This window comes from Geodermatophilus nigrescens (assembly GCF_900129495.1).
GTDB classification, from domain to species: Bacteria; Actinomycetota; Actinomycetes; order Mycobacteriales; family Geodermatophilaceae; genus Geodermatophilus; species Geodermatophilus nigrescens.
In genome coordinates this window covers 170667-228337 of the sequence record NZ_FQVX01000001.1, presented here as the reverse complement: position 1 = coordinate 228337, position 57671 = coordinate 170667, and the positions used below count along the sequence as shown (strand labels likewise).

Genomic DNA, 57671 nt, shown 5'->3' with positions numbered 1-57671 from the left:
CAGCAGCACGGCCACGGTGGCGTTGATGCCGAAGACGGCGCGGGTGGCGCCCATCGACAGCAGGACGCAGGTGGCGCCGATGGCGAAGAGGTTGGCGATCTGGCCGATGACCGTGGGCCACAGCACCGACTCCACGCCGGGCCACGAGTCGCCGAGCAGCGCGACGCCGGCGGCGTCGGGCAGCACCAGGGCGACGACGCCCCACGCCAGCCCGACCGCGGCCATCACGGTGCCGATCGCGAGGGCGAGCTGGACCTTGCGCCGCGCGGGCAGGCCGCGGCGGCGGGCGAGTTCCGGCACGCAGAAGGAGAAGGCGCTCATCGCCACCAGCGACACCGGGCCCACGAGCACCGCGGCCCCGCGCAGGGCGCCGACCGCGCTCAGGCTCCCGAGGACGCCGACCAGCAGCAGCGCGCCCTGCATGGCGCCCTGGACGAGCATCGACTCGAAGAGCAGGAAGCGGGTCATGTCCCAGTGGGCGCGCAGCCACGAGGCGGTGCGCGACACCTGCGGCCAGGCCCGGCCGCGGAGGGCGCCGAACACCGCCGCGCACGCCGAGGCACCGCCCCACACCGCCAGGTACAGGACGGTGTGCTCGACGCCGGCCCACCACAGCGCCGCGACCCCGGCGAGCTGCAGGACCACCCACGCGCCGTCGATGAGGGCGGCCTGGTCCTGGCGGCCCTGCGCGGCGAACGCCGCCCGCCACGAGTCGTGCAGCAGGAGGGCGGGCAGCAGCAGCCCGACGGTCACCAGGGCCGGGCCCACCGTGTCGCCGAGGACGAGCCCGAGGACGACGACGGCCGCACCGGCGGCAGCACCCAGCGTGAGCGCCGTGCCGGTGGACGAGCCGGCCGCGCGGCGGAAGGCCGCGGCGTCCTCGCCGGCGAACCGGATGGCCAGCGGCTGCCCGGTCAGGCTGCGCGAGAGCAGGACGGCGACGGAGAAGACGCTGAACGCGACGGTGAAGGCGCCGAAGTCGTGCGCGTCCACCGCCCGGGCCACGACCAGGGACAACGCCAGGTTGCTGAAGCTCGACAGGGCCTGGTCGACGACGCCCCAGCCCGCACGACGGGCCAGCCGGACGACCGTTCCACGCCGGCCCCCGGCCACGGACACCGCGCTCACGGACGACACGGTAACGGCTGGTCCCGTTCCCCCGACCCGATCGGGTGATCCTGCCCCACGAGACCGTGACGACGCTCGCACGCCTACTTCTGGAAACGGAACTGCACTACCGTCGGATGCTCGCCCATGACTGCCCGCTTGTCCGAGGGGAGATCCCCTCGCGGGCACCGACTGTGGAGGCTCTGCTGACTGCGACCGGAACGCCCCCTGCCCTCGGCATGTCCTCTGCCGACGAACCAGAGCGCGGACCCCAGTATCCCGCATCCTCCGGCCCGGCACCGTCCAAGCGCCCCGGGATGCGGCCGCGGACCCGCCAGGCCGTGGTCATCACCACGCTCGCCACGCTCCTCGGGGCGGCCGCGGCCGGTGCCGGCGCCTCGCTGACCGACCCGGTCTACAGCAGCGAGTCCCATCTGCTGTGGTCGCCCGGCGCCCTGGAGTACCTCGGCGACGACAACCCGGTGACCGACCCCAACGCCCTCGACCGGCAGGTCGTCGACCAGGCGGAGGTCATCGAGTCCGACCCGGTCATCAGCAGCGCGGCCTCCACCCTGGGCGTCGACGAGGACGACCTCCGCGAGGTGGTCAGCGTCGAGATCCAGGAGGGCACCAGCCGGATCGTGATCACCGGCAGCGGCGCCGACGCCGAGGAGGCGCGGGCGACGACGGAGACCGTCACCACGGCCTACACCGACTACGTGCGGGTCTCCGGGGCCGACGCGCTGCGCCAGCAGGCCGACCTGCTGCAGAGCTCGATCGACCGGCTCACCGGTGAGCTGAACGCGGCCAACGGCGAGCTGGACGCGGTCAACCGCGAGCTGGCCGGCCTGAACGTCAACTCCCCGGCCTACGCCATCACCCAGGGCCGCGCCGACCGCGCCGCCGCCCGCAGCGCCGACGCGCAGACCCGGCTGGCCGACCTGATCGGCCAGCAGGAGAGCCTGCGGGCCGCCGCCGACGCCTTCACCGGCCAGGCCTTCCTCATGCGGCAGGCCACCACGCCGGAGGCGCCGTCGTCGCTGCCGCTGACCACGACGGTGGTGCTCGGGGCGGGCCTCGGGCTCGCCATCGGGCTCTGCATCGTGTTCTTCCTCCTCGGCCGGAGGCGGAACCTGCGGGCGCGCGACTAGATGACGTCCACGGTGCGCGCGTCCCGGAGCCCGGGGCGCTCGGTGCGCGACACGGCCCCCTGCACGATCGCGCTGCTGGTGCTCTCGATCCTCCTCCAGCGCCTCGGGGTGCCGGTCACGGAGGAGCAGGCCCCGGTCATGGTGCCGGTGGTCCTGTTCCTCCTCGCCGTCGGCCTGCGCACCGGTGAGTTCCGCTTCTCCCTCGGCAACCTGCGGCTCCTCGCCGTGGTCTGGGGCGCGGCGGCGGTCTGCACGCTCGCCCAGGTGGTCCTGGGCGGCATGCCCTCGCTGTTCTCCCTCGCCCTGATCGTCGTGCTGTACGTGGTGGCCGCCGTCGCCGCCGACATCACGCCCGCCGCCGTGGAGCGCGTGGAGAAGGTCTTCCTCGGCCTGATGACGTTCTTCGCGGTGGTCTCGATCGGCCAGCTCGCGTCGCAGTACGCCGGCATCCCCTACGAGGACCGGATGCTGTGGTTCGTCCCCGAGGGACTGCTGCTGGTCGACTACAACACCGCCGACCCGATCGCGTACGGCGAGGCGATCTACCGGTCCAACGGCATCGTCTTCCTCGAGCCGTCGTTCCTCAGCCTGTTCCTCGGCGCCGCGGCCGCGCTGGCGCTGTGGCGGCGCGCGCACTGGCTGGTGATCACCGTCCTGCTGGTCGGGATGGTGCCGCCGCTGGCCGGCAGCGGCTTCGTCGTGCTCATCCCCGCCGTCGTGGTCCTGGCCTTCACCCGCAGCCGCCGGCGCAACCTGCTGGCGATCGTGCCGGCGCTCGCCGTCGCCGCGGTCGTGGCGTTCCTGACGCCGCTGGGCGAGCGCTACCTCGACCGCTCCACCGAGGCCGGCGACTCCAACACCAGCTCCAGCATCCGGCTCGTCCAGCCCTACTACGAGCTGCTGCCGCCCTCCATCGAGGACCCGGTCAGCGCCGCGGTGGGGCACGGCGCGGGCACGGCCAACGACCACCTCGAGGCCGAGGGGCTCACCGCGGTCACGCAGCCGATCATCCCGAAGGTGGCCTTCGAGTACGGGCTGCTCGGCGTCGTCGGCATCCTCGGCGCCCTGCTCCTGATGCTCGGCCGCGGGGTGCGCGACCGGCCGTGGACGCTCGGCCTGCTCGTCCTCTACGTCTACGTGAACGCCTCGTTCCTCCAGCACACCCAGGTGTTCATCACGCTCTTCTTCATCTGCCTCATGCCGGCCGTCGCGCGCCCGGCACCGCCCGGGGACCCGGACGAGCGGCGGGCGGACGACCTGGTCGGCGCGGGGACGGAGAGCTCCCGGTGAGTGCAGGACGCCGCCTGGCGACGCTGGACGGGCTGCGCGGGATCGCGGTGCTGCTGGTGGTGGGCGACCACACCATCGGCGCCTTCACCGACGAGGAGGCAGGCGTCCCGCGCCTGCTGTCGGCCGTCTCGAGCGGCGCCGTCGGCGTCACGCTGTTCTTCGTCCTCAGCGGCTACCTGATCACCGGCATCCTCACCCGCGAGCGGGCGCGCACCGGCCGGGTCGACTTCGGCGCCTTCTACCTGCGCCGGACGCTGCGGATCCTGCCCGCGTTCTACGTCTTCCTCACCGTGGTGGCGCTGCTCGGCGTCGCCGGGGCGGTCGACGTCAGCGGCGCGCAGCTGCTCTCGGCCGGCCTGTTCGTGTGGGACTACTCCCCCGCGGCCGACGGCTGGTGGCTGGGCCACACGTGGTCGCTGGCCATCGAGGAGCAGTTCTACCTGCTGTGGCCGCTGGCCCTGGCGTTCCTGCGCCCGCAGCGCGCGGTGTGGATCGCCGTCGCCTACCTGGTGGCCGCGCCCGCCATCCGCCTCGGCAACTACGTGCTGGTCGAGAGCGCCCGCGACGACGTCTGGATGATGTTCCACGCGCGCGCCGACGCCCTGCTGCTCGGCTGCCTGCTGGCCCTGCTGCCCACCGCCTACCCGGCCGCCTGGGCGCGCCTGCGCGGCCTGGCGGGGGCCCGCGCGACCGTGCCGCTGGCCCTGGTGGCGATCGTCGGCTCCTCGCTGTTGTCCAAGCGCTTCGGCGGCTACTGGGAGCTCCCCTTCGGCCTCACGGTGGTCACCCTCGGCGGCGGCGTGCTGCTGCTCGTGGCGGTGACGCGGGAGACGCCGAGCGTCTTCACGCGGGTGCTGCGCTGGCGCGTGCTGACCGCGGTCGGCCTGATCTCCTACAGCCTGTACCTCTGGCAGCAGCTGTTCCTCGCACCCGAGGACATCGCGCTGCCGGTCGTCGGCACGACGCCGCTGGCGGTCCCGGCCGCGTTCGCCGCCGCGACGCTGAGCTACCTGCTCGTCGAGCGGCCGTTCCTGCGGCTCAAGGACCGGCTCAGCCGGTCCTCGGCGATCCCGCCGGGCGCCACCGCGGGCACGAGCGCCCCGGACGCGGTCCCGGCCGACGCCGTGCCCGCCGACCGTGCGCCGGCCGTGCCTGCGACAGCGGACGGCGCCCCGCCGGCCGTTGACGGGAGCACCTCCCCCGTTCGCTGAACCGGGCGACCCGGGGGTGCAACCCCCTGTTGCATCGTGGCATGGTGGCGGTGTGGCAGGCGACGCGCAGACCTCGGTGTGGCACCTCGTCCGTGAGGACCTCCGCACCCACCGGCACAACCCCGCGGCCACCGGCATGCAGGCGCTGGTGGTGCACCGGCTCAGCCGGGCGGCCCACACGAGCAGGTCGCCGCTGGCGCGCGCGGCCCGGCCGCTGTGCCGCCTGGCGTGGATGCTGGTGAAGGGGCTCTACAACGTCGAGCTGCCGCACACCGCGCGCATCGGCCGCCGGCTGCGGTTGCCGCACCCGCACTCGGTGGTGGTCGTCGAGGGCGCCGTCGTCGGCGACGACTGCCTGATGCGGCACAACGTCACCCTCGGCGCCGGCACCCGGGACGGCGGGGCGCCGGTGATCGGCGACCGCGTGGAGTTCGGCCCCGGCGCCATGGTGATCGGCGGCGTGACGGTGGGCGACGACGTGCTGGTCGGACCGGGCGCCCTGGTCATGCAGGACGTCCCGGCCGGGAGCCGCGTGCTCGCCCCGCTGGCGACCGTCCGGCCCGCCCGCGCGCGGCGGGAGGGCGACCGGGTGCGCCGGGCGAGCTGAGGCTCACCAGAGGTCGCGGTAGGCCTCCGCGGCCTCGGGCATCAGGACGTCGTCGCCGTAGACGTAGAACTGGTGGTCGTAGCCGTCGACGTTGAAGAGGATCTCGTAGAGCAGCTCGCCCGGGCCGTCGCCGGAGTGCTCGGCGAAGAAGTCGTGCATGCCCCGCATGAAGGCGGGCGAGTCGCCCCACTCGGCGTTGTTCGACCACTCGGAGACCGCCATGGGCAGGCCGACGGACTCGGCGAACTGCCGGTGCGCCTCGAGGCCCTTGGGCGCGCCCCACTGGTCGACGTCGTCCATGCTCTCAGCCCACTCCTCGGCGGTGCCGACGAAGGGCCACTGGTTGTAGTAGTCGACGCTGTACACGTCGACGTACTCGGCGCCGGGGAAGGTCTCGCGCCAGTCGATGCCGCTGTTGACCGACTCGCGGTTGACGTTGAAGACCAGCTGCGCCTCGGGGAAGACCTCCTGCTGGAGGGCCCGGAACCGCTGCCAGGCGGCGCGGAAGTCGGCGGCCTCGGTCGCGTCGACCGACCACTGGTACCAGTTGCCGTTGCTCTCGTGGGCGAACCGGATGTAGACGGTGCCGCGGTCGCCGCGGATCTCGCGGAGGTTGGTCAGCGACTGCCGCCAGCGGTCGTCGTAGGCGCCCTGCGCGGCGGCGGCCCAGGACTCGCCCTCGCCGATCGCGCCGATCGCGACGTCCATCGGGCCCTCGTAGTCCTCCCACTCCGAGCCCTCGGCGATCCCCCAGAGGTGGACCATGGCCTCGTTGGTGTCCGACCACTGGCCGACGATCGTCACGGGGCTGCCCCGCCACTCGGCGAAGTCCCCGGTGGCCACGCCGGTGCCCGCGGCCCCGGACAGCCAGGTGGGCGCGGCGGACCCGCTCGGGTCAGAGGTGGCGGTCCCGCCGCCCCCGTCGTCGTCGCCGGCGTTCAGCACGATGACCCCGACGAGCACCAGGAGGGCGACGACGGCGGCCGCGACCCCGGCGAGGTACGCGCGGGAGTGGCCCCGGCGGGGCGTGGGCAGCTGCTCCACGTCGTCGAGGACGGACGCGTGCGCGCCGTCCCGGTCGGTCGGTGCCGCCACGTGGACCCTCCGTCACAGTCGCCGACCGCAGCCGGACCTGGGAGGCCCCGACCCACTGCACCGTGCCGTCCGGGCCCCACCGGTGCGTCGGCGACGCACCGCGGCCCCCGGGCCTTCCGTCACTCTACGTCGCCACCGCGGAGCGGCGCCACCAACGCAGCGCCGCTCCGCGGTGACGAACGGTCACCAGAGGCGCTGGTAGGCGGCCGCGGACTGGGCCAGCCGGACGGTGCCGTTGCCGAACAGCCAGAACTTGAGGTCGTAGCCGTCGACGTTGAACAGGACCTCGTAGAGCAGGTCCCCGGCGCCGGTGCCGGCGTGGGTGCGGAAGAAGTCGTACATGCCCTGCATGAAGGCCGCGGTGTCGGTGAAGTCCGCGTTGCCCGACCACTCCGAGATGGCCAGCGGGAGGCCCTGGGACTCGGCGAACCGGCGGTGCATCTCCAGACCCTTGGGCGCTCCCCACTGGTCGACGTCGTCCATGCTCGCCGCCCACTCAGCGGCGGTGGAGACGGCCGGCCACTGGTTGTAGTAGTCGACGCTCATGACGTCGACCTGGCCCTGACCCGGGAACATCTGCCGCCAGTCGACACCGGCGCCCACCGACTCGCGGTTGACGTTGAAGACCAGCCGCGACTCGGGGAAGACCTGCTGCTGCAGTGCACGGAACCGCTGCCACGCCTGGCGGAAGGCGGTCACCTCGGACGCGTCGACCGACCAGGGGTACCAGTTGCCGTTCATCTCGTGGGCGAACCGGATGTAGACGGTGCCGCGGTCGCCGCGCTTGGCCTCGAGGTTGATGAGCGACTGCCGCCACCGCGCGTCGTAGGCGCCCTGCGCGGCCGCGGCCCACGTCTCGCCGGGGCCGATGGCGCCGATGGCGATGTCGACGGGGCCGTCGAAGTCGCGCCACTCGTCGAGCGTCCAGAGGCCGACCTGGTCGTTGTTGTTGTCGGCCCAGGTGCCCGCGATCTCCAGCGGGCGGCCGCGCCAGTTGCCGAAGCTGCCGTTCACCGTGCCGTAGCCGGAGGCGCCGGAGAACCAGCCGGCGGCCGGGACCGCGCCGGGCTGCGAGAGCACCGGCGGCGGCGCCGCCTCGGCCGGGGCGAGGCCCGCGGCGGACCCGGCCACCTGCTCCTCGGCCGCGGGGGCCTCGGTGTCGGCCTCGGCCACGGGGGCCTCCTCCTCCACCGGCGCGGGCTCGGGCGCCGGGGTGGGGGCGGGCGGCGGGGGGACCTCGGCGGGCGTCGTCGGGACCGGGGCGGGCGTCGTCACGGGCGGCACGGCGGCCGGCTGCGGGGACGTCGTCGCGGCGGTCGGGGCCTGCGCGGCGGGGGCGCCCGCGGCGGGCAGGCAGCCGGCCAGCGAGGCGATGACGGCGGTGGCGGAGAGGACGGCGACCGTGGTGCGGCGCAGCGGGGAGGCGGCGCGGCGGCGGGCGTGGGAAGACACGGGGCTCCAGCGTCGAGTGGGGACTACTCGGCGTGAGTAGCCAAATCACATCAGTGACGTTTTCAGGTTGACACATGCGGAGCGCGTTGACCAGAACACTCTGAGTACTCGTTCATCGAGTGCCACACACGTCACATCGAGGGAGGTGCGGCCGCGCGGCGCCCCGAGACGCCCGCCGGTCTGGTTGGGTCGGTCCGATCGAGTCCCGATTCCTGGAGGTCCTCCGCAGTGCGCAGCGTCGTCGTGGCCAAGTTCGTCCCCTGGCCGCCCAACAGCGGGGACAAGCGGCGGACGCTGGGGCTGGTCCGGGCGCTCCGCCGGCACGGCGAGGTCACGCTGTGCGCCTTCGAGACGCCCGACGACGACGCCGCTCCCCTGCGCGCCGAGGGCATCGACGTCCGCAGCGTCCCGCTGCAGCGCTCGGTCCGCGGGCTGCTCGACGGCCTGCGGGTCGGGCAGTCGATCACCGCCGCCCGCTTCTGGGACCGCCGGCTGGCCGCCACCGTCCGCGGGGCGGTCGCCGAGGGCACCGACGTGACGCTGGTCGGGCACGTCCAGTTCATGCCCTACGCGCCGTCCGGGCGCCGCGGCACGTACGTCGTGGACATGCAGAACATCGAGTCCTCGCTGGCCGGGCGCATCGCCGCCTCCGCGACGGGCGTCAAGAAGGTCGCCTGGGCCGCCGAGGCGTGGGCGCTGCGCCGCCTGGAGAGCCGCACGAGGCGCGCCGACGTCGTCTCCGTGGTCAGCGACCTCGACCGCGACACGCTGGCCGGCATCGTCGACCACCCGCGGGTCCTCGTCGTGCCCAACGCCTGGGACGAGCCCGACCCGCTGCCGCCGGCGCAGGACCCGGTGGTGAGCTTCGTGGCGCTGCTGTCGTGGGGCCCGAACGTCGAGGCCGCCGCGTGGTTCGCCCGCGAGGTGTGGCCGCGCGTGGTGGAGGCCGTGCCCGGCGCTCGTCTGCAGCTGGTCGGCCGCAACCCCGCGCCCGCCGTTCAGGCGCTGGCCGGCCCGTCGGTCGAGGTCACCGGCACCGTGCCCGACCTCGCGCCCTGGTACCAGCGCACCCGCGTCGCGCTGGCCCCGCTGCTGACCGGCGGCGGCTCCCGCATGAAGATCCTCGAGGCGCTGGCCACGGGGCGCCCGGTCGTCGCGACGGCGATCGGCGCGGAGGGCCTCGAGGACCTCGTCGGCCGCGGCGTCGTCGTCGCCGACGAGCCCGCCGCGATGGCGCAGGAGATCGTCGCGCTGCTCGGCGACCCCGACCGGGCCACCGAGCTCGGGCTGGCCGGGGCGCGCGCCGTCGGCGAGGACCACTCCTGGACCGCCGCCGTCCGCCCGCTGCTGGCGCAGCTGGAGACCCCCGGCACCGTCTGAACGCGCAGCGGGGGCCGCCTGACGTCGTCAGGCGGCCCCCGCTGTCGTTCCCGGTCGCGTCAGGCGGGCGAGGCCGCCAGGGACGCCGCCGCGGCGCTGCCGAAGAACATCTCGTCCTGCTCGGCGCGCAGCCGGTCGACGAGCCGGCCCTGGGGCAGCTCGACGTCGGCGTAGCCGACGACCTCGTCCTTGGCGACGTCGCGCAGCAGCCGGCAGCCCTCGGCCAGGCCCACGGGCAGCAGCCGGTCGGCGTGCGTGACGTCGGCCCGCTCGGCCTCCCCGTAGTAGTGGTAGCCGCCCGGCCGGTCGAGCACCGTGCCGGCCGCGAGGTCGGTCTTGGCGACCGTCACGACGTCGACCTGCGGCGCACCCGCGGGCCGGATCGTCGCGTCGCCGAGCAGCGCCACCCGCGCCACCGTGGTCGGCACCTCGAAGTGGCACAGGTGGTAGGGCGTGTAGAAGCTGTACAGCGGCCCGGTGCCGAGCTTGTAGAGCTCGAGGTAGTGCCGCTGCTTGGGGTCGTCGTGGGTGCCCATGACGTACACGCCCGGGCCGGGCTTGGCGCCCACCACGTAGTCGACGACGCCGCCGAGGGCCTGCAGCTCCTCGACGTCGTAGCGCTGCGCGAGCTCGTCGACGTGACCGGTGTGGTCCATGGCGTAGAGGCCCCGCTTGGGCACGGTCAGGCCGAAGGCGTTGGCCACCAGCGCCTGCTCGACGCTGACCTTGGTGCCGTCGGCGAAGCTCGTGACCATCCACGGGTCCTGGCCCCAGCGCTTGGCGAACCCCTCCTGGGTGGTGGGGTTGCGGTAGGGGTCCTGCAGGCCCTTGATGTTGCCGGCCACGAGCGGGCGCAGGCCGATCTGCCGGACGAACCGGATCAGGTTGGCCTGCACGCCGGGCTGGTCGCCGTCGGCCCCGGAGTAGACGACGCCGGCCGCGTCGGCCTTCGTCACCAGCAGCGGGCCGAGCGTGGCGTCCACCTCGGCGTTGAGCAGCACCAGGTGCTTGCCGCCCGCGATGGCGGCCAGCGCCAGCTCCGCGCCGAAGTCGACCGCGCCGGTGGCGTCCACGACGACGTCGACGGCATCGCTGCCGGTGACCAGCGCGATGTCGTCGGTGACCGCGACGTCGCCGGCGGCGGCGATGCGGGCGACGTCGGCGACCGACTCGGCCGCGGCCGGCGTGGCGCCGGCCTCGGTGACGATGGCGTGCGCCTTGGCCGGCGTCCGGTTGCAGACGACGGTCAGCTGCACGCCCGGGGTGCTGTTGACGACCTGGTTGACCAGGCCCTTGGCCATGAACCCGGCGCCGACCAGGCCCATGCGGACCGGGCGGCCCTCGGCCTGCCGCTGCAGCAGCAGCGTGTCGACGGCCCCGCCGACGACGGGGTTCACGCGGGCACCCCGGCGCGGAAGCGCTCGGCGTTGGCGTCGGCGTCGAAGGCCGGCCAGGCGGCGTCCTTGTCGCTGACCACGGCGACCTCGCGCGGCCAGGTGATGGCGAACGCGGGGTCGTCGTAGCGGTAGCCGACCTCGGCGCCCGGCGCGTACGGGACGCTGACCATGTAGAGCACCTCGGTGTCGTCGGTCAGCGTCTGGTAGCCGTGCGCGAGGTGCGGCGGCAGGTAGAGGCCCAGCCGGTTCTCGGCGGTGAGCTCCACCTGCACGTGCTGCATGTAGGTGGGCGAGTCCGGCCGCACGTCGACGGCGACGTCGACGATGGCGCCGCGGGTGCACCGGATGAACTTCGACTCCGGGTGGCCGGGCAGCGACAGGTGCATCCCGCGCAGCGTGCCCGCGCGGTGGTTCCACGAGACGTTGCACTGGGCGACCTCGGAGCGCATGCCGTGCGCCTCGAACTCCGCCGTGTCGAACGAGCGGGCGAAGGCGCCGCGCTCGTCGGTGAACGGCGTCATCTCGACGAGGTGGACGCCGTCCACCCCGAGGGGCGTGTACTTCACAGGGCGGCCTTCCAGAACAGCTGCGGGTCGACCTGCTCGGTCCGCATGAGGTACTCGATCTGCTTGAGCCGGGTGTGGCCGCGGCCGGTGAAGGTCGCGTCGTCCATGTCGATCGACTTGAAGATCACGTGCAGCTGGGCGGCGCCGGCCTTGGCGTCCCAGTCGGTGTCGTAGCCGGGCAGCACCTGGCGGATCCGGTCGAAGGCGACGCGGTAGCTGCGGTTGTCGGCGCTCGGGTCGCCGAAGGTCAGCTCGCAGCCGGGGAACTCCGCGGCGACGATCTCGGCGATGTCGCGGACGCGGTAGTTGTTGCCCTCGCTGCCCACGTTGAAGATCTCGCCGTGCACCCGCTCGCGGGGGCTCTCCAGCGTCATGCGGATGGCCTTGCCGATGTCGAGCGCGTGCACCAGGGGCCGCCACGGCGAGCCGTCGCTGGTCATGGCGATCTTGCCGGTCGTCCAGGCGAGGCCCGACAGGTTGTTGAGCACGATGTCGAAGCGCATCCGCGGGCTGGCGCCGAAGGCGGTGGCGTTGCGCAGGAACGTGGGCGAGAAGTCGTCGGTGGCCAGGGCCGAGACGTCCTTCTCCACCAGCGCCTTGCAGCGGGCGTAGGAGGTCTGCGGGGAGACCGGGCTGCTCTCGTCGACGGTGCCCTCGGCGACGCCGTACACGCTGCAGGAGCTCATGTAGACGAACCGCGGGACGCCGGCGGCCTTCGCCACCTGGGCCAGGTGCACCGACCCGTGGTGGTTGATGTCGTAGGTGACGTCGCCGATCAGGTCGCCGATCGGGTCGTTGGACAGCTCGGCCATGTGCACGATCGCCTCGACGCCCTCGAGGTGCTCGGGGCCGAGCTTGCGGATGTCGAGCGCCAGCGTCTCGGGGACGTGCTCGAGGCCCGGGTAGAGCCAGCCGTTCTTGTAGTAGCCGGTGTCGACGCCGATGACGTCGTGCCCGGCCCGCATGAGCTCCTGCGCGGTCAGGCAGCCGAGGTAGCCCTCGGTCCCGGTGACCAGTACTCGCACGTCGTTCCCCGATCTCGTTGCCGTGTGCTGTCCGGTCCGCGTCCGGGACCGGTCGGTGGTGTGTGGGGTGGCCGCGCCGCCGGGCGGGGCCGGGGCCGGCCGGGGAGGTCCCGGCCGGCCGGGCGGATCAGTCCTGCCAGACCTTCCACTCCGCCTTGCCGTCGTCCCAGAGGCCGTTGAGCTCCTTCCAGTCGCGGAAGGTGTCCATGCCCATCCAGAAGCCCTCGTGGCGGTAGATCCCGAGCCGGCCGTCGCGGGCCAGCCGCTGCAGGGGCGAGTGCTCGAGCATCTCGTCGGTGGCGTCAGCGTCGAGGTACTCGTCGACGAAGGGCCGCTCGAAGAGGAAGAAGCCGCCGTTGATGAAGCCGGTCTGGGGCTGCTTCTCGTTGAAGGCGGTGACGTCGTCGCCGTCGATGACGATCTCGCCGTAGCGGCCGCTGGGGTGCACGCCGGTGAGGGTGGCGAGCTTGTCGGAGGCCATGTGCGCCTTGAGCTCGGCGGTGAGGTCGACCGCGCCGACGCCGTCGCCGTAGGTGAGGGCGAAGCGCGGGGCGTCGAGGTACTGCGCCACCCGGGCGATGCGGGCGCCGGTCGCCGTCGTCAGGCCGGTCTCGGCGAAGGTGATCTCCCAGTCCTCCTCGGCCACGTTGGTGTGGAACTCGAGGTCGTGGTCGCCGCGCATCTTGAGCGTGAAGTCGTTCATCCGCGCCCGGTGGTCCACGAAGTACTGCTTGATCAGGTCGCCCTTGTAGCCGAGGCAGAGGACGAACCGGCGGTAGCCGTGGGCGCTGTAGGTCTTCATGATGTGCCACAGCACCGGCCGGCCGCCGATGTCGACCAGGCCCTTGGGCAGCTGCTCGGACGCCTCACGGAGGCGCGTGCCCATGCCGCCGCAGAGGATGACGACGGGGATCTCGGACGTGGGGACGTCGACCTTCTCGGTCATGTGGCTACTCCAGGTGAGGCGGGATCGCGAGCGAGGCTAGGGGGAACGGCGCAGGTGCGGAACCCGCTCGGGCCTGGTCGCACCGGGTCGGGTGACCCCCATCGGTGATCGGCGACTGGACGCACGGTGACGGGGTCCGCGCAGGACCGGGCCCGCGCCGTCCGTGGCGGACGGCGCGGGCCGGGAGACGACCGGACGGCTCAGCCGCCGGCGCCGCGGAAGACCGAGCTGAAGGTCCGCAGGATGATCTTCAGGTCGAGCCAGAGCGACCAGTTCTCGATGTAGTAGTTGTCGAAGCGGGCCCGGTCGGCGATGGAGGTGTCGCCGCGCAGGCCGTGCACCTGCGCCCAGCCGGTGAGCCCCGAGGGCACGCGGTGGCGCGCCTCGTAGCTCGGGTAGGCGCTGCGGAACTCCTCGACGAAGTGGGGCCGCTCGGGGCGCGGGCCGACGATGCTCATGTCGCCGCGCAGGATGTTGAACAGCTGGGGCAGCTCGTCGAGCGAGGTCTTGCGCAGGAACCGGCCCACCCGGGTGACCCGCGGGTCGCGGGCGATGTTCCAGGTGGTCGCCGACTCCATCGCGGTGGCGCGCATCGACCGGAACTTCAGCACCTGGAAGGTCCGGCCGTCGACGCCGACCCGCTCCTGCCGGAACAGGATCCCGGGGCCGCTGTCGAGGCGGACGGCGAGCGCGATGAGGCCGAGCAGCGGCGCGAGGACGGCGACAGCGAACCCGGAGGCGGCGACGTCGACCATCCGCTTCACCCGCCACGCGGGGCTGCGGTAGGTGGAGCGCCGCAGCCGCACGAGCGGCAGGCCCCAGGCGGTGTCCATGTCGTCATCGACGTGGTGCAGCTCGAAGAGCCGGGGGACGACGAACAGCTCGCAGCGGTACCGGTCGCACGTGCGGATCAGCTTCACCATCTCCGACTCCTTCATCGAGGAGAAGGCGACGACGACGTTGTGCACGCGCCCGTCGCGCAGCTCCTCGGGGAGGTCGGCCGGGGTGCCGAGCACGGGCAGGCCGGCCGGGCCGGCGAGGTAGCGGGGGTCGGCGTCGAGGAAGCCGACCGGGTGCAGGCCGTACTCGGGGTGCTCGCGCAGGATGTCGGCCACCTGGTGCCCGACCCGCCCGGCGCCGACGATCAGCGTGCGGTGCACGACCAGCCGGCGGCGGCGCAGCTTGCGCACCACGGCGTAGCCGACCGCCCGGAGGGCGACGACCAGCACACCGATGGCCAGGGCGCCCCAGAGGAACTGCCAGTCGATGATGTAGTCCTGCCACAGGGCGTTGGACCACAGGACCTGGCCGAGCACCGCGATGCCGGCGGCCACGGTCCACCGGCCGGCGAGGGCGGGCAGGTCGTCGAGCACGGAGAGCGCCAGGCGCGAGCGGTAGAGCCCGGCCTGGGCCAGGGCGAGCAGGAGGACGGCGGCGAAGGCGGCCGTCTTGCGCGCGGGGAAGTCGTCGCCGAGGCCGCGGCCGACCAGCTCGGCGCCGACCAGGCCCACGGCCACGGCCAGCAGGTCGAGGCCCAGCAGCAGCGGCCGGACGCCGAAGCGCGCGGCGGAGTCCAGCGGCGCGGCGCTCTCCCGCGTGCGGACGGCGGGGACCGGCGGCAGGCTGGTCGCCGCGACCACCTCGGGGTCGGACGGCGCCGCGACCGGCGCGTCGGAGCCGGCGGGCGGTCGCCCGAGCGGGAGGTCGAACGGCTGCGTCCCGAATTCACGCGGTGTCGCCGTCATGTTCCCCCTGCTCCCCTCCCGGCGGGGCCACGCGCCCTCGCCGAACCGGTGGTCCGAGCCACCGGTGGGTGACGCTAACGGCTACCGAGTGTCAGCACGGGCAGTCGTCCACGTCCGTGTGAGCGGAGCCGGAACTCCTGTGACACCCACCGGTGGTTCGTCACCCTCAGTGCATGACCCGATCCAGTTGCGGACTGGTCACGCGTGGGCGACTCGTGCTGCCGACGTGTCCGGACTCCGTCCGTCACCTGTTGTGCAGGTCACTCTCCGTCCGTGTGACGTGGCCCCGTCCGAGGGACCCCGGGACGCCCGAGCCACCCGCTAATCTCCTCGTCACGGACGGTGACCGAACGGCGCGGTCCGCACGACTGGAGGAGCAGGCATGGCACCCGCTGCAGGACCGCGTCCCGAGGCCGCCCCCGCCGGCCCGGCCACGGCGGCGCCCGAGGTCACCGTGGTGGTCCCGGCCCGCGACGAGGTCGCCACGATCGGCGCCTGCCTGGACTCGGTGCTGTCCCAGGAGGGCGTGGACCTCGAGGTCGTCGTCGTCGACAACGGCTCGACCGACGGCACCACCGAGCTGCTGCACGCCCGCGCCGCCGCCGACCCGCGCGTCGTCGTGGTGTCCAACCCGGTGGCGTCGATCCCGGCGAGCCTGAACGCCGCCGTCGCCGCGGCCCGCGGCACGTGGATGGTGCGCGTCGACGCGCACTCGACGATCCCGCAGGGCTACGTGGCGCACGCCGTCGCCCGGCTCTCCGAGGGCGGCTGGGCCGGCGTGGGCGGGCGCAAGGCCGCCGTCGGCCGCTCCCCCGTCGGCCGGGCGATCGCCGCGGTGCTCAACTCGAAGCTCGCCGTCGGCGGCTCGGTCTACCACTGGGGCACCGAGGAGACCGTCGTCGACCACGTGCCCTTCGGCGCCTACCCGCTCGCGCTGGTGCGCGAGCTCGAGGGCTGGGACGAGCGGATCGCCAACAACGAGGACTTCGAGTTCGACCAGCGGGCCCGAGCGCACGGCGAGCTGCTGTTCGACCCGCGGCTCGAGATCGCCTGGAACGTCCGCGAGACGATCGGCGACCTGTGGCGGCAGTACCGGCGCTACGGCCGCGGCAAGCCGGCGGTCGCGCTGCGGCACCCCGAGGGCGTCAGCCCGCGGCACCTCGCCCCGCCCGCCCTGGTGGTCTGGCTGGCGCTGGCCGCCGGCGTGGCCGTGCGCCGTCCGGGCCTCGCCGCGGCCGCCGTCGCGCCGTACGCGCTGGCGGTCGGCGCGGCGTCGGTGGCGATCGCGCGCACCGCGCCCGAGGACGCCGACCGCCGCGCCGTGCCGGCCGCGCTGGTCGCCATGCAGGTCGGCTGGGGCCTGGGCTTCTGGGAGGGCGTCCGCGACCTGGTGGGCGACGTGGTGCGCGACCGCCTGCGCTGAGCGCCTAGGCCCGCGCCCGGACCACCATGCTCGGGTCGAGGTCGGCCGGGCAGGTGGCGCCGGCCACGGCCAGCACGTGCTGCAGGTGCGCGGTCAGCGCCTGCAGCGACGCGGTGACGGCGGGCGCCCCGCCGGCCGCCAGCGCCCAGAGGACGGGGCGGCCCACGAGGACGGCGTCGGCGCCGGTGGCGAGGGCCACGAGCGCGTCGGTGCCGCTGCGGATGCCGCCGTCGACCAGGACCGGCACCGCCCCGCCGACGGCCTCGAGCACCTCGGGCAGGGCGTGCGCGCTGGGGACGGCGCGGTCGAGCTGGCGGCCGCCGTGGTTGGAGACGATCACGCCCGCCGCGCCGGCGTCGACGCAGCGGCGCGCCTCGTCGCCGCGGAGCACGCCCTTGACCAGCACGGGCAGGCCGCCGACGTCGGCGAGCCGGGCGATGCTGTCCGGCGTCATCGAGGGGTCCTGCTCGGCCGACTCGCGGCCGACGGCGCCGGGGACCAGGTGCTGGGCGAGGTTGACCAGGTACTGGTCGTCGGGGACGGCGATCCGGGTGCCGCTGACCTTGTCCTTCTTCCCCACGTACGGGGTGTCGACGGTGAGGACGACGGCGCGCGCCCCGGCGGCCGCGGCGCGCTGGACCAGCGCCTCGGTGAGGCCGCGGTCGCGCATCAGGTAGGCCTGGAACCACCAGGGCCCGGTGGCGGCGGCGCCGATCTCCTCGATCGTCCGGGAGGCCCGGGTGGAGATGACGGTGAGGTTCCCGGCGTCACCGGTCCCGCGGATGGTGGCGCACTCGGCGTCCTCGTGGGCGAGCGCGTGGAACGCCATCGGCGCGACGACGAACGGCGAGGCGAGCTCGGCGCCGAGCAGGCTGGTCGTGAGGTCGACGCGCGAGACGTCGCGCAGCACGCGCGGCCGCAGCCGGAACTCCCGCCAGCTGGCCTCGGCCTCGGCGAGGGTGACCTCCTCACCGGAGCCGGCCTCGTAGTAGTCCCAGACCTCCGGCCGCAGCCGGGTCCGTGCCTGGTCCCTGTGGTCAGCGAGCAACGCGAGCATGCTGCGTGGGCCGGGCGTCCCGGCCCGCCTCCTCTCCAGCGGCCGGCCGGGGTCAGCCGGCCGGGACGGGGGCGCCGAGCGTACTGACCAGCGGGCCGCCCGGACCGTCCCGCGTGCCGCACCCTGCTCGTGCGGGTGACCACGGCCCGTGACCGCTCCCCGCGCGTCGCGTCAGGACAGCCGCGGCGGCACTTGACGCCGGCCGCCGGAGCGCCGACCGTGCGCTGGGTGACGAGCCGGGTGCCGGTGGGCCCCCTGCCGATCGGCACGGCCCGCCGCGGGCTGCCGACCGGGCGGCGTCGTGCGCCGTGGCCCCTCCGCCTCGTCCTCGCCTGCGTGCTCGCCCTGGCCGCCTGGGTCGTGCTGGCCGCCCTCGCCCCGGACGCCCGCGCCGACGCGCCGACGGCCACCGACGGCGGCACCCAGGCGCCCGCACCGGAGGACGGCGCCACGGCCGAGCCGGCGCCGGTCGCCGAGCCCGAATCGGCCCCCGAGCCGGAGCCCGAGGCCGAGCCGGCAACCCCGCCGCCGCCCGCGCCGGTTCCCCCGCCGGTGACGTCGCCGGCCCCCGCGCCGCCCGCCGACGAGCCGGAGGAGGCGCCCGCGCCGACGCCCGTCCCGCCCGCTCCCGCGCCGGTCGTCCCGCCGCGGCCTCCCGTGCCCGTGGGCACCCCGCCGGTCACGACCGATCCGGTGACCGCGCCGGTGAGCGAGCCGGTGGTCGAGCCGGTCGTGACCGAGCCGGTCGTCGACACCCCCGGCCCGGCGCCCGTGGTGACGCCCGACGGCACCGGGACCGAGCCGGCGCCCGCCCAGGAGACGCCCGCGGAGGTGCCGGCCGCCACGACGCCGGCCGGGGCGGCCCCCGGGGCGCCGGCGGAGCCCGCGGAGGGGTCGCCCGCCGAGCCGGCGGTGGCCGAGGAGGAGTCGGGCACCGAGCCCGCCGCGGAGCCCGCGCCGTCGGCGGAGGCGGCGCAGGACGTCCCCGCCGGCACCGCCGGGCCCGGGAGCGGCTCGCTCGCCGGCACCTGCGACGCCGCGACGGCGGACCGGCCCTCGACCGTCTCCGGCCGCGGGCCGCCGTCGCCCGTGCCCGCCGCCTCCCGGGCCACCGCCGTCGCGCCCTCCGGGACCGGGCCGGACGCGCCCGTGCCCGCGCTCACCGCGGGGACGGGCGGCACCGCGCCGCCACCTCCCGGCCCGCCCGCGGCTCCCCCGCGCCCGCTGGCACCACCGCCGGCGCCCGTGCCCACCCCGGGCCAGCTCGGCTCCGGGGGCTGCGGCACCACGGCCTCCGGGTCCGACGAACGCACCCGTGGCGGCGTCGAGGCGACGGCGGCGACCCTCGCCGGCGGCTGGACCGCCGACGACCCGACGGCCTGCCGCACCGGCCTCACCGGTGCCGTCGGCCTCGTGGCGAGCCGGGCCGGCGACCCGGCGACGCGGCCGGACTGAGCGGCCCCGGCCGGCGCACGCCCTCGTGCGCCCGCCCGCCGCCGTCCCACCCGCCCTGCGGCACCCCGCCGCGTTCCCCGAGGACCAGACCCATGCGTACGACCCCGGGCGTGCCCGCCCGTCCTCCCGACCCGCCCGCCCCCGCCTCCCGCGCCGGGGGGTGCTGACCGTGCCACTGGCCCCCGGCAGCCGGTCCGCCGCCCTGGCGTCCCCCGGCCCGGCCCTGCTCAAGTCCGTCCTGGACCGGCTGCTCGCGGCGGTCCTGCTCGTCTGCACGGTCCCGTGGTTGCTGCTCGTCGCGCTCGTCATCTGGAGCACCGACGACGGGCCGCTGCTCGACCGCCGTCCCGTGGCCGGACGCGAGCGGCGGCGGTTCGCCGTGCTGCGCCTGCGCACGCTGCCGCCGGCGGGGCACGGGAGCAGCCCCGTCCGCGAGCTGGTCCGGCGCACCTGCCTCGACGAGCTGCTGCAGCTGGTCAACGTGCTGCGCGGCGACATGGCGCTGGTCGGCCCGCGGGCCGTGTCCCCGGAGGGGGACGACCGGCCCGACGGCGACGTGCGCCTGCTGCTGCGGCCGGGTCTGGTCAGCCTGCGCCACCTGCCCGGCACGCACTCCGGCGACGAGCGCGCCGCGGCCGAGCGCTACGTCCGCGAGTGGTCCCCGCTGCTGGACCTGCGCGCCCTCGCCCGCGCGGTGCGCTCGACCGGGGCGTGACCCGGTGGGACGTCAGGCGTCGTCGCGACGGCGGTCGGGGCTCTCCAGCTCGTACCACCAGGTCAGCGTGTCGGCGTCGACGGTGACGGGGAGGTCGTCGTCGGTGCCGGCGAGACGGTGCCGCGTCACGGACGCCCCCGGGGGCGGGCTGCGGTCGTCGCGCCGGTCGGCGGCGCGGAAGGCGCGGCCGATCGCCAGCGCGAGGAGGGCGGTGACGGGGAACCAGAGCAGTCCGATGACGACGTAGGCGTTCATCGGTCACCTCGGAGCCTGCCGGGCCGGTTACTCGACCACGGGTGACGACCGTCACCGGCGCGGTCGACGGGTGCATGCTGACCCGCGCCGGACGGGACCGACAAGCGCATCCCCGCGTTGCGCGCGCGACGGCGCGACGTGTCGCGGGGCGTCGCCACGCACAGGACCCGCACCGGTCGCGGAAAGCGACGCCACGGCGGTGTTTACGGACGCCCTCCGCGGGGCAGCGCTCTCGTGGAGCCACCGGGGCTCGGGGGGACTGGTCGTTCGACGAGGAGTGACCGTGGTCGTCGCAGTGGTCTGCCTGGTCTGGGTGGCGCTGAGTCTCCCGCTCGGGTTCCTGCTGGGCTCGGCGTTGCGCCGCGCCGACGTCGTCGACCGCGGGATCCGCCGCGGGGATGCCCTGCCTTCGCCGCGCCGCCCGCTCGTCCTGCGCTGATCTAGTCCTGCGCCGCGGGAGCCCGCACGGCGGGCGCCTCGAGCGAGAGCGCGTCGTCGCGACGGCGCAGGGCCGCGGCGGGCAGCACCAGCCTGGGCGCGACGCCGATGAGCACGGCCATCAACACCGCGACACCACCGAGCGCCTCCCCCGACTCCTCGACGAACGTCGCCATCGCGTAGAGCCCGCTCCCGACCACCCCCGAGACGGCCGACAGGCCGACCGAGGCGGTCGCGTACAGCGCGAAGGCCGAGAGCACCCGGCGGCGGTCACGGCGCTCGGCGCGGCTGACGAACGCGAGGACGGCGAGCACGCCGACCGCGAGCACGACGCTGACCACGGTGGCGACGGTGTCGGAGCTGCGGGCCGACAGCGCCTGCATGGCGGTGACGTGCACCGTGCCACCCGCCTTGACCGTGGCGATGCCCGCCGTGACGGCGCCGACGGCGAGCCACCAGGTGCGCCGGCCCGGGTTGCGGGCCGCGCCGGCGACGGCGGCCAGCGCGGCCGCGCCGAACAGGGCCGCCACGTAGAGCCGCGGCAGGGAGAACGGCGCGTCCATCGACAGGGTCTGCGCGAGCTGGCCGCGGGCGCCGCTCAGCCTCAGGGCGTAGCCGACGGCCTCGAGGGCGACGGCGATCAGGGCGAGGGCGATCCCGACCGGCGGGAGCGGCAGGCGGCGGCGGGCTGACCTGGCTGCCCGAGCCGGCGCGCCGACGGCCGACGGGCGGTCGGCGAGACGGATGCCCTTGCCGAGCACGACCCCGAGCACGACAGCGGCCAGCAGCCACGCGGCGAGCCCGCCGACGATCCACGTCCACACGCGTGCGTCATCGGCACGAACCGGCCCGGACGTGACCCCTCCGTCACCCGTCGGGGGTAGGTGGGACCAGCGGGACGGGAGTTCCCTCCTGCTGCCGATCCACTCCCGACGGCGTCGCTCTCGGCAACTTCTGCCTGCGCGTCCGGGCCGGCGCCTGGACTCGGTTCCCCTACGAAGGACCCGTGACCGCACTCGTGATCATCGGACTGGGCTGGCTCGCCGCGGCGACGGCTCTCGCACTGGTGGTCGGCCGCGGTATCCGCCTGGCCGACACCGTCGACGCGGAGGTCGGCCCCGACCTCCGCCGCGAGGTCGACGACGTCCTGGCCGGCCTCGAGGACGAACTCCGCGCTGCCGCGGCCACGGGCGACCCCGCCTGACGCCTCCTGGCCAGGCCACCCGGTCGCCTGACCGGTCGACTCCTCCCCGTACAACCGTCGTCGCGGCGTGTCGGGGCCGCGCCCTGCGGATACGCCCAGGCCAGGGACGGAGTGGTGCCGTTCCGCATTCCGTGGCGCAATGACCCGGCGCGGGCGTGTCGCCTCTGACGTCCGCTGAACGGGGACCACGGGGAGTGAGGCCATGTCCGCCACGAGTGTCTCGGGCCCGAGACGCAGATCTGACGCACCACCGCCGGCGAACGGCTGGGAGCTCTTCGCACCCGGCCTCCGCGGGGCGGGGACCGTCGCCCGCCGGGCCTGGCGAGCGCGCTACGTCCGCCGCACCGCGGTGCTCGACGCGGCGGCCGCCGCCGTCGCGGCGGCCGCCGGCTACCTGCTCTGGTTCGACGTCTTCGCCGCCGAGGGCCCGCGCCCGCCCGGCTGGTCCGTGCTGGTCCTGCCGCTCGTCTGGGTGCCGGTCATGCTCGTGGCCCGGGCCTACGAGGAGCGGTTCCTGTGGATCGGCGTCGAGGAGTACCGCCGGGTCGTCAACGCGGCCGTGCTGGTCCTCGCCCTGGTCGCCACGGTGTTCTGGGGGCTGCACCTCGACGTCGCCCGCGGTCTCGTCGTCCTCACCCTGCCGCTGGCCACGGTCCTGACGCTGGCGATGCGGCTGGCCCACCGCCACCACCTGCGCCGGTCCCGCCAGCGCGGCGACTTCCTGCAGACGACGATCCTGGTGGGGTCGCGGGAGACCGTCGCCGCCCTCGACGAGCAGCTCCAGCGCAGCCCGGAACAGGGCTACAGGGTGATCGGGTGCTGCCTGCCCACGCGGGAGCAGTCCAGCGGCGCAGACGCCTTCAACGGCCTGCCGGTGCTCGGCGGGGTGGCCGACGTCGTCGACGTCGTCTCCGCGTTCGAGGTGGACACCGTCGCCGTGCTCCCGGGGCCGGAGATCCACGGCGCGGTGCTGCGCCGGCTCGGCTGGCAGCTCGAGGACACCGACGCCGAACTCCTGCTCGCGCCCGCGGTCACCGACGTCGTCGGCCCGCGCGTACACATCCGGCCGGTGGCCGGGCTCCCGCTGCTGCACGTGGAGCGGCCGGAGCTCACCGGCGTCCGGCGCTGGACCAAGGAGGTCTTCGACCGGTCGATGGCCGCGCTGGGGCTGCTGTTCCTGTCGCCGGTGCTCCTCGCGGTCGCCCTGGCCGTTCGCCTGGACAGCCGCGGGCCGGTGCTCTTCCGGCAGGAGCGGGTCGGCCGCTGCGGCGAGACCTTCACCATGCTCAAGTTCCGCAGCATGGTGCAGGACGCGCCGGCGCTGGTGCAGGAGCTGTCAGCGTCCGACGAGGGCAACGGCGTGCTGTTCAAGATGAGGCACGACCCGCGCGTCACGCGGGTGGGCCGGGTGATACGCCGCTACTCGGTCGACGAGCTGCCCCAGCTGATCAACGTGCTGCGCGGGGACATGTCGCTGGTCGGCCCGCGCCCGCCACTCGCGCGGGAGGTCGAGCAGTACGGCGTCGACATGCACCGCCGCTTCCTCGTCAAGCCGGGCCTGACGGGGCTGTGGCAGGTGAGCGGCCGCTCGGACCTGTCGTGGGACGACTCGGTGCGCATCGACGTCCGCTACGTGGAGAACTGGTCGCTGGCCTTCGACTTCATGATCCTCTGGAAGACGGCCGGCGCGGTCCTCCGCGGCTCGGGCGCGTACTGAGCCGGCTCAGCCGGCGCGGCGGCCCAGGGCGCGGTAGGTCCAGCCGGCGGCGGTCCAGGCCTCGCGGTCGAGCGCGTTGCGCCCGTCGAGCACCCGCTTGGCCCTCACCACCGTCCCGAAGGCGACCGGGTCGAGCTCGCGGTACTCCCGCCACTCGGTGAGCACCAGGACGGCGTCGGCCCGCTCGGCCGCCTCCTCCGGCGTCGCCGCGAAGTCCAGGTGCGGCCACTCGCGCCGACTGTTCTCGACGGCCGCCGGGTCGGTCACCCGGACCACCGCGCCCTGCAGCTGCAGCTGCGCGGCGACGTTGAGGGCCGGGGAGTCGCGGATGTCGTCGCTGTCGGGCTTGAACGCCGCGCCCAGCACCGCCACCCGCTTGCCCAGCAGCGACCCGTCGAGCACCTCCCGGGCCAGCTCCACCATGCGGATCCGGCGGCGCATGTTGATGTTGTCGACCTCGCGCAGGAACGTCAGCGCCTGGTCCGCCCCCAGCTCACCGGCGCGAGCCATGAAGGCGCGGATGTCCTTGGGCAGGCACCCCCCGCCGAAGCCGAGGCCGGCGTTGAGGAACTTCCGGCCGATCCGGTCGTCGTAGCCGATCGCGTCCGCCAGCAACTTCACGTCCGCGCCCGTGGCCTCGCACAGCTCGGCCATCGCGTTGATGAAGGAGATCTTCGTGGCCAGGAACGAGTTGGCCGCCGTCTTCACCATCTCGGCGGTGGCGTAGTCGGTGGTCACCTTCGGGGTGCCGCGGGCGACGATCGGCGCGTAGACCTCGTCCAGCAGCCGCTCGGCCACCGCGCCGTCGCCGTCGGACGGGAGCCCGTAGACCAGCCGGTCGGGGTGCAGGGTGTCGCGCACCGCGAAGCCCTCGCGCAGGAACTCCGGGTTCCAGGCGACCAGCGAGCCGGGCACCTTCTCGGTGAACATGGCCGCGAGCTCGGCGGCGGTCCCGACCGGCACGGTGGACTTGCCGACGACGAGGTCGCCGGGCTCGACCACCTGCAGCAGCGACTCGGTGGCCGCGCGGACGAAACGGAGGTCGGCGGCGTACTCACCGTGCCGCTGCGGGGTGCCGACGCAGACGAAGTGCACCTTCGCCCCGGCCGCGTCGGCGACGTCGGTGCTGAACCGCAGCCGCCCGGAGTCCAGCGCGTGCTGCAGCAGGCTCTCGAAGTCGGGCTCGTAGAACGGCGCGCGCCCCTCGCAGAGCGCCGCGATCTTCCGCTGGTCGACGTCGACGCCGACGACCTCGTGTCCGAGTTCCACCATGGAGGCCGCGTGGACCGCACCCAGGTAGCCGCAACCGATCACCGAGATGCGCATCGGCGCCTCCTTCCGTCCGAGCCGACACTTCGCCGTCGAAGTGCAACACGGCGCCGGGCTCGGCGCCTGTGCGGGACCCGTCCCGGTGGTCCGCCTAGGGCGCGGGGCGGACGACGCCGCACCGGCACGCATAGAGGCTGGCGCCGCTGAAGGCGTCCTCCCCCACCCAGCGGAACCGGTGCCAGTGGCGCCGGAGCCGGGACTCGCGGACGGGCGTCGTCGACGGGACGGGGAGCACGCCCCGATGGTGCCCGATCGGAGGAGGGGAGGGAACGGCTCCGTCCACGGTGCGTGACGCTCACCCCGAGGAGTGGGAGCAGGCTCACGCTCGGGCGCTCGCGGCCGTAGCCTCGCCCGTGACGGACCGTCACGGGGGGTGGGGCATGGCCGACGAGGCACCGAGCGGCTCGACGCTGCTCACCGACGAGCCGGCCGCACCGGAGCCGCACCGGCACCGTCGTCGCGGACTCCGGCGGTTCCTCGTCGCGCTGACCGTGCTGGTGCTGCTGCTCGTGGCCCTGGTCGGTGGTGGGCTCTGGTACCTGACCGACCGCTACGGCGGCAACATCGACCGCGTCGCCGACGTCTTCACGGACCTCGACGAGGAGGCCCGTCCGGCGCCGGCCACCCCGGCGCAGCCCGCCGGCGCCGAGCCGGTCACCTTCCTCCTGGTGGGCACCGACAGCCGCGGCAGCGCGGACGAGGGCATCGCCTCCGGTGGCCGCTCCGACGCCATCATGATCGCCCGCTTCACCGGCGACCGGCAGCACGCCCAGCTCGTCTCGATCCCTCGTGACTCCTGGGTGGACATCCCCGGGTACGGCAGGAACAAGATCAACGCGGCCTACGCCTACGGCGGTCCCTCGTTGCTCATCCAGACCGTCGAGCAGCTGACGGACGTTCGCATCGACCACTACGTGGCCATCGACTTCGAGGGGATCGTCGCGGTCACCGACGACCTCGGCGGGGTCGACGTCGTCGTCGCCGAGACCACCAGCAACGGGCCGTACACCTTCCCGGCCGGCGTCAACCACCTCGACGGCGACCAGGCCCGCTGGTACCTCGGCCAGCGCTACGGTCTGCCCGGCGGCGACTTCGACCGGGTGCGCCGCCAGCAGCAGTACCTCGAGGCCGTGTTCACCCAGCTGTTCAGCTCCGGCACGCTCACCGACCCGGGCCGCCTCGACGCCGCCCTGCTGTCGGTCACCAGCGCCGTCGCCGTCGACGACGCCCTCGGCAACGGCGACCTGCTGGGGCTCGCCTACTCGCTGCGCGGCCTGCGGCCGGAGAACGTCCAGTCGTTCACCGCGCCCGTGCTCGGCACCGGCATGGAGGGCCCGGCCAGCGTCGTCTACCTCGACGACGTCACCGGCGAGCGCATGTGGGCCTACCTGCGCAACGACTCGCTGGCCCTGAACGCCGACGAGTTCACCGGCCAGGCGCTCCCCGACGTCCCGCGCTGACCATCCGCCCCACCCGTCCCCGACACCCCAGGGGCACCGGGGCGCTCCGGCGCCTGGCGATCATGCTCCGGGGCGTGTCCTTCCTCCTCGGCTCGACCTGGCTGGCGCTGCACGTGTTCGTGGCCGAGCACGGCTCGCTGCTGATGGCGGCCGCGGCCTGCGGCATCGCGCCGTCCGGCGCCCTGCTCCGGCGCCGCGTCGCCGCCTGAGCTCAGCGCCGGCGGACCAGCAGCAGGCCCGTCAGCGACAGCATCCCGGCCGCCCAGCCGGTGATGACGAAGACGTCGCCCTTGTGCAGGCCGTGCGTCTCGCTCAGCGAGACGAGCACGGGTCCTTCGTTGAAATAGCGTCCGGTCAGCAGCAGCGCCGCGAACGCCGTCAGCATCCCGGCGGCCACCAGGGCGAACAGCCACCGGAGGACCGCGTCGGCACCGGGACGACGCAGACTCGCCGTCGGACGCTCAGTACGCGCCGGAGCCACGGACGACGGCACCCACGGTCTTCCACAGGATCATCGCGTCGAAGGCCAGCGACCAGTTCTCCACGTAGCGGACGTCGATGCGCACCGAGTCGTCCCACGACAGGTCCGAGCGGCCGCTGACCTGCCACAGGCCGGTGAGACCCGGCTTGACCAGGAAGCGTCGGTGCATGTCGTAGCCGTACTGGTCGACCTCACGCTGCAGCGGGGGCCGCGGGCCCACCAGGGACATGTCGCCCTTGAGGACGTTGATCAGCTGCGGCAGTTCGTCGATCGAGTACCGGCGCAGCACCCGCCCGACGCGGGTGACGCGCGGGTCTACCTTCTTCTTGAACAGGACACCGTTGCCGTCGGCCTGACCGGCCATCTCGTCGACCATCCGGTCGGCGCCGACCACCATGCTGCGGAACTTGAGCATGCCGAAGGCTTTGCCGTCCCGGCCCACGCGCTCCTGCCGGAAGAAGATTGGTCCCCGGCTGGTGACCTTGACCGCCAGCGCCACACCGAGCAGGAGCGGGAGGAAGAGGAGCAGCCCCACCGCGGCGCTGGTGCGGTCGAACGCCTCCTTGGTGAGGCGGCGGACGCCCTTGAGCTCCGGACGCTCCATGTGCAGCAGCGGCAGGCCGCTGACCGGCCGGATGCGCACCCGCGGCCCGACGATCTCCGTCACGGCCGGGGCGAGCAGCAACTCGGCCTGCGTGTCCTCGAGCTCCCAGCCGAGCCGGCGCAGCGACGGGCCGTCGAGCTCGGGGCAGGGCAGCACGGCGACGGTGTCCACCTCGTACTCGCGGACCACCCGGGCGACCTCGTCGAGGCCGCCGAGGACAGGGAGCCCGTTGAAGGCGTCCGCGGCGTACCGGCTGTCGGGGAGGCAGCAGCCGATCACCGTGAGGCCGTGGTGCGCCTCGCGGTCGATCTGCTCGTCGAGCGCGCCGACCGCGCTGCGGTGCCCGACGAGGAGGGTCGTCTGCTGGTACCTGCCACGACCACGTTCCCGCTTCAGCCACTGGCGGTGGGCCAGACGAGAGGCGAGCGTCAGCGCGGTCGCCAGGGGCAGAGCGACGACGACGAAGCCGCGGGCCACGTCGATGTCGAGGCCCCACGAGACCGTGGCGACGGCTGCGAGCAGGAGGACCGCAGCGTCGAAGACACGCCGGAACTCCTCGGGCCCGACCCAGAGGAACCGCTCCTCGTAGGCGCGACCGACGAGCATGGCCAGGACCCACACCATCGGCAGGAGTGCGGCGAACCAGAGGGAAGCGTCCGTGGCCTGCGACTGGTCGGCGCCGAAGCGGATCGAGTAGCCGACGACCCCCGCAACTCCCGCGGCGAGCGCGTCAGCCGCGATGGCCCGGCGGACGTATCGCCCCCGCCAGGCGCGGCGGGCTGCTGTCCCCTCCCCCCGCAGACGCGACGCGAAGACGCCCCACCCTCGGTGGGACGATACGACGACCTGGTGACGAACGGATCCGTCACGACGAACGCTGCTACTGATGGCGAGCCCCCGTGCCCACCCGCCGCGAGGGCGGCGGTGTAGATGGCCAGCGCGGTGATTCCACGCTCAACCACCCAGATGGTATGGGCGATCCGTGTGGCACAACAGATCCAGTCGAGAGCCAGCGTCATGCCCTGAGTCACAGCAGCGCCATCGCACTGGTGATCGGCACCTCACATCGGCGACCTCATCCGGTACCTCTGCACCACCCGCCACAGGTGCCTCGGGAGCTGTCGCCGCCCGACTGGACGACTGTCACCATCGGGGGACACACATCGTGTCGAGGAGCGTCGCCGCTCCTCCTCGGTCGGCCCGAGGCCGCCGGCAGCCCCCTGCCGCCCACCACGCCCCTGCATCCGGCATGAGGAGTCTCTCGTGCGCCGTCGCAACAGTGTGACTGTTTCCTGCGCTGCGGTCGTCCTGACCAGCGCGCTGGTCTGCACCGCGTCCTCGTCCACGCCCACCGGCGATCCGCTGGCGACGGACAGCGCCGCAAGCAGGGGCGACCGGAGCGGGCCGCCGTCTGCCGGGGGACAGGACGCGAGCCCGTCACGTGCTCCCGGAGGGGTGACAGGGAACGGTCGACCGCGACCGGGGAGCCCCTCGCCCACGGCCCCCCCGGCCTCCTCCACACCAGCAGCAACCGCCCCGCCCTCGGACCCGGAGTCGAGCCCGAGCGCGCCCTCCGGCGCTCCCTCGACCTCCCCTTCGTCTCCCGTACCTAAGCCGGTGCAGCCGACGTGGGCTGACGAGTTCGACTCTCTCGACCTCGCCTCTGGCACGAATCCCAACGGCTTCTGGCGAGCCAATGACGTCTGGCAGCCGATCGACGCCGGCTACGCGGGCTTCGACGGCGACACCCCAGGTACCTGGTTCCTCAATCCCGCGCAGGACGTCGCCGGGAGCCCTCGGTCCCCGTTCAGCGTGTCCGACGGCGTTCTGTCCATCACCGCTTCGCGGACGCCGGCCAGCTGGCGCACGTCTATCGCCGAGTTGAACACACAGAACCCTGGTTACGCCCCTCCGTGGACGGGCGGGATCCTCCTCTCGAACACAGATCGCCCTGACGCCACGTTCGGCTACGGCTACTACGAGTTCCGCATGCGGACGGCTGCACCCGTACAAGGGGGTTGGCCGGCTCTCTGGTTCTTCGCCGCCGACGGCCAGAACCCGGGACACGAGCAGGCTGAGATCGACCTCTTCGAGGTCTTCGGCCACCCCGACGGGCAGCCGTGGACGGTCACGGTGCACCAGGCGGTGAAGGTCGACGGGAGGATCGGCCCGGCACCCGGTGCACGCACCGCGACAGGACAGATCGATGTCGCCTCAGTCGACGCGGACACGACGGCTTGGCACGTGTACGCCCTGGACTGGCAGCCCGGCCAGCTGCGCTTCCTCCGTGACGGCGTCGTCGTCGGCGAACTGACCGGTGCCGACGCCGCGTTCTTCGACGGCGTCCGGATGTCGATCCGGCTCAACGTCGCGATGGACGGTTCCTGGTTCCCCGAGGGACAGAGGAGCCAGGAGTCCAGCCCTGATCGCTGGACCATGGAGGTCGACTACATACGACGCTGGGACGACCGCCCCGCGTGACCCGTTGGGCTCACCGCGCGGGCTCGTCGTGCAGGACGGAGCCATCCGCACTGTCCGCCTCGGTGACGGCCGAGTCATGACGATGTTGACGCCTGACCAGGTGAGCCCAGGAACCGAGGACGAAGACGGCCTCGGCCATCAGAGTGGCAAGAGCTCCTCCGAGCCACGAGAGGTGGGGGACCAACACGACGGTGAGCACGGCCGCCGTGGTCGCCGCCCCGGTGATGACCACCAGTCGGTGGCCATGTGCGCCGAAGCCCAAGAGTCCGTTGAAGGCGAAGCCTCCGAGACCTCGGAGGACCACGAGGGCTGCGAGCACACGGACCATGTCCACCGATCCCTCGTAGTCCTCACCCAGGACCAGGGGAAGCAGTGGGGCAGCCATGACGACGATCAGACCGGCCGTGAGGCCATAGGCAGTCCCGAGCAGAGTGAAACGGAACGAGCGGCGGACGTGCTCTCCCTTGCGATCGTCGTCGTGTTGCAGGAAGCGCCGGTGGGACGCCGTGACGAGTGCCTTGATCGGAGCTGCGGCGACCTGGACGGCGCGATAGGCGGCGCCGTAGAGGCCGGCAGTCGCCGGATCGGTGAGACGGACCATCAGGATCTTGTCGACGTCCTCGTGGACCGAGAACGCGAGGAGGGCGCCGGCGAAGGACGCTCCGTCACCGACGTCCCGACGACGGGGCACGGCCGGCCGGAGGGACAGCCGCTCCCGCCACATCAGCTGCCCGAGGACGGTTCCAGCCGCGAGCAGCCCGAGGACGCAGTAGGTCCAGGCGACCGCGATGAGGGAGACCTGACCCCCCGTGACCAGCACCACCACGGTCGACGTCCGCAGCACGAGCAGGACCAGGCGCACGAGAACGGAGTGCCGGTACCGGTCCATGGCCTGGAGGTAGGCCGCACCTAGGGACACGACGCCGGCTCCGACCAGCTCCGCCACCGCCAGCAGGACAAAGACCTGGAGCGCCAGCCCGGGGAAGAGCAGCGGCTGCAGGGCCAGTCCTACCGCGAAAGCGGCAGCAGCGGCCGCGGCCAACAGGGTGAGACACGCGGACAGGACCTGCTGAGGGGGTCTCCTGTCCCGCACGATGCCCTGCATGAGCAGTTGCGCCACCGCCGCGTAGGACACCATCCCCAACGTGGCGACGAGTGCCTGCGCACCGACGAAGAAGCCGTATGCCTCAGGACCGAGGCGAGTACTGATGACGTACATCACGACCAGGCCCGAGGTCATGGTGACCCCCTCGACCGCTGATGCCCACAAGGTGTCACCAGCGAGCCGTCGACCTCCGGTCGGTCGCTGCCGCCCGAGCCGTTTAGGCACGATCAGCGCCATGGGTCTCCTGGAGTCGGAACAACGGGCGCGACACGGTGGTGGCCGGAGGGGCCGCGCGCATCGCTCCCGCTCAGCTTTTGAGGCATGACCGAGCTGATGCCCGGACCGCGGACGGACGCCATGAGCGCGATCAGCAGCAGGCCGTCCCCGGTGAACGGAGAGCTCTCCGTGATGGCCGTGACGAGGAGGACGGCGACTACCCCGAACGCCCAGGCACTGTCGCGATGGAGGGGCGACCGGCTCGCCCTGACCACCGCGGACACCAGGACTGCGCCGAGCAGGACGGAGCCGGTCAATCCGACCTGGAGTGGGATATCGAGGTAACCGCTGTGCGCGTAGAAGGCCTGGAATCGAGCCTCCCGCCACATCTCCAGCGTCACCGGGCTCGCCGGATCCCAGACCCCCCCGAAGCCGAATCCCTCCAACGGCCTCTCGTGGATCTGGCGGATGACGGCGATCCAGATCTCGCGACGGCCCGTGAGTGAACTGTCGCGACCGAGCACCTCGAGCACGCCCTGGGGACGCAGCGCCACGACGGCCGCCATGGTCACCAGCACGGCGAGCGCGATGACGTCCGCGACCGCCCTGGGAGCAGGCCCCGGACGTTCCGTACGCATGGTCTGCCAGGTCAGCACTCCGATGGCTGCCACCGTCGCGGCGAGAGCACTGGCGGACTCGCTCATCACGAGCAGGAAGAGGGCGAGGACCAGCCATGCCCGTCGCCGCCATCCGGCCGGCATCTGGCAGTAGAGGGTCACCACGGCCAGGGCACAGAAGAACCCGAACGCGTTCTTGTGCGGGAAGGGCCCGTGCCACCCCGGCGCTCCGTCGCCCGCCGGAGCGGAGGCCCACGCGGGTGCCACGAGGTGCGTGACGACGGACGCGAGCAAGAGGACCTGCACGCAGCGCGCAAGTACCCGTCGGCTGCCGGCGAGTCCCAGTGTCTGGCCGACCATCCACCCGACGGCGATGAGGGCGACGGCCTCCGTCAGTCGACGGAGTGAGTTCTGCGCGTCGATCGACCAGATGACGGACGCACAGGCCCACAGCAGGAACGAGCCTAGAGGCAACGGCATCGTGAGGCGCGCCCGTGCACGTGGGCTGAGGGAGACCAGGACCAGCAGGACGACGACCGGCAGGCCACGGAGGAGCCAGCGACAGGCCGGGATGTCCGACCACTGCGCCAACACGAAGGTCACGGCGAGGAGGAGCGCTGCCAGTCGCTCGGTCCGCCTGGACGTCCTCCCGTCCAAGTCTGTGGTCACGGACGCGCCACCACGACGTGCAGCGCTGCCTTGCCCTCTTCCTCGACGGCCGTGACCGCGAGTCGCAGGTCCGACTCGGACTGCCCACGGACGGGGACCACGAGGACGACCTCGTCCGCGGTCCGCGCGAGGGACTGCGCGAGACCGGACAGGTTCACGGGCGGAGCGTCCACCACGACCGCATCAAAGGCGGCCAACTCTCCGGGCTGCCCGTTCAGGACGTCCTCGGCGGTCGGCCTCAGTCGGTCCGGGCGACGGCTGACGATGACTCCCGGCGCGGCGGCCGGAGACCAGACCCATCCTGTCGAACCGACCTGATCCGCCGAGTCCGAATCGCCGGCCGAGGCATCGACGGACTGATCGGCGCTTGCGTTCCCGACCGACTCGCTGCGACCGCTCGCATGCCTCGTCGGCGCGTCCCCTGTCGGCGTCCCGCCGAGCAGCGCCAGCGCCTCGGGACGTGACTCGAGTGTCACGGCGAGGACCCGGAGGCCGTCTCGCGCGAGGCTGAGCGCCAGCAGCGCCCAGACGGTCGAACTGACCGCAGCAGTCGTGGCAGCGGAGGAGACCGCGATGACGACGGGCCGCGCCTCGGACCCGGCTGGCGCCAGACGGGCCGCCAGCCGCCGCGCCGGCTCGTCGACGCGGCGCAGGAGCGACCTCCCCTTCCTGAGGTCAGCTCGCCGCACACGCGGGAACACCGCCGCGACGGGGCGACCGGTGATGAGTGAGACCTGATCCGCATCCGTGACGTGCGGACGACGTGACTCCCGGAGCACGGCACCGACGAGCGCGAGGAGGGCCGCCAGGCCCGCCCCGGCGAGCACCGCGGGGAGGAGACCGACGGCTCGAGAGAGGACAGCACCACCCGCGCCCTCGATGACTCGTGTCCCGTCCCTGACGGCCCCTGGGTCCGCCAGCCGTGCCAGGTCCTCGGCGACCTGTGCCGCCTGCACGCTCAACGCGCTGGCCAAGGCCGGAGAGAGGTCCTCGGAACTCAACCGGGACTCCAGTGCACGGGCGCGATCCTCGAGAGGCTGCCGTTGCGCCTGGACCGCGGCCTGGGACGCGGCCTGGCGCCGCTCGACGTACGTGGCCGTGACGGCCTGCGCGACAGCTTCGGCCTCCGACGCGCTCCCAGCCCGGGCCGAGACCGTCACCACGTCGGTCCCCGTGACGTGGGACAGGCTGATCGCCTGCAGCACGTCCTCTCCCGTCAACGGAGGGGTGACCCGGGCGCCCGCCTCGTCGGCTATGTCCCGACCACGGAGCAACTCCATCTCGCTCGTGACGTAACGCTCGGGATCGCCGGAGAACGGTTGCTGTCCAGGCACCGTGACGGCGGTGCTGTCCATGACCAGGACGGAGGACGCCTGGTATGCCGACGGCAGCACGTACCAGGCGCCGAGCCCGAGAAGTGCCCCGATCACCACGGCCAGGGTCAGCCACGAAGCCGAACCCCTGATCGCGCGCTGGAGGAGGTGGAATTCCACGACTCACCTATCCATCGGATGACAGGGGCTGTTGACGGGACGTCGGCGACCGGTGCGGGCCGGATCACCAGGTGCACCAGGGTCGGGCCAGCCCTGTTCCCCGGCGCCGCGTACCCGCCGCGCGCGCCCGGAGAGCGCCGGCGGAAGGGCGTCCGGACGGAGGGCTATCGGCGAGGCCTCCGACCTGGTGATGAGGCCCATGGGTCCGACCGTCACCTCCGGGCCGCCGCTCTGGGACGGAGGAGCCTCTCCATGGGGACCTCGACCACCCGGTGCAGGGCGTACGCCGCCAGGAGGGCCAGGAGCAGCGCCCCCAGGACGGCCACCAGCAGAGGCCCACCTTGGAGGGACTCCTTCTCCCAGCCCGCCCGGTCGAGGACCTCGAACGCAGCCCTCATCGCCAAGGTGTGTACCAGGTAGAAGGCGTACGACCACGCCCCGAGCAAGACGACGGGTCGCCATCGGAGGAGCGAGCGTCGTTGGGTGATGTCCCACTGGGCCGCCGTCCACACGAGGAGGGCGAACGGCACCGCCGTCACCGCGACGTCGCGGAAGCTCTGTGGAACGTGGTTGGCCGCGAGGAACGCGACGGCGACGAGAGCGAGCACCGCAGGAGCCGGAGGGCGCCACCGGACGCCACGAACGGCGAGCGTCCCGAGCAGCATGCCGACGAAGAACTCGAGGAGCCGGGTCACGGGGAAGACCGTGACGAACCACCGGGAGATCGGTCCGTCGCCGACGAGGAAGCCGATGACCGCGACGACCTCGATGGTCAGGAGCGCGACGGCCAGCGCGATGGCCAGCCGGCTGCTGCGCCACCTCGCGACGAACCGGTGCAGGACCGGGAAGACCAGGTAGAAGAACGCCTCGCACGACAGCGTCCAGAACACCGCATTGGCGGCCCAGTAGACGGCCTCGCTCGGCACCCATGACTGGATCAGTGTGAGTGGCAGCAGATCCACCGCGGCGGGACGCCGGCCGTCGACGACGATGAAGGCGATCGAGAGAGCCCACGCGACCGCATAGGCTGGATAGATCCTCGCGAAACGCCGCTGGTAGAAGGCGCGGGCCGTGTCGCCTGGGCGCGCGGTCCAGCTCATCACGAAGCCGCTGACGATGAAGAAGAACGAGACGCCCGTGGTCCCGGCCGTGAAGACGGCGATCGCCCAGGTGTGCTGGCCGAAGCTCAGTGAGTGCAGTGCGAAGACCGCCAGTGCGGCGAAGAAGCGCAGGCCCGTGAGCGAGTCCAAGCGCGACCGCACGGGCGCCGGATCCCCGGAGCGGGCCTCGGCAGGCACGTCCACGCCGACGGCCGCCGGTGGCCGCGCAGCCGCGACCGATCCGCCCTCCACACCGAGGTCGGAGGTCGCCACCCTGGACTCACGTGTGTGCGGACCGTGGGTGCCGTTCTGCCGCTCGGTCAACGGCCCTCCCCTCCGCTCGTCCGCCCAGCGAACTCAGGCATCCCGTGGGGGCCGGTGAGCGGCAGGTCCCCGACGCCGGCCGCGGCCAGCGCGTGATCCAGCGCCTGGTAGGCCTGCGCGGGATCGAAGAGGCGCGCGACCTCCCGTGCGGCCTCCTCGAGCACCATCCGAGCGGTCGAGTCGCCCAGCAGGTCCGCTACGGCATCGACGAAGGCGGTGGGCTCGTCCGCCTCGATGAACGGTCGAGGGTGGAGGCCACCGAGACCCTGCGCACCCACCGAGGTCACGACACTCGCGACGCCGTGACAGATGGCCTCGACGACCTTCACCTTGAGCCCGCTACCGGACCGCAGAGGGGCCAGGACGACGGATGCGTCGCGGTACTCCGCCACCAGATCGGCGACCTCGCCACGGAGGACCACCCCCTGCGGGACGTCGCCGAGCCGAGCGCAGACGGTGCCGACGACGTGCAGCTCCGCCTCCGGCATCCGCTGGCGGATGCCAGGCCAGCAGTGGTCGAGGAACCAACGGATGGCCTCCACGTTGTGGAGGGAGCCGCTGCCCACGAACAGGCATCGCCCAGGGACACGCGCGTCCGCATCGGTGACGTGAGCTCTCATGCTGACCGGGACCACGACGACCTGCGCGTGCGGAGCGAGCGCTGCGAGACTCCGAGCGTCGTCCCACTGGATCGCGACCACGGTGTCGAAGTCCGCGAGGCTCCTCGCCTCGTCGGCGGCGGAGAAGTCCGCCGGCGCCACGAGGTGTCCTGACGTCCTCATGCTGTCGGCCCGCTCGGAGACGACGTCGTGACAGATCACGACATGGACTCCGTCAGGCTGGGACCGGATGAAAGACCTCGGCACCGCGAAGATGGTGTTGTAGAGGACGACTCCCGGCGAGACGTCAACCAGGTGGTCGGCGACCCAACGCTCGGTGGCAGGAGACTGCCAGGCACCCAGTACGTGGTCGACGCCGGCGCGTCGGCGTCGGCGAGACCGCGCGGCGTCGATCCGCTGCTGCATCCAGCGAGGCAGCCGCCGGAACCCCCACCATGCGAGATGTGCAGCGACAGCGGTCGGTGACACCACCACCTCCCAGTCGCCGAGGTGCGCCAGCCCGGGCGCCCGGTAGTGGAGGCCCGTCCCCGAGGACCTCCGCACCAGGAAACCCAGCTGGTGAGTGGTCACCAGCACGACGACACGGAAGCCCCTGGACCTGAAGTGCGAGAGGAAGCCCTCCAGGTAACGGGAGTGTCCCGCCTGCTGGTGATCCGGTCCCTCGGAGGCCACGAAGGCCACAGTTGGAGTGCTGGTCGGCCGGGCGTCGCCTCCGCCGTAGATGACGACGTTCCGCCCGAGCAGACCTGCCACCATCCCCACACCGCGAACGGCGCGCATCAGCCCACCCACGGCGATCCCCTTTTCACCGGACGCGGCACCGCGTGCCGCGACGAGGAGCCCTCCGGCCGTCCAGTAGGCGGCTTGCAGAGCTCTTCTGAGGGGACGTCCGGCAGGCCACCCAGGGCGCGACCGGTCGAGGAGACCGAGCGTGATGCCCTTCCTGTGTTCGCGACGGAGGAGATATCGCACCGCCAGACGCTCCGGCGGCACCGTCTCGTCCGCGGCCGCGGACGGCTCGTAGTACATGCGTGCGCCGCAGGCGATGGCCTGGCGGAAGAACAACTGGTCCTCGCCGCCGGACCTGCCGAGTGACTCGTCGAAACGCAAGGCGTGCCGACGGACGAGCTCCGCACGCAGTGCGTAGTTGCCGGTCCACCCTTCCGAGGTCCATCCGGCTGGCTGCTCCCCCGGGACCGAGTGGAAGAGCGGTCGCTGCAACCAGGCAGGTGCACCGTCCGGGTAATCCGCCCAGACCGGCCCGACCACGATGTCGGCACCATGCCGCTGTAGAGCTGCGACGAGAGCGGCCAGCCAGCCCTGCCGCGGGACCTCGTCATCGTCGATGAAGGCGAGCACCGGAGCCTCCGGGAGCATCCGCTGAAGGAGCTCGTTCCGCCCCTCAGCGATGTTGACGCCTCCGTGTGGGATGTAGCTGACCGGCAGGCCATGGTCGATCCGGAAGGCCTCGACGACGGCCCGCGCCTCCAAGCCGGGGGAGTTGTCCACCACGACGACCGACGCACGGGTCCCGTCGGGCAGGGTCTGCACCTGGGCTCCCAGGTGCTCGAGCAGGGTGGCGAGACCCCGCGGCCGCTTGTACGTGACCACACCGATCGCCACGTCGCTCCGGGGTGAGACGACCAGGCCCTCGGTGGACGAGCCGGACGCCGCACTCACCGTCGTGCGGCGCCGTCGTCGACACGGGCCTCGCCGCCTGGCGGGGAGATGGCGTCCGCCTCGGAAGGGACGGACGCACACGAGCCGTCGGACGTCACGCCGCAGGCGGCGTTCATCGTGTCGACAGGCACTCGACCGGGACCGCACAGGAAGCCGCGCAGCGATGAACGCTGACGGAGCGCGTCCAGCGCTTCGTGCGTGTATCTCCTCCAGAGCCGGCGCGGCTCTCGCATGACGCGGATGAGCCAGTTGATCCGGAGCCTGTAGGCGAAGTCGGGGTAGTAGCTCGGGTGCGACACCTGGTCGATCCACCCGCCACACGTGAGCATGAGGGCCGATCTGGGCCCGAACTCCCGCAACCCGAGCACGTAGGTGTCCTGGAGGGGCGCCCCGAGCCCCACGACGACGATGTCCACCCGTTCCTCGTGGAGACGCGCTGCCATGTCGCGCGGCTCGGGAAGGCCCTCGTAACCGTCCTGCACGAGGACCACCCGGGGCCGTGACGGCATGTCGGAGATCTCCACCGCAGCAGAACGGACGTTGGCGGGTGTCGAGCCGATCAACGCCACCCGTGAACCGCGGGGCGCATGAGCGAACAGGATCGGGAGGAGGAGGTCGGCGCTGGTCCGTGGGGCGTCCGGGACAGCCAGGGTCCTCAGCAGCAACCCGTCGATGCCGACGTGGGTGAAGCGCTCCACACGGACACCGGCAGCCATTGACCGGCTCAGTGACGCATGGTTGTACCAGGTGACCACAGCGCCGACACCTCGCTCGAGGCGTCCGAGCAGCTCATCGGCGAGAGCGCCAGCCCAGCGCAGCTCCTGCAGGACAGGTTCAGTCGAATCATCGGCCACTAGGTCCCCGTTCCGGCCATTCACTCGTCGTCGAGTCGCACGTGCGCGTGCTTCAGCGACCAATCGCGCTGTCTGCCTGATTTCACCTCACGCGTCGGACGACTCCTGCCATTCGGACGTCATCCATGCCCCGAACTGACGACATGGAACCTCCCCACACGTCCCGACCAGCGCTGTGACCTCGGATGACCTCGCGAACAGGGCCGCCGCGACTTCCCGGCCTTGCGCGAGCGGGTCCGCCGTGCGACGCCAGCAGACCGCCTCTGCCTCCGCAGTGGCGGTCGCCTCCGTGGTCAGTCGTGGGGCGGGTCGAGCCTCCGGGCCACGCAGGCGTTGGCGAGCGCCTCGCCGGTGAGCTCGGGGAACGCGCCGGTGCACCAGGCGCGGACGGCCTCGACGTCGGCGAAGCCACCGTCGACGAAGGTGGTCCAGTACGGGTCACCGTCCGGAGCGTGCGAGCGCTGGCCGAAGTCCAGGCTGCTCAGGACGTGCACCTGCGACGCGGGTGCCAGCGCCAGCGCCGCCCTGCTCTCGGCCAGGATGTCGACGGCGAAGAACTGGTGATTGCCGCTCGCCGTGGTCTGCAGCGGGTCGACGATGCCGACGTCCTTCGACGCCACCTGCGCCACCCAACGGCCGTCGAGGTCCAGGGCCGCCAGCGACTCCGCGCTCAACGCCTCGAGCTCGGCCAGCGCCTCGGCCTCCGTCAGCGCCGGCTGCGGCGGGGTGGAGACCGGGGACGGGGCGGGCTCCTCGCCGAGGTCCTTGCCCGTCACGGCGTCCGCGGAGGACGGCTGTGCGGCGGCGGGGGTGGCCGGCTCCTGCTCGACGACGCCGAACCACGCCCCCACCCCGCCCGCCACGAGCAGGAGCGTCACGACGACCCCGATCACCACGCCGCGGCCCGTGCCGCTGCGTGGCGACGGCCCCACGGGCACCGGCAGCGGTCCCGGCGGCGGCCCCTGGGCCTCCGGCCGGCCCCAGGTACCGGCCGGCAACGGCGCCGTCACCGACCGGGGTGGCGGGACGACGGTCGGAGGCGCCGGCTCCCGGCCCGCGGCAGCGCCCCGCGGGAGGTCCTGCTGCGTCACCCTGACCACCCCCGCCCTCGCCGTCCCGCTACGGAACTGCCGCGTCCTGGCGCGGGGAGGGTAACCGTCGGATCCGCGGGACGGGACGGTCTCAGCGGCTCCCGCTGTGCGACCGGCTCCGCCGCCACCACAGGACGGCGCCGACGACGACCGACAGCACCAGCGCACCCTCGACCACCAGGCCGCCGGGTGAGGTCACCCACTCCGGCAGCCCTCCCACCGAGGCGCCCACGGCCACCTGCAGCGCCGAGCCCGGCACGATGCCGAGCACCGTCGCCGCGGTGTACGGGGCCAGCCGCATCGCGGTGAGCCCCGCCGCGTAGCTGACCGGCATGAACGGGATCGGCGAGATCCGCACCAGCAGCATCGGTCCGAAGCCGTGCCCGACCAGCCGCCGGTCCACCTCCGCCAGCCGCCGTCCGGCCAGCTTCGTCACCGCGTCGCGGCCGAGCCACCGGGCGAGCCCGAAGGCGCCCAGCCCGCCGAGCGTGCCGCCCACCACGGCCGCCGCGAAGCCGCCCCAGAAGCCCAGGACGACGCCCAGCAGCAGCGACAACGCCGTCCGCGGCACCGGCGCGAGCAGCGCGGCGCCCACCCCGAGCGTCAGGAGGACGAGCCCAAGCGCACCGGAGCGGTCCACCCAGCCACGCACCGTGGCGACGTCGGGCAGGTCCACGGTGAGCGCGACGACGCCGGCCGCCGCGAGGAGGGCGACGAGCACGCCGGCCCGCACCCACGTCCCCCGCACGGTCCCATCGTTCCCCACGTCCGCGAGGCAGACTGGGGCGACCGCCCGCCCGCGCCCGGAGGACAGCGATGCGCCCGCCCGCCCGGATCCGCCCGGCCGTCACCTGCGCGCTGCTCGCCCTCGCCCTGACCGCCTGCTCGGGGTCGGGGGATCCGCAGCAGGAGCCGGAGACCGAGGGCACCGCCACGAGCAGCAGCAGCTCCCCCGCGACGACGAGCGCCGAGGCCTCCCCGTCGCCCGCCGACCCGGTGGAGGAGCAGGTCGACGCCGCCCTCGCCGGCCTCGACCGTCGCGCCCAGGTGGCGCAGCTGTTCGTCGTCGGGGTCCGGCTCGAGGACCTCTCCCCCGGCGACGTCCTGGTCGCCGACGGCGTCGGCGGGGTCTTCCTCGCCGGGCGCTCGCAGGCCCCGGCCGAGGAGATCGCCGCCGTCACCGGCCGGTGGGTCGACTCCGCCCCCGGGCCGCGCCCGTGGACCGCCGCCGACCAGGAGGGCGGGGCGGTGCAGAGCCTGCAGGGGCCCGGCTTCGAGCGGCTGCCGGCCGCGGTCGACCAGGGACAGCTGCCGCCCGACCAGCTCGCCGCGCTCGCCGACGGCCTGGGCGCCGACCTGGCCTCGGCTGGCATCACCCTCGACCTCGCGCCCGTGGCCGACGTCGTCCCGGCGGGCACGGAGGCGGACAACGACCCGATCGGCGCATTCGGCCGGCAGTACGGCAGCACCCCTGCCGACGTCGTCCCCGACGTGCGGGCCGTTGTCGACGGGCTGGCCGCCCACGGCGTGACCGCGACCGTCAAGCACTTCCCCGGCCTCGGGCTGGTCGACGAGAACACCGACGAGGTCCCCGGCGTCACCGACGAGGTCACCACCGCCTCCAGCGAGCAGGTGGCCGCCTTCGGCGAGCTCGCCCGCTCCGACGCCGATCCGTTCGTGATGGTGTCGTCGGCGATCTACCCACGGCTGGACCCCGCCGCGCCGGCGACGTTCTCGCGTCAGGTCATCACCACGCTGCTGCGCGGCTTCCTGCGCTTCGACGGCGTGGTGATCAGCGACGACGTCGGCGCGGCCGCCGCCTTCCAGGACACGCCGCCCGGCGACCGCGCCGTCCGCTTCCTGGAGGCCGGCGGCACGCTGGTGCTCACCGTCGACCCGGCGGTCTACCCCGAGATGCTCGACGCCGTCCTCGCCCGCGCCGAGGCGGACCCGGCCTTCAGCGAGGTCGTCGACGCCGCTGTCCGCACCGCGCTCACCGCGAAAGCGGAGTCCGGTCTCCTCGGCTGACCGGGCGCCGGTCCGTGCGGGCCAGCACGAGCAGCATGAGCATCGCGACCAGCCAGCCGGCGCCGATGAACAGGTCGCCCAGGTGCAGCCCGTGCGTCACCGACAGGCGGACCAGGACCGGCCCGTCGTTGATGTAGTTGCCGGTGACCAGCAGGAAGGCGAACCCGGACAGGACCGCCCCCGCGACGGCGGCACACGTCCAGCGGAGCATCCGCGCCACGGTAGTCGCGGAGAGGACGTCGTGCCGGAACCGTGCCGCGGCGGTACCCGCCCGGGTGGCACGCTGGCTGCCGGACGGACCGTGCCGGGCGGCCGGACGACGGGACGGGGGGCGCGCGTGACGGGTGAGCGCTACGGACCACCGCCCCGGCCGGCGACCGCCGTCGCCGCCGCCGTCCTCGCCCTCGCGCAGGCCGCGGTGCTCCTGCTGCTCGTCCTCGTGGTCGTCGTCGACGTCGCGGGCCTCGGGCGCAGCGCCGACGTTGGCCTGCCCGCCCTGTTAGCCATCGGCGCCTGCACGCTGGCCGGCCTCGACCTGCTGGGCGGCCTGTCCCTCCTCCGCGGCGCCGGCCGCACGCTGCTGCTGGTCACCGCCGCGGTCGAGGCGGGCGTCTCCGGCCTCGCGTCCGTCGTCGCCCTGGCCGGCCTGGTCCGCGCCGGCGCCTCCTCCTCCGGCGACGCCCTGGTGCTGCTCGCCGCCGTCGCCCTGCTCGCCCTGCCCGTCGTCCGGCTCGTGCTCGTCAGCCGGGCCGAGGTCCGCGCCTGGTCCCGGACGGGCCGCGACCCCGTCCGCACCGGGACGGTCGCCGCGCTGCTCGGGCCGGTCGCCGCCCTGGCCGCGACGGCGACGGTGGTCCTCGCGATCACCGGCACGGACGCCGTCTTCACCGACGACGTGGGCGGCACGTACTCCGGCAGCGGCGAGCCGGTGGCCCCGCCCGCGCCCGGCGGTCAGGACTTCGACGGGCATTTCGCGGATGCGGCCGGCGACTGCTACGGCGGCGAGATGGCGGCCTGCGACGACCTCTACGCGCAGACCCCGGTCGGCGACCCCTACGAGACCTACGGCTCCACCTGCGGCGGCCGGCTCGACGACGAGACGTACGGCGGCTGCGTCCGGGTGTTCGGGCCGACCGACTGACCCGGTCTCACCCCTCGGGGTGGGACGGCGGGTGCCCGGCTGTCGGGACGGGTACCGGCGGCCGTTCTGACCGCCATGACCATCGCGCACGACCCGATCGCCCACGACACTTTCGCTCCGCTAGAAGACGGCCTGCCCGCCCTCGAGCTCGGCTCCGCCGGGCTGCTCCCCGGCCCGGCCGGCGTCCGCGCCGAGCTCGAGCGCCGCGTCGCCCGCCCGGCACGCCGGCCGCGCGCGCTGGTGGTCCTCGGCCTGCTCCGCCGCGACGACACCTGGCCCACGTCGCCGGGCGTCCTCGACGCGACGACGGCGCTCGTGGCGCGCACCCTGCGCGGCGACGACTGGCTCGGCCGCTCCGGTCCCGCGGAGTTCGCCGTCCTGCTCGACGGCTCGGCCGACGACGCCGACGCGGTGGCCGCCCGCCTCACGGCCGGCGTCGCCGCCCTGGGGTCCTCCGGCCTGGGCGCGGGCGCCGGCATCGCGGTGCTCGAGGACGGCGTCACCGCCGGTGAGGTGCTGCGCCGCGCCACGCTCAGCCTGAACACCGCGCGCTCGTGCGGCGCCGGCACCGTCGTCCGCTACCGCGGCGTGCGCTGACCCCGGGCGACGCCCCCGACGGCGCGGACCGGCCCGGCCGGCACGTCAGCGGGGCCCGTCGACCTCCTCGTCCGACGGCCCGCCGGGCTCGTCGTCGGTGGCCTCGTGCCGGTCCGCGTTCCGGATGGCCGCACCCAGCACGAGCGCCGCCACCACGGCGAGCACGACCCAGGCGACGAGCACCCACGCCCACCACGGCACTGCTGTTCCCCCAGCCGGACTCCGACCCCCGTGGTGACGTCCTGACACCTGCACCGCTGCCCGCGAGCGGCTCGCTGACCGCCCACCCCAGCGTCCCCCTCGCGGACGGCCGCCGGTCACCCGGCGCGCCGCTCCTCCGCGGGCGGGTCCTCCTCGTCCGGCGGGGCCTCCTCGCCCGCCGGACCCGTACGGCGGCCGGACCGGTCAGCCGCCCCTAGCGCCGGCCCGAGGACCATGCCCACCACGACGGCCACGGCGAGCCAGCCGACGAGCACCCACGTCCACCACGGCATCGCTCCCCCCGGTCGGAGGGCGACTCCCCCTGGTCACCCTCCGGTATACGAAAGCTACCGAGCGTGAGTGGACGTCGCACGGCGGACGGGTCAGAGTGTGACCTCCGACGGGATGGATTGCACGCAACCGACCGTTCCGGTACACCTGTGTCTCGACCTCCTCGAGCACCCGGGTGTGGTCACGCGGGACCCGGCACGGGCCGGGACCAGGAGAGGCGCCGTGAGGGACGCAGGACAGCCAGGCCCGGTCGACGCCCCGACCGGGGCCGCACGGCACCCCGCACAGCAGCACGTCGACGAGATCGCCGCCGCCCTGCGCAACGAGCTGGCGATGGACGCCGCCGGCATCGGCACCTGGGACTGGGACCCGGTCACCGGCACCCTCGACTGGGACGACCGCCTGGTCGAGCTCTTCGGTTACACCGACACCGGCTTCGACCGGACCCTGGCGAGCTTCGCCGCCCGCGTCCACCCCGAGGACCGCGACGACGTCCTCGCCGGGCTGCAGCACGCGCTCGACACCGGCAGCGACTTCGCCTCCGTGTACCGCATCGTGCTGCCCGGCGGCGTCCTCCGCTGGATCTCCGCCCGCGGCCGCACCCTCACCGACACGCGGGGGCGGTCCACCCGCCTGCTGGGTGCCGCCACCGACGTCACGGATCAGCGCGGCACCGAGCTGGCGGTGACCCGCGTCCTCGAGGCGATGCCGGCCGGCTTCTACTCCCTCACCCCGGACTGGCGCTTCGCACAGGTCAACGCCGAGGGCGAGCGGCTGCTCGGCGTCAGCCGGGAGCGGCTCCTCGGCACGGTCATCTGGGACGCGTTCCCGGCCACGGTGGGCTCGGAGTTCGAGACCGGCTACCGGCGCGCGGTCGAGACCGGCGAGCCGGTCTCCTTCGACGCCTACTACCCTCCGCCGCTCGACGGCTGGTACGAGGTCCGCGCCTGGCCGACCCCCGAGGGCCTGTCGGTGTACTTCCTCGACGTCACCGAGCGGCTGCGCGTCCAGGAGCAGCTGCGCCGCAGCGCCGAGCGGGTGGCGACCGTCGCCCGGATCAGCACCGAGCTGGCCGACTCCCTCGACGCCGAGGTCGCCACGGGGCAGGTGCCGCGGCTGGTGGTCCCCGCCCTCGCCGACGCCTGCATCGTCAGCGTCCTCGACCAGCACGGCCGCCCCCAGGGCGTCAGTTCCTGGCACGCCGACCCCGCCGCCCGCGAGCTGCTCCAGGACTACGCCGCCGCCCGGGCCGCGGCGCTCGCCGCCATCCCCGCCGTGACCCGCACCCTCGCCACCGGTGAGGTCCTGCAGCTGACCGGCGCGCAGTCGCTGGCCACCACCCCGCCAGGCCGGCCGCGCGACCTCCTCACGGCCCTCGCCCCCAGCGCCGCCGTGGCCCTCCCCCTGCGCGGCCGCGGGCACACGCTCGGCCTGCTCTCCCTGCTCTACACCGACGGGCGCGCGCCGACGGCGGAGGAGGTCGCCACCCTGCGCGACGTCGCCGACCGGGTGGGGATGGCCCTCGACAACGCCCGCCTGTACGGCACGCAGCGGCGCCTCGCGCTGGAGCTGCAGCACTCGATGCTCACCGCCCCGCCGGAGCCCGACCACGCCGAGATCGTCGTGCGGTACCACCCCGCCGCCGAGGCCGCGGCGGTCGGCGGCGACTGGTACGACGCCTTCCTCACCGCCGAGGGGGCGACGACGCTGGTCATCGGCGACGTCGCCGGCCACGACACCGCCGCGGCCGCCACGATGGGCCAGCTGCGCAGCCTGCTGCGCGGGGTCGCCCTCGGCACCGGCGCCGGCCCCGCCGCCGTCCTCGCCGACCTCGACCGCGCCATGGACCTGCTGCGGCTGGGCACCCTCGTCACCGCCGCCGTCGCGCGCCTCGAGCAGACGCCGGAGGAGATCGCGCGCGGCGTCACCCGGCTGCGCTGGGCCAACGCCGGCCACCCGCCGCCGCTGGTGCTGCACGCCGACGGCCGCGTGAGCGTGCTGGCGCCCGAGCGCGCCGACCTGCTGCTCGGCGTCGACCCCACCCGGCAGCGGCGTGAGTCGGTCCTCGAGCTCCGCCGTGGCGACACCGTGCTGCTCTACACCGACGGTCTCGTCGAGCGCCGCGACGGCGACCTCGACAGCGGCACCGCCCGGCTCGTCGAGACGCTGGCCGCCCTCTCCGGACGGCCGCTGCAGGAGACCTGCGACCTGCTGGTCGAGCACATGGTCGACGACCACCCCGACGACGACGTCGCGCTGGTCGCCGTGCGCCTGCACCCGCAGGACAGCCCGCGCCCGGCCGCCGCCGGACCGGTCGACGTGCCCGCCGCCGTCCCGCCGGACCCGGCCACACCCGCCTGAGCCCGTCCCGGCCCGCTCCGGCCCGCTCTAGGGTCGGGCGCGTGATCGTCGTGACCGCCGCGGGCGGGGCCACCGGGACCGCCGTCGTCCGGGCGCTGCGGGACCGCGGCGAGCAGGTGCGCGCCGTCGTCGCGTCCCCGCGGCCCCGGCCGGAGCTGGAGGCCCTGGGCGCCGAGGTGGTCGCCGCCGACCTCACCGGCGACCCGTCCGCCGCGCTCGCCGGCGCCGACGCGCTGTACCTGATCTGGCCGAACTTCGACCCGGCCGAGGCCGGCGGCGCCCCCGCGGTGCTGCGCGCGGCGGCCCGGTCGGGCGTGCGACGGCTGGTCTACCACTCGGTACTGCGCCCGCAGGCGCGGTCGATGCCCCACCACGCCGCCAAGGACCGGGTGGAGGAGGCGCTCGACGCCGTCGTCGCCGGCACCGGCGCCCGCTGGCGGGTGCTGCAGCCGTGCGCCTACGCCGACAACCTCGACGACGCCGTCGCCGCGGCCGCGCGGTCGGGCGAGCTGCGCAGCGCCTGGGGCCTGGAGCGCGCGCAGTCGCTGGTCGACCTGCGCGACGTCGCCGAGGCCGCCGCCGTGCTGCTCACCGGGGACGGCCTGGACAGCGGCACCTTCGAGGCGGCCGGTCCCGAGGAGCTCACCGCGCCGGACCTGGCCCGGCTGGCGGGCGCGCACCTCGGCCGCGGGGTCATCGCCGTCGACGCCGCCCCACCGGCCGACGACGGCAGCTACGCCCGCCGCTGCCTGCGCGCGATGTTCGCCGAGTACCGGGCGCACGGGTTCACCGGCAGCCCGCGGGTGCTCACCGCGCTGCTCGGCCGCCCGCCGCGCACCTTCGCCGACCACCTGAGGGGCCATCAGCGCCGCTGAGGCCCACCCAGGCGGTCACCGGGTGATCGTCGAGGCGTGCCCGTCCAGCTTCGCGGCCTCCTTGGCCGCCAGCCGCTCGCGCTGCGGCACCACGGTGTACTTCGGGTCCTTGGCGCTCACCAGCCCGGCCTCGAACACGCCGAACCGGGTGAGCAGCGAGCCGGCCGCCAGCAGCACCCCGGCCACCACGGCCCCGGCCCGCCGGCGCCCGGCGACGACGGTCAGCGCCGCACCGGCCGCGGTGCACGCCTTGGCCGCGCGCAGCAGCGCGCCGGGCCGCCCCTCGAGGTAGGGCTCGCTGACGATCCCGTGGTCGTGCTCCACCCGGTGCATGACCGCGAGCTCGATCGCGGCGCCCGCCACCGCGGTGCGCCGCGACGGCGCCGCCTCGGCCACCGGCGTGAAGACCATCGTCACGCCGCCGCCGGCCGCCATCGCCGAGCCACCGAAGACGTACGGCAGCTGGTCGTGCGCCGCGTGCCACGAGGGCACCGCGGTGTTGGCCAGCAGCACGCCGGTGTAGGTGGCCAGCGGCCCGCCGAACAGCGCCGACACCACACCGCCGAAGCGCTTGAGCCGCGGGAACCAGCCGAGCAGCTCCACGGCCGCCGTCGCCGCGGCCGCTCCGCTGAACGGCGCGAGGATGTAGGACCCGACCGACAGCGGGGACGTCGGCTTGAACACCCGCAGCATGTGCAGGAACCGCTCGGGCCGGCCGAGGTCGTGGATGAGGAAGACCACCGAGGCCAGCGCCCCGCCGCCGGCGGTGTAGCGGCTGACCCGGGTCAGCGTCGGCCGGCCGGTGACGTCGGCGACCGCCGCCAGGATCGACGACGACCCCGCCATCCCGCCGAGGAACAGGTAGAGCGGGACGTCGGGCGACTTCCACACCGGCGGCTTGACGATCGGGCGGCCGTAGTACGACGTGAAGGTGGCGTCGTCGACCATGGCGACCTCGCCACCGCCGCCGCGCCGCCCGCCCCTGCGCCGCCGCTTGCCGCGGGCCTCCGCGGCCGGGCCGTCGGCCCGCCGCCAGCCGGCGCCCGGCGCGGTCAGCCCCTCGGTCACGGTCGCCGCCCGAGGAACGACGAGATCACGACGCCGGCGATCATCGCCGCGCCGGCCGCCGCCGCGCGCCACATCGAGGGCAGGTCGCGGGTGGTCACCACCGGGTCCGGCGGCAGCCCGTAGACCTCCGGCTCGTCGAGCAGCAGGAAGAACGCCCCCGCGCCGCCGACGCCGTCGTCCTCGTCCCGGCCGTAGAGCCGCGCCGTCTCCACACCCTGGCTCTTCAGCGTGGCCAGCCGTGCGTCGGCCCGGGCCTGCAGCTCGTCGAGGTTGCCGAACTGGATGGACTGCGTGGGGCAGGCCGTGGCGCAGGCCGGCTGCAGCCCGTCGGTGAGCCGGTCGTAGCACATCGTGCACTTGAAGACCCGGCCGTCGTCCTTGCGCTGGTCGATGACGCCGTACGGGCAGGCGGGCACGCAGTAGCCGCAGCCGTTGCAGATGTCGCCCTGGACGACGACGGTGCCGAACTCGGTGCGGAACAGCGCCCCGGTGGGGCACACGTCGAGGCAGCCGGCGTGCGTGCAGTGCTTGCAGACGTCGGAGCTCATGAGCCACCGGATCTGCTTGTCGGTGCCGCTCTGCCCGGTCTGCGGGTCGAACTCGCTCAGCGCCTCGGCGTTGAGCACGCTCGACTGCTGCCCCGCGGCGAGGCTGCCGTCGTTCTCGCCCTCCGCCACCGACGGGCCGCTGCCCCGCCGGTCGTCGCCGGGGCGGCCGAAGGTCGGCATGGGCAGGTCGACGGCGCGCGACTGCTCGATGAAGGCCACGTGCCGCCAGGAGTTGGCCCCCAGCTGGCCGGTGTTGTCGTAGGACATCCCGGACAGCCCGATGACGTCGCGCACGCCGTGCGAGTCGTCCATCGGCAGGGTGTTCCACTCCTTGCACGCCACCTCGCAGGCCTTGCAGCCGATGCACACCGAGGTGTCGGTGAAGAAGCCGACCCGCGCCGGGTGGTCGGTCTCGTAGCCGGACTGCCCGGTCACGTCCGGGACCGGCCCGAAGAGCCGGTTCTCGGGGTCGTTGCCCGTGAAGGCCGCGCTCGCCGAGCTGATCGTCGTCACTGCTGCGACCCCTCCCCCGCCTCGGCGGCCACCGGCTCCCGGCCGTTGACGCCCACGCGGCCGGACTCGACCCCGGCGCGGCGCCGGTAGCCCTCCACGAACTCGAGCAGCTCGGGCCCGCGCGGGCGCCGTCCGGGCCGGATGTCGGCGGTGCTGACCTTGTCCTCCTGGATGTGCGTGTTCGGGTCGAGCACGATCCCGAGCAGGTCGTTGGCCGAGTCGCCGGTGGAGATGCCGCTGTAGGACCAGTGGTAGGGCATCCCGATCTGGTGCACGACCTGGCCGCTGCGCAGCCGGATCGGCCGCATCCGCTCGGTGACCAGGACCTTCGCCTCGATCGCCGTCCGGGTGCTCACCAGCGTCGCGAACTCGCCGTTGACCAGGCCCCGCAGCGCGGCGAGCTCGGGGCTGACCTCGACGAAGAACTCCGGCTGGAGCTCCGAGAGGTAGGGCAGCGTGCGGCTCATCCCGCCGGCGGTGTGGTGCTCGGTGAGCCGGTAGGTGGTCACCTGGAACGGGAAGACCGGGCTCAGCGACGGGTTCTCCCGGTTCCACGGGCCGTTGATGTGCTCGATCGTCGGGTTCGCCTGCTGCTTGTACAGGGCGTTCTCGACGACGGACTCCGCCGGCTCGTAGTGCGTCGGCAGCGGACCGTCGACGACGCCCGCCGGCGCGTACAGCCAGGCCTTCCCGTCCCCCTGCATGATGAACGGGTCGGAGCCGCCGATCGCGTCCTGCGCCCGGGCCCCCTCCGGCGGCACGTAGTCCGGTCGCTTGGTCGCCTCGAAGTCCGGGGTGTCGACGCCGGTCCAGCGGCCGGCCTCCTCGTCCCACCACACGTACTTCTTGCGCTCGCTCCACGGCTTCCCGTCGGGGTCGGCCGAGGCGCGGTTGTAGAGGACCCGCCGGTTGTACGGCCACGCCCAGCCCCACTCGGAGGCGACCTGGCCCTGCTCGCGGCCGGGCCTGCGCCGCGCGGACTGGTTGACCTCGTCGGCGTAGACGCCGGAGTAGATCCAGCAGCCGCACGACGTCGACCCGTCGTCCTTGAGCTCCAGGTACCCGGAGACCGCGCGGCCGTCGGGGCCGACGCCGTTGATCTCGCGCAGCACGTCCTCGGCGCTGGGCTCCTGGTCGGGCCCGTGCACCGGGTAGTCCCACGTGAGGTCGAGCAGCGGGCGGTCGCGCGGGTCGGTGGAGCCCGCGAGGCGCTCGCGCAGGATGCGGCCGAGGTGGAAGAAGAACCACAGGTCGCTCTTGGCGTCGCCCGGCGGATCGACGGCCTTGTGCCGCCACTGCAGCAGCCGCTGCGTCTGGGTGAAGGTCCCCTCCTTCTCCGCGTGCGACGCCGCGGGCATGAAGAAGACCTCGGTGGCGATGGTCTCGGGGGCGAGCTCGCCGGTCTCGATCTCCGGCGACTCGTTCCAGAAGGTCGCCGACTCGATCAGCTGCAGGTCGCGGACGACCAGCCAGTCGAGGTTGGCCAGGCCGAAGCGGTTCATCCGGCCGTTGGGGTGGCCGACCGTGGGGTTCTCGCCGACCAGGAAGTAGCCGGAGATCTTCCCCTCGATCATGTCCTTGATCTGCTGGTAGGAGCTGTGGTCGCCGTCGATGCGCGGCATGTGGTCGAAGGCGTAGTCGTTCTCCGCCGTCGCGGCGTCGCCCCACCAGGCCTTGAGCAGGCTGACCATGTAGGCGCGCTTGTTGCCCCAGAACCCGGCCTTGCCGGCGGCGTCGGCGCAGTAGTCGTCGAGCGACTCGTGCTGCTTGGCGTGCGGCATCGGCAGGTAGCCGGGCAGCAGGTTGTACAGCGTCGGGACGTCGGTCGAGCCCTGGATGCTGGCGTGGCCGCGCAGGGCCAGGATGCCGCCGCCGGGCCGGCCGATGTTGCCCAGCAGCGTCTGCAGGATCGAGCAGGTGCGGATGTACTGCGCGCCGACGCTGTGCTGCGTCCAGCCCACCGAGTACACCCACGCCGTCGTCCGGTCGCGGCCGCTGTTCTCGGTGACCCAGCGGGCCACCTGCAGGAACGCCTCCGGCTCGACGCCGCAGACCTCGGCCACCATCTCCGGGGTGTAGCGGGCGAAGTGCCGCTTGAGGACCTGGAAGACCGTCCGCGGGTGCTGCAGCGTCTCGTCGCGCTTCGGCTTGGCGGCGATCGGCGGGCCGCCGCTGCCGGCGGCCTGCGCCTTGTCGGTCTTGCGGATCTCGGGGTGGTCCTCGAGCTCGTCCTGCTCGGCGGCACCGGCCGGGTCGTCGGAGCCCGAGTGCGGCGGCTCCTCCGGCTCGTACTGCCAGGTGGACTCGTCGTAGGTGTTGTTCTCCGGGTCGAAGCCGGAGAACAGGCCGCCGAGGTCCTCGGCGTCGGCGAACTCCTCGCTCACCAGCGCCGCGGCGTTGGTGTAGGCGACGACGTACTCCTTGAAGTACAGGTCGTTCTCGAGGACGTACCGGATCAGCCCGCCGAGGAAGGCGATGTCGGTGCCCATGCGCAGCGGCACGTGCAGGTCGGCGATCGCGCTGGTGCGGGTGAACCGCGGGTCGACGTGGATGATCTTCGCGCCGCGCGCCTTGGCCTCGCTCACCCACTGGAAACCCACCGGGTGGCACTCGGCCATGTTGGAACCCTCGATGACGATGCAGTCGGAGTTCGCGAGGTCTTCCTGGGAGTTCGTGGCACCGCCACGTCCGAACGAGGCACCCAGACCGGGCACCGTGGCGGAGTGCTATATGCGCGCCTGGTTCTCGATCTGTATGGCGCCCATGGCGCTGTACAGCTTCTTCATGAGGTAGTTCTCCTCGTTGTCGAGGGTCGCCCCTCCGAGGCTCGCCAACCCCATGGTGCGGTTCACGCGCTTGCCGTCGTTCTCGTCCTGCCAGCCCTTGCGCCGGGCCTCGAGGACGCGGTCGGCGATCATGTGCATCGCCGTGTCGAGGTCGAGGTCCTCCCACTCGGTGCCGTACGGCCGGCGGTAGCGGACCTTGGTCACCCGGGTCGGGCTGGTCACCAGGGACTTGCTCGCGCTGCCCTTGGGGCACAGGCGTCCACGGCTGATCGGCGAGTCGGGATCGCCCTCGATCTGGACGATCTGCTCGTCCTTCACGTAGATCCGCTGCCCGCAGCCCACCGCGCAGTAGGGGCACACGCTCTGGACGACGCGGTCGGCGGTGGCCGTGCGGCTCACCACGCCCTCCGTCGCCTTGCTGCGCGCCGCGGCGCCGCGTCCGAGGGGGTCGGGACCGGTCAGCTGCCGGAACACCGGCCACGCGTCGAGCCAGGTCTTCACCCGGTTGACTGTGCCACCGCGACGGCGATCCGGCGCGCGGAACGCCGCGGTACCGATCGGACCGGTACCGCGGCGTCCGCCGGCGTCAGCGCACGTGCACGAACTCGGAGTGGCTGAGGACCAGACCCTCGGGCCCGGGCGCGTCGGGATCGGTCAGGCAGAACTGCACGTAGCCCTCTCCCTTTCGCAGCGGCGCCTGGCCCGGTCGGCCAGGCCATGCCTCGTCGAGGTCGACGGTGAACGTGCCGAGGCGGACCCGGCCGTCGCAGGTCACCGTCTCCCGGTGGCTGTCGCTCCACGCCGCGGAGATGGCGCTGCTCCCCTCCTCGGCCAGACGCGGGTCCGCCGAGCGGTCCGCGGTCTGCTTGACCGAGATCCACAGGCCGGCGTCGTCCGCGCAGCGGTAGCGCACCTGGATCTCCGCGCTCGTCGGGTCCGACGGGTCGATGCGCACGACGCCGACGACGTCGGCCTCGTAGGCCGGCCTGGGCGCCGCCGCGGCGGGACCGGCGAGGGTGAGGACGGACGTCGCGGCGAGGGCGGTGCCGGCGACGAGGGAACGCAGACGCACGGGATCGCCAGTGATCGCGGGAGCGGGACGGCGGCGCAACATGCCAGAGCCCGCCGGGCCGGGCCAGGGGTTCGCGCGCGGCACCGGACGATGCGGTACCGGCACACCGCGGGCCCGTCGGCCGGCTCGCTGAGACCGCCCTACTCGGACGGGGCGGGACGCTCGGCGGCGAGGTGCTGCCGCGCCAGCCGCTTAGGCGCCTTGGCCAGCCACGCGTCGGTGACCAGCTCGGCGAGCTCGCCGGCGTCGACCGCCTCGAGCCGGACGAGGACGGCGGCGTACCCGTCGAAGTGCGGCGTCGTCAGGTAGACGGCGGGGTCGTCGGCGACCAGCGCCCGCTTGACGCCCTCGTCGGCCACGGCGGCGCCGAGCAGCGGCCCGTCGGGGGCGCCGGGGCCCAGGTGCTCGAGGTCGGCGCGGCGCAGGGGTCGCTCCCACACGAAGGTGCGGTCGCGCACCTTCCACGCCGGCGAGCCCCAGGACGTGCCCTCGCTGGTCTCCGGCAGCGCGAGGGCCAGGCGCCGGACGTCCGCCCAGGTGGCCACGCGCGGGAGGCTAGCGGCGACCGGGGGCTCAGGGAGCCGGTGCCGCCGTCCTCGACGTCCGGGGCGGGAGCGCGCGGCCGCAGGCCGCCAGGTGCTCGCGCAGCCGGCCGGCCTCCTGCCTGCGCTGCTCGGCGCGGCGCCGCAGCACCGCCACCTGCCGGGGATCGGTCGTGCGCTGCGCCCGCAGGTCGAGGACCGCCGCCGTCTCGAGGAGCAGGGCCATGCGGCGCAGCTCCTCGGACAGCTCGGCAGCCGGTCCGGTCGACCCCGGGTCGCGCCCCGCTGAGGTCATGGCAGGCATGGTGGGCCGCCCCCGCGCCGCGCGCACCTCGAACGGACGGATCCGTCCGAGGGAGGATCTCCGGAGACGTCGGTGCCGGGGTCGATACTGGCCCGGTGGGCGACCCCGGGCTGCACTGGCTGGGCCACTCGACGGTCCGCGTCGAGCTGGCCGGCAGCACGGTGCTGACCGACCCGGTCCTCACCGCCACCGTCGGGCCGCTGCGCCGCGTCGTCCCCCCGCCGCCGGAGCCGGCCTGGGCCGGCACCGACCTGGTGCTGGTCAGCCACCTGCACGCCGACCACCTGCACCTGCCGTCCCTGCGCCTGCTGGGCGACGACGTCCGCGTCGTCGTGCCGCGCGGCGCCGGGCCGTGGCTGCGCTCCCGCGGCCTGCGCTGGGTCGACGAGCTGGCGCCGGGCGAGTCGCTGACCCACGGCGGGCTGCGGATCACCGCCGTCCCGGCCGTGCACAGCGGCCACCGGTGGGGCCCGCGGCTCACCCACGGCCCCGACACGGCCGCCGTCGGCCACCTGGTCGAGGGCGACGGGCGGACCGTCTACGCCCTCGGCGACACCGACCTGTTCGACGGCATGGCCCGCATCGGCGGGCGCGGGGTCGACGTCGCGCTCGTGCCGGTGTGGGGCTGGGGTCCCACCCTGGGCCCCGGCCACCTCGACCCGCGGCGCGCGGCCGAGGCGGTGGCACGGGTGCGCCCGCGGTTCGCCGTCCCGGTGCACTGGGGCACGCTCACCGTGCCCGGCGGCACCACGGTGCCGGGGCTGGCCGGGCGCTACCGGCGGCTGCTCACCGAGCCGCCGCGGGAGTTCGCCGCCGCCGTCGCCGGGCGCGCGCTGCCCACCACGGTCGTGATCGCCGAACCGGGCGAGCCGGTCGTCCTGCCCACCGCCGCGGGGACGCCGTGAGCACCACCGGGACGCTGGCGTCGAGCTGGACCGACGGGTCCTCGCTCGGCTACCCCGTCGTGTTCGGCGGTGTGCTGCTCGGCTCGATCGTGCCGGTCGTACCCACCGGCGCGGTCGTCGGCGCGGCGGCCGCCCTGGCGGTGAGCACCGGCCGCCTCGACCTCGTGCTGGTGCTCGTGCTGTCCACGCTCGGCGCCTGGATCGGCGACGTCGTCACCTTCGCCGTCTGCCGGTTCGGCGGGCCCGCCGCGGTGCGGTTCGTGGCCCGCGGCCAGCACGCCGACCGGATCGAGGAGGTCCGGGCCCAGTTCCGGGCGCACGGCTGGCAGATCGTCCTGGTCGGGCGGCTGCTGCCCGCCGGGCGCATCCCCGTCCTGCTCGCCGCCGGTGCGCTGGCCTACCCGTGGCGGCGGCTGCTCCCGGCCTCCCTGCTGGCCTCGACGCTGTGGGCGGTCGCCTACGCCCTGCTCGGCGTCGTCAGCGGCGGCGTGTTCGACAACCCGCTGGTGGCCACCCTGGTCGCCACGCTGCTCGTGCTCCTGGTGGGTGCGCTGCTCAACCTCGTCGCCGCCGCCCGCCGGCGCCGGGCCGCGCCCGAGCGGTCCGGCGACGACCCCGCGGAGGAACCCGCCGGGCAGGCCAGCGCGTCCCCGTGCGGCCCGGCGTCGTGAGCGCCGGGTCCCCGGGGCGCGCAGGGGGGCGCGTGCTCGGCCCCGGCCGGGCCACCGCGCGCGTGCTGCTCACCTGGGCGCTCACCACGCTGGCGCTCGTCGTCCTCGACCGGTGGCTCGCCGGCTTCGCGATGCGCGACTGGTGGCAGCCCCCGCTGGCCGCGCTGCTGCTCGGCCTGCTCTCCGGCGTGGTGTGGCCGCTGGTCATGCGGGTGGCGCTGCCGCTGGCGCTGTTCACCCTGGGCCTCGGCAGCTTCCTGCTGCTCGGCGCCGTGGTGCTCGCCGCCTCCTTCGCCGTCCCCGGCGTCACCGTCGCCGACCTGCGCACGGCCGTGCTGGTCGTGGTGGCGATGGCCGGGGTGACGGCGGTGGTGAACAGCGCGCTGGCCATCGACGAGGACGAGCTGTTCTTCCGCCGCGCCCGCCGCCGGGCGGCCCGCACCCGGGCCGCCGGCCCGCAGCCGCCCGGGGTGCTGTTCCTGCAGATCGACGGCCTCGGCTTCGACACCGCGCGCCGCGCCGTGCGCGACGGGTCGATGCCCACCCTCGCCGCCTGGCTGCGCTCGGGCAGCCACGCGCTCACCTCCTGGCACACCGACTGGAGCTCCCAGACCGGCGCCGCGGTGTGCGGCATCCTGCACGGCTCCAACCACGACGTCGTCGGCTTCCGCTACTACGAGAAGGACCGCGACCACGTCGTCCAGGTCTCCCACCCGGCAGACGCCGCCGAGGTCGAGCGCCGGCACTCCGACGGGCGCGGGCTGCTGGCCGGGGGCGGGGCCAGCCGCGGCAACCTGTTCAGCGGCGACGCCCCGCACGTGAGCCTGACGATGAGCTCGCTGCCGCTGGTCACCACCCGGCGCTCGATCCGCCGCCGCGAGCGGGTGGGCGCCGGCTACTACGCCTACTTCGCCAACCCGGTGAACGCCGTCCGCACGCTGGGCGTCTCGCTCGTCGACGTCGCCCGCGAGCTGTCCGCCGCCGCCCGGCAGCGGCGCGCCGACGTCCGGCCGCGGGTCAGCCGCGGCGGCATCTACCCGCTGGCCCGGCCGGGCACCACGGTGATCGCGCGCGACGTCGTGGTGGCGGCGATCCTCGAGGACATGCTGGCCGGGCGGCCGGTGGTCTACGCCGACTTCCTCGGCTACGACGAGGTCGCCCACCACAGCGGCGTCGAGCGCTTCGACACCCTCGAGGTGCTGCGCACCATCGACCAGCAGATCGGCCGGCTCGCCCGGGCCGGCGCCCTCGCGCCGCGCGACTACCACCTGGTGTTGCTGTCCGACCACGGCCAGACCCAGGGCGAGGCGTTCGCGCAGCGGTTCGGCGAGACGATCGAGGCGTTCGTCGGCCGGCACTGCGGCGGCTCCCCCGCGCCCGGGCGCCGCGGCGGCGAGCCGAAGGACAGCCGCCGCCCCGCCGAGGGCTGGCAGGTGGCCTCCGCGCTGGCCGAGGCCGCGTCCGGGCCGGGGCCGATCGCGCGGCGGCTGCGCGAGCGGGTGGAGAGCGCCGGGGCCGACGAGCACACGCACCGCACGCCGTCGGGGCAGCCCGGGCAGGTGGCCCGCGTGGCGCCGGGCGTGGTGGTCGTCGTCTCCGGCCACACCGCGGGGGTGCACTTCGCCGACCTGCACGGCCGCGTGCCGCTGGAGGAGATCGAGCGGCACTGGCCCGACCTGCTGCCCGCGCTCGTCGACCACGCCGGCGTCGGGTTCGCGCTCGTGCACTCCGAGGAGCACGGGCCGGTCGTCCTCGGCCGCGACGGCCTGCACCGCCTGGCCACCGGGGTGGTCATCGGCGCCGACCCGCTGGCCCCCTACGGCGAGCACGCGCCGGCGCTGGTCGCCCGGGTGTCGGCGTTCCCGCACTGCCCCGACGTGATGGTCAACAGCCGCTACGACCCCGACACCGACGAGGCCTCCCCCTTCGAGCCGCACGTCGGCTCGCACGGCGGCCTCGGCGGCCCGCAGCAGCGCGGCTTCCTCGCCCACCCCCGCGTGCTCTCCCCGCCCGGCGAGATCGTCGGCGCGGAGCACCTGCACCGGGTGCTGCGGGGCTGGCTCACCGAGCTCGGCCACCCCGAGCCCGACGGCGCCGGCGCCGCGGTGGGACCGCTCAGCCGCACCGCCCTGCAGACGGCCGGCGCCGGGCGGGTCTGAGCCCCGTCCCGGAACGGCGGGCTACGTGTTCGTGAACACCGGCTCCGTCCGTGGCGAGGCCGGATCCCGTTCCCCCAGAGTGGGCCGATGCGACCCGACGCCCGCGCCTGGTTCACCGGCCGCACGTCCACGACCCGCTCGGTCCACGACGTCGACGTCGCCCGGCTGCTGCGCGCCAAGCGGCGCGGCGGGCACCGGGTGAGCGTGGTCCTGCCCGCCCGCGACGAGGAGGCCACCGTCGGCGGGCTG

54 protein-coding genes (2 of these 54 cut by a window edge) are annotated in these 57671 nt (G+C 74.1%); 23 read left to right on the top strand and 31 right to left on the bottom strand.

What is annotated here, in order from left to right; genetic code table 11:
• A protein-coding gene (locus BUE37_RS01045) for an MATE family efflux transporter (protein ID WP_139252781.1) crosses the window boundary here: on the bottom strand, positions 1 to 1128 show its 5' portion. 234 nt of this gene lie to the left of the window's left edge; the window shows 1128 of its 1362 coding nt (coding positions 1–1128); its start codon is at positions 1126 to 1128; its stop codon lies beyond the left edge, outside the window.
• A gap of 296 nt (positions 1129 to 1424) precedes the next feature.
• On the opposite strand from BUE37_RS01045, the gene BUE37_RS01040 reads away from it, so the two are divergent.
• From BUE37_RS01040 to BUE37_RS01025, 4 genes are read left to right on the top strand one after another with little or no spacing between them, the layout of a single operon-like run.
• The gene (locus BUE37_RS01040) at positions 1425 to 2258 is read left to right on the top strand and encodes a GumC domain-containing protein (RefSeq protein WP_139252780.1); all 834 of its coding nucleotides are present in this window, start codon (positions 1425 to 1427) and stop codon (positions 2256 to 2258) included.
• A gap of 42 nt (positions 2259 to 2300) precedes the next feature.
• Entirely contained in the window at positions 2301 to 3548 is a 1248-nt protein-coding gene (locus BUE37_RS23585) for a hypothetical protein (RefSeq protein WP_175562768.1), read from the top strand.
• Positions 3545 to 4759, top strand: a complete 1215-nt coding sequence (locus BUE37_RS01030; protein ID WP_073418034.1) for an acyltransferase family protein — start codon at positions 3545 to 3547, stop codon at positions 4757 to 4759. Before BUE37_RS23585 ends, BUE37_RS01030 begins: the two co-directional genes overlap by 4 nt.
• A gap of 52 nt (positions 4760 to 4811) precedes the next feature.
• Complete coding sequence (locus tag BUE37_RS01025; protein WP_073418032.1) at positions 4812 to 5366, top strand: serine O-acetyltransferase; 555 nt, start codon at positions 4812 to 4814, stop codon at positions 5364 to 5366.
• A 3-nt stretch (positions 5367 to 5369) separates the two neighbouring features.
• On the opposite strand, the gene BUE37_RS01020 is transcribed toward BUE37_RS01025, so the two are convergent.
• The gene (locus BUE37_RS01020; RefSeq protein WP_073418030.1) at positions 5370 to 6461 is read right to left on the bottom strand and encodes a glycosyl hydrolase; all 1092 of its coding nucleotides are present in this window, start codon (positions 6459 to 6461) and stop codon (positions 5370 to 5372) included.
• A gap of 183 nt (positions 6462 to 6644) precedes the next feature.
• Entirely contained in the window at positions 6645 to 7913 is a 1269-nt protein-coding gene (locus tag BUE37_RS01015; RefSeq protein WP_073418028.1) for a glycosyl hydrolase, read from the bottom strand.
• Between the two features lie 228 nt (positions 7914 to 8141).
• Between BUE37_RS01015 and BUE37_RS01010 the strand changes: the two genes are divergently transcribed.
• Positions 8142 to 9293, top strand: coding sequence for a glycosyltransferase (locus BUE37_RS01010; protein ID WP_073418026.1), 1152 nt, complete (start codon positions 8142 to 8144; stop codon positions 9291 to 9293).
• A 59-nt stretch (positions 9294 to 9352) separates the two neighbouring features.
• On the opposite strand, the gene BUE37_RS01005 is transcribed toward BUE37_RS01010, so the two are convergent.
• The 5 genes from BUE37_RS01005 to BUE37_RS00985 all read right to left on the bottom strand — a co-directional run bounded on the left by BUE37_RS01005 (position 9353) and on the right by BUE37_RS00985 (position 14972).
• Positions 9353 to 10690 carry an NAD(P)H-dependent oxidoreductase gene (locus tag BUE37_RS01005; protein ID WP_245794224.1) on the bottom strand — a complete coding sequence of 446 codons (1338 nt, stop codon included), beginning with the start codon at positions 10688 to 10690 and terminating at the stop codon, positions 9353 to 9355.
• Entirely contained in the window at positions 10687 to 11256 is a 570-nt protein-coding gene (locus BUE37_RS01000) for a dTDP-4-dehydrorhamnose 3,5-epimerase family protein (RefSeq protein ID WP_073418024.1), read from the bottom strand. The genes BUE37_RS01005 and BUE37_RS01000 overlap by 4 nt, the downstream gene beginning before the upstream one ends.
• A complete protein-coding gene (locus BUE37_RS00995; protein ID WP_073418022.1) occupies positions 11253 to 12281 on the bottom strand; it encodes an NAD-dependent epimerase/dehydratase family protein in 1029 nt (342 codons plus the stop codon). The genes BUE37_RS01000 and BUE37_RS00995 overlap by 4 nt, the downstream gene beginning before the upstream one ends.
• A 127-nt stretch (positions 12282 to 12408) precedes the next feature.
• Complete coding sequence (locus BUE37_RS00990; RefSeq protein WP_073418020.1) at positions 12409 to 13227, bottom strand: sugar phosphate nucleotidyltransferase; 819 nt, start codon at positions 13225 to 13227, stop codon at positions 12409 to 12411.
• 200 nt (positions 13228 to 13427) lie between these two features.
• Complete coding sequence (locus tag BUE37_RS00985; protein WP_083628130.1) at positions 13428 to 14972, bottom strand: exopolysaccharide biosynthesis polyprenyl glycosylphosphotransferase; 1545 nt, start codon at positions 14970 to 14972, stop codon at positions 13428 to 13430.
• Positions 14973 to 15354: 382 nt separating this feature from the next.
• Here BUE37_RS00985 and BUE37_RS00980 point away from each other — a divergent pair, with 382 nt between their 5' ends.
• Positions 15355 to 16395 carry a glycosyltransferase gene (locus BUE37_RS00980; protein ID WP_073418018.1) on the top strand — a complete coding sequence of 347 codons (1041 nt, stop codon included), beginning with the start codon at positions 15355 to 15357 and terminating at the stop codon, positions 16393 to 16395.
• 4 nt (positions 16396 to 16399) lie between these two features.
• On the opposite strand, the gene BUE37_RS00975 is transcribed toward BUE37_RS00980, so the two are convergent.
• Complete coding sequence (locus tag BUE37_RS00975) at positions 16400 to 17443, bottom strand: alpha-hydroxy acid oxidase (RefSeq protein ID WP_083628414.1); 1044 nt, start codon at positions 17441 to 17443, stop codon at positions 16400 to 16402.
• Between the two features lie 237 nt (positions 17444 to 17680).
• Between BUE37_RS00975 and BUE37_RS23580 the strand changes: the two genes are divergently transcribed.
• A complete protein-coding gene (locus tag BUE37_RS23580) occupies positions 17681 to 18907 on the top strand; it encodes a hypothetical protein (protein ID WP_175562767.1) in 1227 nt (408 codons plus the stop codon).
• 169 nt (positions 18908 to 19076) lie between these two features.
• Complete coding sequence (locus BUE37_RS23575) at positions 19077 to 19622, top strand: sugar transferase (RefSeq protein WP_175562766.1); 546 nt, start codon at positions 19077 to 19079, stop codon at positions 19620 to 19622.
• A 12-nt stretch (positions 19623 to 19634) separates the two neighbouring features.
• Here BUE37_RS23575 and BUE37_RS00960 read toward each other — a convergent pair whose 3' ends face one another.
• Positions 19635 to 19877, bottom strand: coding sequence for a hypothetical protein (locus tag BUE37_RS00960; protein WP_073418010.1), 243 nt, complete (start codon positions 19875 to 19877; stop codon positions 19635 to 19637).
• A gap of 283 nt (positions 19878 to 20160) precedes the next feature.
• Here BUE37_RS00960 and BUE37_RS23570 point away from each other — a divergent pair, with 283 nt between their 5' ends.
• On the top strand, positions 20161 to 20316 hold the full coding sequence (locus BUE37_RS23570) for a hypothetical protein (protein WP_175562765.1): 156 nt from the start codon (positions 20161 to 20163) through the stop codon (positions 20314 to 20316).
• A gap of 1 nt (position 20317) precedes the next feature.
• On the opposite strand, the gene BUE37_RS00955 is transcribed toward BUE37_RS23570, so the two are convergent.
• Entirely contained in the window at positions 20318 to 21139 is an 822-nt protein-coding gene (locus tag BUE37_RS00955; protein WP_073418008.1) for a hypothetical protein, read from the bottom strand.
• A 182-nt stretch (positions 21140 to 21321) separates the two neighbouring features.
• Here BUE37_RS00955 and BUE37_RS00950 point away from each other — a divergent pair, with 182 nt between their 5' ends.
• Both BUE37_RS00950 and BUE37_RS00945 read left to right on the top strand, forming a co-directional pair.
• Positions 21322 to 21519, top strand: coding sequence for a hypothetical protein (locus BUE37_RS00950; RefSeq protein WP_073418006.1), 198 nt, complete (start codon positions 21322 to 21324; stop codon positions 21517 to 21519).
• Positions 21520 to 21721: 202 nt separating this feature from the next.
• Complete coding sequence (locus BUE37_RS00945; RefSeq protein WP_073418004.1) at positions 21722 to 23236, top strand: sugar transferase; 1515 nt, start codon at positions 21722 to 21724, stop codon at positions 23234 to 23236.
• A 6-nt stretch (positions 23237 to 23242) separates the two neighbouring features.
• Here BUE37_RS00945 and BUE37_RS00940 read toward each other — a convergent pair whose 3' ends face one another.
• Together BUE37_RS00940 and BUE37_RS23565 are read right to left on the bottom strand one after the other, a co-directional pair.
• Positions 23243 to 24562: a UDP-glucose dehydrogenase family protein gene (locus BUE37_RS00940; RefSeq protein WP_073418002.1), complete on the bottom strand. Its 1320-nt coding sequence runs from the start codon at positions 24560 to 24562 to the stop codon at positions 23243 to 23245.
• Between the two features lie 94 nt (positions 24563 to 24656).
• The gene (locus BUE37_RS23565) at positions 24657 to 24800 is read right to left on the bottom strand and encodes a hypothetical protein (protein WP_175562764.1); all 144 of its coding nucleotides are present in this window, start codon (positions 24798 to 24800) and stop codon (positions 24657 to 24659) included.
• Positions 24801 to 24945: 145 nt separating this feature from the next.
• Between BUE37_RS23565 and BUE37_RS00935 the strand changes: the two genes are divergently transcribed.
• The gene (locus BUE37_RS00935) at positions 24946 to 26025 is read left to right on the top strand and encodes an LCP family protein (protein ID WP_073418000.1); all 1080 of its coding nucleotides are present in this window, start codon (positions 24946 to 24948) and stop codon (positions 26023 to 26025) included.
• 74 nt (positions 26026 to 26099) lie between these two features.
• Positions 26100 to 26234, top strand: a complete 135-nt coding sequence (locus tag BUE37_RS24680; RefSeq protein WP_281248028.1) for a hypothetical protein — start codon at positions 26100 to 26102, stop codon at positions 26232 to 26234.
• 252 nt (positions 26235 to 26486) lie between these two features.
• Here the strand turns inward: BUE37_RS24680 and BUE37_RS00925 are convergent, their stop codons facing one another.
• Positions 26487 to 27851, bottom strand: a complete 1365-nt coding sequence (locus tag BUE37_RS00925; protein ID WP_281248059.1) for a sugar transferase — start codon at positions 27849 to 27851, stop codon at positions 26487 to 26489.
• Positions 27852 to 28727: 876 nt separating this feature from the next.
• On the opposite strand from BUE37_RS00925, the gene BUE37_RS22985 reads away from it, so the two are divergent.
• Entirely contained in the window at positions 28728 to 29591 is an 864-nt protein-coding gene (locus BUE37_RS22985) for a glycoside hydrolase family 16 protein (RefSeq protein WP_073417994.1), read from the top strand.
• Between the two features lie 10 nt (positions 29592 to 29601).
• Here BUE37_RS22985 and BUE37_RS00915 read toward each other — a convergent pair whose 3' ends face one another.
• The 8 genes from BUE37_RS00915 to BUE37_RS00880 form a co-directional block, all read right to left on the bottom strand.
• Complete coding sequence (locus BUE37_RS00915) at positions 29602 to 30933, bottom strand: lipopolysaccharide biosynthesis protein (RefSeq protein WP_073417992.1); 1332 nt, start codon at positions 30931 to 30933, stop codon at positions 29602 to 29604.
• Positions 30924 to 32132 (bottom strand): O-antigen ligase family protein, encoded by a 1209-nt coding sequence (locus BUE37_RS00910; protein WP_139252777.1) that lies wholly within the window; start codon positions 32130 to 32132, stop codon positions 30924 to 30926. The genes BUE37_RS00915 and BUE37_RS00910 overlap by 10 nt, the downstream gene beginning before the upstream one ends.
• A gap of 62 nt (positions 32133 to 32194) precedes the next feature.
• Positions 32195 to 33691: a hypothetical protein gene (locus tag BUE37_RS00905; RefSeq protein ID WP_073417988.1), complete on the bottom strand. Its 1497-nt coding sequence runs from the start codon at positions 33689 to 33691 to the stop codon at positions 32195 to 32197.
• A 212-nt stretch (positions 33692 to 33903) separates the two neighbouring features.
• A complete protein-coding gene (locus BUE37_RS00900) occupies positions 33904 to 35115 on the bottom strand; it encodes an acyltransferase family protein (protein WP_083628126.1) in 1212 nt (403 codons plus the stop codon).
• On the bottom strand, positions 35112 to 37346 hold the full coding sequence (locus BUE37_RS00895) for a glycosyltransferase (protein WP_245794362.1): 2235 nt from the start codon (positions 37344 to 37346) through the stop codon (positions 35112 to 35114). The genes BUE37_RS00900 and BUE37_RS00895 overlap by 4 nt, the downstream gene beginning before the upstream one ends.
• Positions 37347 to 37411: 65 nt before the next feature.
• Positions 37412 to 38269 carry a WecB/TagA/CpsF family glycosyltransferase gene (locus BUE37_RS00890; protein ID WP_083628122.1) on the bottom strand — a complete coding sequence of 286 codons (858 nt, stop codon included), beginning with the start codon at positions 38267 to 38269 and terminating at the stop codon, positions 37412 to 37414.
• 293 nt (positions 38270 to 38562) lie between these two features.
• The gene (locus BUE37_RS00885) at positions 38563 to 39147 is read right to left on the bottom strand and encodes a hypothetical protein (protein WP_139252776.1); all 585 of its coding nucleotides are present in this window, start codon (positions 39145 to 39147) and stop codon (positions 38563 to 38565) included.
• A 304-nt stretch (positions 39148 to 39451) separates the two neighbouring features.
• Complete coding sequence (locus tag BUE37_RS00880) at positions 39452 to 40108, bottom strand: TVP38/TMEM64 family protein (RefSeq protein ID WP_175562762.1); 657 nt, start codon at positions 40106 to 40108, stop codon at positions 39452 to 39454.
• 68 nt (positions 40109 to 40176) lie between these two features.
• On the opposite strand from BUE37_RS00880, the gene BUE37_RS00875 reads away from it, so the two are divergent.
• The gene (locus tag BUE37_RS00875; protein ID WP_073417978.1) at positions 40177 to 41388 is read left to right on the top strand and encodes a glycoside hydrolase family 3 N-terminal domain-containing protein; all 1212 of its coding nucleotides are present in this window, start codon (positions 40177 to 40179) and stop codon (positions 41386 to 41388) included.
• Here BUE37_RS00875 and BUE37_RS00870 read toward each other — a convergent pair.
• A complete protein-coding gene (locus BUE37_RS00870; protein WP_139252775.1) occupies positions 41354 to 41599 on the bottom strand; it encodes a hypothetical protein in 246 nt (81 codons plus the stop codon). The genes BUE37_RS00875 and BUE37_RS00870 overlap by 35 nt on opposite strands.
• 126 nt (positions 41600 to 41725) lie before the next feature.
• Here BUE37_RS00870 and BUE37_RS00865 point away from each other — a divergent pair, with 126 nt between their 5' ends.
• Entirely contained in the window at positions 41726 to 42529 is an 804-nt protein-coding gene (locus tag BUE37_RS00865; protein WP_073417974.1) for a hypothetical protein, read from the top strand.
• Between the two features lie 75 nt (positions 42530 to 42604).
• Entirely contained in the window at positions 42605 to 43126 is a 522-nt protein-coding gene (locus BUE37_RS00860; protein ID WP_073417972.1) for a hypothetical protein, read from the top strand.
• A 45-nt stretch (positions 43127 to 43171) separates the two neighbouring features.
• On the opposite strand, the gene BUE37_RS23560 is transcribed toward BUE37_RS00860, so the two are convergent.
• Complete coding sequence (locus BUE37_RS23560; RefSeq protein ID WP_175562753.1) at positions 43172 to 43309, bottom strand: hypothetical protein; 138 nt, start codon at positions 43307 to 43309, stop codon at positions 43172 to 43174.
• Between the two features lie 531 nt (positions 43310 to 43840).
• On the opposite strand from BUE37_RS23560, the gene BUE37_RS00855 reads away from it, so the two are divergent.
• Positions 43841 to 45979 carry a SpoIIE family protein phosphatase gene (locus BUE37_RS00855; RefSeq protein WP_245794223.1) on the top strand — a complete coding sequence of 713 codons (2139 nt, stop codon included), beginning with the start codon at positions 43841 to 43843 and terminating at the stop codon, positions 45977 to 45979.
• Positions 45980 to 46020: 41 nt separating this feature from the next.
• Entirely contained in the window at positions 46021 to 46854 is an 834-nt protein-coding gene (locus BUE37_RS00850) for an SDR family oxidoreductase (RefSeq protein ID WP_073417970.1), read from the top strand.
• Positions 46855 to 46869: 15 nt separating this feature from the next.
• On the opposite strand, the gene nrfD is transcribed toward BUE37_RS00850, so the two are convergent.
• The 7 genes from nrfD to BUE37_RS00815 all read right to left on the bottom strand — a co-directional run bounded on the left by nrfD (position 46870) and on the right by BUE37_RS00815 (position 53678).
• Entirely contained in the window at positions 46870 to 47922 is a 1053-nt protein-coding gene (nrfD, locus tag BUE37_RS00845; RefSeq protein ID WP_073417968.1) for an NrfD/PsrC family molybdoenzyme membrane anchor subunit, read from the bottom strand.
• Positions 47919 to 48983: a 4Fe-4S dicluster domain-containing protein gene (locus tag BUE37_RS00840; protein ID WP_073417966.1), complete on the bottom strand. Its 1065-nt coding sequence runs from the start codon at positions 48981 to 48983 to the stop codon at positions 47919 to 47921. Before BUE37_RS00840 ends, nrfD begins: the two co-directional genes overlap by 4 nt.
• Positions 48980 to 51697: a formate dehydrogenase gene (fdh, locus tag BUE37_RS00835; RefSeq protein WP_073417964.1), complete on the bottom strand. Its 2718-nt coding sequence runs from the start codon at positions 51695 to 51697 to the stop codon at positions 48980 to 48982. The genes BUE37_RS00840 and fdh overlap by 4 nt, the downstream gene beginning before the upstream one ends.
• A 12-nt stretch (positions 51698 to 51709) precedes the next feature.
• Complete coding sequence (locus tag BUE37_RS25040) at positions 51710 to 52270, bottom strand: dehydrogenase (protein ID WP_073417962.1); 561 nt, start codon at positions 52268 to 52270, stop codon at positions 51710 to 51712.
• Between the two features lie 85 nt (positions 52271 to 52355).
• Positions 52356 to 52841, bottom strand: a complete 486-nt coding sequence (locus BUE37_RS00825) for a hypothetical protein (RefSeq protein WP_073417960.1) — start codon at positions 52839 to 52841, stop codon at positions 52356 to 52358.
• A 140-nt stretch (positions 52842 to 52981) separates the two neighbouring features.
• Positions 52982 to 53386, bottom strand: coding sequence for an MmcQ/YjbR family DNA-binding protein (locus BUE37_RS00820; RefSeq protein WP_073417958.1), 405 nt, complete (start codon positions 53384 to 53386; stop codon positions 52982 to 52984).
• 28 nt (positions 53387 to 53414) lie between these two features.
• Complete coding sequence (locus BUE37_RS00815; protein ID WP_073417956.1) at positions 53415 to 53678, bottom strand: hypothetical protein; 264 nt, start codon at positions 53676 to 53678, stop codon at positions 53415 to 53417.
• Between the two features lie 104 nt (positions 53679 to 53782).
• On the opposite strand from BUE37_RS00815, the gene BUE37_RS00810 reads away from it, so the two are divergent.
• From BUE37_RS00810 to BUE37_RS00795, 4 genes are all read left to right on the top strand, one after another.
• Entirely contained in the window at positions 53783 to 54592 is an 810-nt protein-coding gene (locus BUE37_RS00810; RefSeq protein ID WP_073417954.1) for an MBL fold metallo-hydrolase, read from the top strand.
• Positions 54589 to 55263: a DedA family protein gene (locus BUE37_RS00805; protein ID WP_073417952.1), complete on the top strand. Its 675-nt coding sequence runs from the start codon at positions 54589 to 54591 to the stop codon at positions 55261 to 55263. Before BUE37_RS00810 ends, BUE37_RS00805 begins: the two co-directional genes overlap by 4 nt.
• Before the next feature lie 32 nt (positions 55264 to 55295).
• Positions 55296 to 57422, top strand: coding sequence for a phage holin family protein (locus BUE37_RS00800; RefSeq protein ID WP_245794222.1), 2127 nt, complete (start codon positions 55296 to 55298; stop codon positions 57420 to 57422).
• An 87-nt stretch (positions 57423 to 57509) separates the two neighbouring features.
• A protein-coding gene (locus BUE37_RS00795; protein WP_073417950.1) for a glucosyl-3-phosphoglycerate synthase crosses the window boundary here: on the top strand, positions 57510 to 57671 show its 5' portion. 807 nt of this gene lie beyond the right edge of the window; 162 of the gene's 969 nt are visible here — the first part of the coding sequence; it begins with the start codon at positions 57510 to 57512; its stop codon lies beyond the right edge, outside the window.

Bases quoted from the DNA above. Each gene is read 5' to 3' on its own strand.
- BUE37_RS01040 (WP_139252780.1), top strand. From the start codon at position 1,425: ATGCGGCCGCGGACCCGCCAGGCCGTGGTCATCACCACGCTCGCCACG.
- BUE37_RS00990 (WP_073418020.1), bottom strand. From the start codon at position 13,227: ATGACCGAGAAGGTCGACGTCCCCACGTCCGAGATCCCCGTCGTCATC.
- BUE37_RS00985 (WP_083628130.1), bottom strand. From the start codon at position 14,972: ATGACGGCGACACCGCGTGAATTCGGGACGCAGCCGTTCGACCTCCCG.
- BUE37_RS00980 (WP_073418018.1), top strand. From the start codon at position 15,355: ATGGCACCCGCTGCAGGACCGCGTCCCGAGGCCGCCCCCGCCGGCCCG.
- BUE37_RS00960 (WP_073418010.1), bottom strand. From the start codon at position 19,877: ATGAACGCCTACGTCGTCATCGGACTGCTCTGGTTCCCCGTCACCGCC.
- BUE37_RS00945 (WP_073418004.1), top strand. From the start codon at position 21,722: ATGTCCGCCACGAGTGTCTCGGGCCCGAGACGCAGATCTGACGCACCA.
- BUE37_RS00940 (WP_073418002.1), bottom strand. From the start codon at position 24,562: ATGCGCATCTCGGTGATCGGTTGCGGCTACCTGGGTGCGGTCCACGCG.
- BUE37_RS00935 (WP_073418000.1), top strand. From the start codon at position 24,946: ATGGCCGACGAGGCACCGAGCGGCTCGACGCTGCTCACCGACGAGCCG.
- BUE37_RS00915 (WP_073417992.1), bottom strand. From the start codon at position 30,933: ATGGCGCTGATCGTGCCTAAACGGCTCGGGCGGCAGCGACCGACCGGA.
- BUE37_RS00875 (WP_073417978.1), top strand. From the start codon at position 40,177: ATGCGCCCGCCCGCCCGGATCCGCCCGGCCGTCACCTGCGCGCTGCTC.
- BUE37_RS00870 (WP_139252775.1), bottom strand. From the start codon at position 41,599: ATGCTCCGCTGGACGTGTGCCGCCGTCGCGGGGGCGGTCCTGTCCGGG.
- BUE37_RS00860 (WP_073417972.1), top strand. From the start codon at position 42,605: ATGACCATCGCGCACGACCCGATCGCCCACGACACTTTCGCTCCGCTA.
- BUE37_RS00815 (WP_073417956.1), bottom strand. From the start codon at position 53,678: ATGACCTCAGCGGGGCGCGACCCGGGGTCGACCGGACCGGCTGCCGAG.